The organism is Pseudomonas sp. NPDC090233, assembly GCF_044772285.1.
Lineage (GTDB): Bacteria > Pseudomonadota > Gammaproteobacteria > Pseudomonadales > Pseudomonadaceae > Aquipseudomonas.
In genome coordinates, this window is the sequence record NZ_JBIVYQ010000002.1 from 283,540 (window position 1) to 339,869 (window position 56,330).

The 56,330-nt window shown below is 62.6% G+C and carries 50 protein-coding genes (2 of these 50 only partly in view); 22 read left to right on the plus strand and 28 right to left on the minus strand.

Translation table 11 applies throughout. From position 1 onward, the window contains the following. From ACIQUF_RS05775 to ACIQUF_RS05785, 3 genes are all read left to right on the plus strand, one after another. A protein-coding gene (locus ACIQUF_RS05775) for an efflux transporter outer membrane subunit (RefSeq protein ID WP_403129366.1) crosses the window boundary here: on the plus strand, positions 1 to 1,377 show its 3' portion. The gene continues 39 nt to the left of window position 1, outside the view; 1,377 of the gene's 1,416 nt are visible here — the last part of the coding sequence; its start codon lies off the left edge, out of view; it ends in the stop codon at positions 1,375 to 1,377. A 145-nt stretch (positions 1,378 to 1,522) separates the two neighbouring features. Beyond that, positions 1,523 to 2,578, plus strand: coding sequence for a tetratricopeptide repeat protein (locus ACIQUF_RS05780; RefSeq protein ID WP_403129368.1), 1,056 nt, complete (start codon positions 1,523 to 1,525; stop codon positions 2,576 to 2,578). A 95-nt stretch (positions 2,579 to 2,673) separates the two neighbouring features. After that, positions 2,674 to 4,281 carry a response regulator gene (locus tag ACIQUF_RS05785; protein WP_403129370.1) on the plus strand — a complete coding sequence of 536 codons (1,608 nt, stop codon included), beginning with the start codon at positions 2,674 to 2,676 and terminating at the stop codon, positions 4,279 to 4,281. Between the two features lie 6 nt (positions 4,282 to 4,287). On the opposite strand, the gene ACIQUF_RS05790 is transcribed toward ACIQUF_RS05785, so the two are convergent. Beyond that, positions 4,288 to 6,276: a response regulator gene (locus ACIQUF_RS05790; protein WP_403130299.1), complete on the minus strand. Its 1,989-nt coding sequence runs from the start codon at positions 6,274 to 6,276 to the stop codon at positions 4,288 to 4,290. Positions 6,277 to 6,609: 333 nt separating this feature from the next. On the opposite strand from ACIQUF_RS05790, the gene ACIQUF_RS05795 reads away from it, so the two are divergent. Next, positions 6,610 to 7,320 (plus strand): type 1 glutamine amidotransferase domain-containing protein, encoded by a 711-nt coding sequence (locus tag ACIQUF_RS05795; RefSeq protein WP_403129372.1) that lies wholly within the window; start codon positions 6,610 to 6,612, stop codon positions 7,318 to 7,320. A gap of 113 nt (positions 7,321 to 7,433) precedes the next feature. After that, positions 7,434 to 8,240, plus strand: coding sequence for a CSS-motif domain-containing protein (locus ACIQUF_RS05800; RefSeq protein ID WP_403129374.1), 807 nt, complete (start codon positions 7,434 to 7,436; stop codon positions 8,238 to 8,240). A 16-nt stretch (positions 8,241 to 8,256) separates the two neighbouring features. Here ACIQUF_RS05800 and hppD read toward each other — a convergent pair whose 3' ends face one another. Continuing rightward, on the minus strand, positions 8,257 to 9,333 hold the full coding sequence (gene hppD / locus ACIQUF_RS05805; protein ID WP_403129376.1) for a 4-hydroxyphenylpyruvate dioxygenase: 1,077 nt from the start codon (positions 9,331 to 9,333) through the stop codon (positions 8,257 to 8,259). A gap of 303 nt (positions 9,334 to 9,636) precedes the next feature. Here hppD and ACIQUF_RS05810 point away from each other — a divergent pair, with 303 nt between their 5' ends. After that, positions 9,637 to 11,223: an EAL domain-containing protein gene (locus tag ACIQUF_RS05810; protein WP_403129378.1), complete on the plus strand. Its 1,587-nt coding sequence runs from the start codon at positions 9,637 to 9,639 to the stop codon at positions 11,221 to 11,223. A 33-nt stretch (positions 11,224 to 11,256) separates the two neighbouring features. After that, positions 11,257 to 12,144 (plus strand): EamA family transporter RarD, encoded by an 888-nt coding sequence (gene rarD / locus ACIQUF_RS05815; protein ID WP_403129379.1) that lies wholly within the window; start codon positions 11,257 to 11,259, stop codon positions 12,142 to 12,144. On the opposite strand, the gene ACIQUF_RS05820 is transcribed toward rarD, so the two are convergent. Further along, the gene (locus tag ACIQUF_RS05820; protein ID WP_403129381.1) at positions 12,107 to 13,678 is read right to left on the minus strand and encodes a TerC family protein; all 1,572 of its coding nucleotides are present in this window, start codon (positions 13,676 to 13,678) and stop codon (positions 12,107 to 12,109) included. The two genes, rarD and ACIQUF_RS05820, sit on opposite strands and share 38 nt — an antisense overlap. Before the next feature lie 258 nt (positions 13,679 to 13,936). Here ACIQUF_RS05820 and ACIQUF_RS05825 point away from each other — a divergent pair, with 258 nt between their 5' ends. Continuing rightward, the gene (locus tag ACIQUF_RS05825) at positions 13,937 to 14,518 is read left to right on the plus strand and encodes a LysE family translocator (protein WP_403129383.1); all 582 of its coding nucleotides are present in this window, start codon (positions 13,937 to 13,939) and stop codon (positions 14,516 to 14,518) included. Here the strand turns inward: ACIQUF_RS05825 and ACIQUF_RS05830 are convergent. Next, on the minus strand, positions 14,507 to 15,304 hold the full coding sequence (locus ACIQUF_RS05830) for an AraC family transcriptional regulator (RefSeq protein WP_403129384.1): 798 nt from the start codon (positions 15,302 to 15,304) through the stop codon (positions 14,507 to 14,509). The two genes, ACIQUF_RS05825 and ACIQUF_RS05830, sit on opposite strands and share 12 nt — an antisense overlap. A gap of 10 nt (positions 15,305 to 15,314) precedes the next feature. After that, positions 15,315 to 15,857, minus strand: a complete 543-nt coding sequence (locus tag ACIQUF_RS05835; RefSeq protein ID WP_403129386.1) for a helix-turn-helix domain-containing protein — start codon at positions 15,855 to 15,857, stop codon at positions 15,315 to 15,317. A 152-nt stretch (positions 15,858 to 16,009) separates the two neighbouring features. Here ACIQUF_RS05835 and ACIQUF_RS05840 point away from each other — a divergent pair, with 152 nt between their 5' ends. Together ACIQUF_RS05840 and ACIQUF_RS05845 are read left to right on the plus strand one after the other, a co-directional pair. Then, positions 16,010 to 16,792, plus strand: coding sequence for an aldolase (locus ACIQUF_RS05840; RefSeq protein ID WP_403129388.1), 783 nt, complete (start codon positions 16,010 to 16,012; stop codon positions 16,790 to 16,792). Between the two features lie 33 nt (positions 16,793 to 16,825). Continuing rightward, the gene (locus ACIQUF_RS05845; protein ID WP_403129390.1) at positions 16,826 to 17,719 is read left to right on the plus strand and encodes a dihydrodipicolinate synthase family protein; all 894 of its coding nucleotides are present in this window, start codon (positions 16,826 to 16,828) and stop codon (positions 17,717 to 17,719) included. 49 nt (positions 17,720 to 17,768) lie between these two features. Here ACIQUF_RS05845 and ACIQUF_RS05850 read toward each other — a convergent pair whose 3' ends face one another. The 4 genes from ACIQUF_RS05850 to ACIQUF_RS05865 all read right to left on the minus strand — a co-directional run bounded on the left by ACIQUF_RS05850 (position 17,769) and on the right by ACIQUF_RS05865 (position 23,098). Continuing rightward, positions 17,769 to 19,976 (minus strand): TonB-dependent siderophore receptor, encoded by a 2,208-nt coding sequence (locus ACIQUF_RS05850; RefSeq protein ID WP_403129391.1) that lies wholly within the window; start codon positions 19,974 to 19,976, stop codon positions 17,769 to 17,771. Positions 19,977 to 20,135: 159 nt separating this feature from the next. Next, the gene (locus tag ACIQUF_RS05855; protein WP_400803464.1) at positions 20,136 to 21,554 is read right to left on the minus strand and encodes a short-chain fatty acid transporter; all 1,419 of its coding nucleotides are present in this window, start codon (positions 21,552 to 21,554) and stop codon (positions 20,136 to 20,138) included. Between the two features lie 153 nt (positions 21,555 to 21,707). Continuing rightward, positions 21,708 to 22,364, minus strand: a complete 657-nt coding sequence (locus ACIQUF_RS05860) for a CoA transferase subunit B (RefSeq protein WP_403129393.1) — start codon at positions 22,362 to 22,364, stop codon at positions 21,708 to 21,710. A 35-nt stretch (positions 22,365 to 22,399) separates the two neighbouring features. Then, entirely contained in the window at positions 22,400 to 23,098 is a 699-nt protein-coding gene (locus tag ACIQUF_RS05865; protein WP_403129394.1) for a CoA transferase subunit A, read from the minus strand. A 139-nt stretch (positions 23,099 to 23,237) separates the two neighbouring features. Between ACIQUF_RS05865 and ACIQUF_RS05870 the strand changes: the two genes are divergently transcribed. After that, on the plus strand, positions 23,238 to 24,143 hold the full coding sequence (locus tag ACIQUF_RS05870) for a LysR family transcriptional regulator (RefSeq protein ID WP_403129396.1): 906 nt from the start codon (positions 23,238 to 23,240) through the stop codon (positions 24,141 to 24,143). Beyond that, positions 24,131 to 24,952, plus strand: coding sequence for an aldo/keto reductase (locus tag ACIQUF_RS05875; protein ID WP_403129397.1), 822 nt, complete (start codon positions 24,131 to 24,133; stop codon positions 24,950 to 24,952). The genes ACIQUF_RS05870 and ACIQUF_RS05875 overlap by 13 nt, the downstream gene beginning before the upstream one ends. Positions 24,953 to 24,963: 11 nt before the next feature. Here ACIQUF_RS05875 and ACIQUF_RS05880 read toward each other — a convergent pair whose 3' ends face one another. From ACIQUF_RS05880 to lexA, 4 genes are read right to left on the minus strand one after another with little or no spacing between them, the layout of a single operon-like run. Then, a complete protein-coding gene (locus ACIQUF_RS05880) occupies positions 24,964 to 28,044 on the minus strand; it encodes an error-prone DNA polymerase (protein ID WP_403129399.1) in 3,081 nt (1,026 codons plus the stop codon). Beyond that, complete coding sequence (locus ACIQUF_RS05885; protein ID WP_403129401.1) at positions 28,041 to 29,459, minus strand: Y-family DNA polymerase; 1,419 nt, start codon at positions 29,457 to 29,459, stop codon at positions 28,041 to 28,043. Before ACIQUF_RS05885 ends, ACIQUF_RS05880 begins: the two co-directional genes overlap by 4 nt. Before the next feature lie 3 nt (positions 29,460 to 29,462). Beyond that, positions 29,463 to 30,083: a translesion DNA synthesis-associated protein ImuA gene (gene imuA / locus ACIQUF_RS05890; RefSeq protein ID WP_403129403.1), complete on the minus strand. Its 621-nt coding sequence runs from the start codon at positions 30,081 to 30,083 to the stop codon at positions 29,463 to 29,465. Beyond that, positions 30,083 to 30,700: a transcriptional repressor LexA gene (gene lexA, locus ACIQUF_RS05895; protein WP_403129405.1), complete on the minus strand. Its 618-nt coding sequence runs from the start codon at positions 30,698 to 30,700 to the stop codon at positions 30,083 to 30,085. The genes imuA and lexA overlap by 1 nt, the downstream gene beginning before the upstream one ends. Positions 30,701 to 30,793: 93 nt before the next feature. Here lexA and ACIQUF_RS05900 point away from each other — a divergent pair, with 93 nt between their 5' ends. Together ACIQUF_RS05900 and ACIQUF_RS05905 are read left to right on the plus strand one after the other, a co-directional pair. Further along, complete coding sequence (locus ACIQUF_RS05900) at positions 30,794 to 31,453, plus strand: HAD family hydrolase (protein ID WP_403129407.1); 660 nt, start codon at positions 30,794 to 30,796, stop codon at positions 31,451 to 31,453. Positions 31,454 to 31,625: 172 nt separating this feature from the next. Beyond that, the gene (locus ACIQUF_RS05905) at positions 31,626 to 32,348 is read left to right on the plus strand and encodes a DUF899 domain-containing protein (protein ID WP_403129409.1); all 723 of its coding nucleotides are present in this window, start codon (positions 31,626 to 31,628) and stop codon (positions 32,346 to 32,348) included. A gap of 5 nt (positions 32,349 to 32,353) precedes the next feature. Here ACIQUF_RS05905 and ureG read toward each other — a convergent pair whose 3' ends face one another. From ureG to ACIQUF_RS05945, 8 genes are read right to left on the minus strand one after another with little or no spacing between them, the layout of a single operon-like run. After that, positions 32,354 to 32,977 carry an urease accessory protein UreG gene (ureG, locus tag ACIQUF_RS05910; RefSeq protein ID WP_008093751.1) on the minus strand — a complete coding sequence of 208 codons (624 nt, stop codon included), beginning with the start codon at positions 32,975 to 32,977 and terminating at the stop codon, positions 32,354 to 32,356. Positions 32,978 to 32,988: 11 nt separating this feature from the next. Next, complete coding sequence (locus ACIQUF_RS05915) at positions 32,989 to 33,663, minus strand: urease accessory protein UreF (RefSeq protein ID WP_403129411.1); 675 nt, start codon at positions 33,661 to 33,663, stop codon at positions 32,989 to 32,991. Next, complete coding sequence (locus ACIQUF_RS05920; protein WP_403129413.1) at positions 33,663 to 34,208, minus strand: HupE/UreJ family protein; 546 nt, start codon at positions 34,206 to 34,208, stop codon at positions 33,663 to 33,665. Before ACIQUF_RS05920 ends, ACIQUF_RS05915 begins: the two co-directional genes overlap by 1 nt. 21 nt (positions 34,209 to 34,229) lie before the next feature. Further along, a complete protein-coding gene (gene ureE, locus ACIQUF_RS05925) occupies positions 34,230 to 34,715 on the minus strand; it encodes an urease accessory protein UreE (RefSeq protein WP_403129415.1) in 486 nt (161 codons plus the stop codon). A 10-nt stretch (positions 34,716 to 34,725) separates the two neighbouring features. Further along, on the minus strand, positions 34,726 to 36,429 hold the full coding sequence (gene ureC, locus ACIQUF_RS05930) for an urease subunit alpha (RefSeq protein ID WP_403129417.1): 1,704 nt from the start codon (positions 36,427 to 36,429) through the stop codon (positions 34,726 to 34,728). Continuing rightward, positions 36,426 to 36,743, minus strand: a complete 318-nt coding sequence (locus ACIQUF_RS05935; RefSeq protein WP_403130300.1) for an urease subunit beta — start codon at positions 36,741 to 36,743, stop codon at positions 36,426 to 36,428. Before ACIQUF_RS05935 ends, ureC begins: the two co-directional genes overlap by 4 nt. A gap of 19 nt (positions 36,744 to 36,762) precedes the next feature. After that, positions 36,763 to 37,065 (minus strand): urease subunit gamma, encoded by a 303-nt coding sequence (locus tag ACIQUF_RS05940; protein ID WP_236235799.1) that lies wholly within the window; start codon positions 37,063 to 37,065, stop codon positions 36,763 to 36,765. Between the two features lie 9 nt (positions 37,066 to 37,074). Then, the gene (locus ACIQUF_RS05945; protein ID WP_403129419.1) at positions 37,075 to 37,908 is read right to left on the minus strand and encodes an urease accessory protein UreD; all 834 of its coding nucleotides are present in this window, start codon (positions 37,906 to 37,908) and stop codon (positions 37,075 to 37,077) included. A 270-nt stretch (positions 37,909 to 38,178) separates the two neighbouring features. On the opposite strand from ACIQUF_RS05945, the gene ACIQUF_RS05950 reads away from it, so the two are divergent. From ACIQUF_RS05950 to ACIQUF_RS05965, 4 genes are all read left to right on the plus strand, one after another. Continuing rightward, complete coding sequence (locus ACIQUF_RS05950; protein ID WP_403129420.1) at positions 38,179 to 38,559, plus strand: glyoxalase superfamily protein; 381 nt, start codon at positions 38,179 to 38,181, stop codon at positions 38,557 to 38,559. 99 nt (positions 38,560 to 38,658) lie between these two features. Then, positions 38,659 to 39,678, plus strand: a complete 1,020-nt coding sequence (locus tag ACIQUF_RS05955) for a branched-chain amino acid aminotransferase (RefSeq protein WP_403129421.1) — start codon at positions 38,659 to 38,661, stop codon at positions 39,676 to 39,678. Between the two features lie 146 nt (positions 39,679 to 39,824). After that, a complete protein-coding gene (locus ACIQUF_RS05960; RefSeq protein WP_400803408.1) occupies positions 39,825 to 40,505 on the plus strand; it encodes a response regulator transcription factor in 681 nt (226 codons plus the stop codon). Continuing rightward, the gene (locus ACIQUF_RS05965; RefSeq protein WP_403129423.1) at positions 40,483 to 41,856 is read left to right on the plus strand and encodes a sensor histidine kinase; all 1,374 of its coding nucleotides are present in this window, start codon (positions 40,483 to 40,485) and stop codon (positions 41,854 to 41,856) included. The genes ACIQUF_RS05960 and ACIQUF_RS05965 overlap by 23 nt, the downstream gene beginning before the upstream one ends. Before the next feature lie 35 nt (positions 41,857 to 41,891). On the opposite strand, the gene cysS is transcribed toward ACIQUF_RS05965, so the two are convergent. Together cysS and ACIQUF_RS05975 are read right to left on the minus strand one after the other, a co-directional pair. Continuing rightward, positions 41,892 to 43,274 (minus strand): cysteine--tRNA ligase, encoded by a 1,383-nt coding sequence (gene cysS, locus ACIQUF_RS05970; protein ID WP_403129425.1) that lies wholly within the window; start codon positions 43,272 to 43,274, stop codon positions 41,892 to 41,894. A gap of 9 nt (positions 43,275 to 43,283) precedes the next feature. After that, on the minus strand, positions 43,284 to 44,987 hold the full coding sequence (locus ACIQUF_RS05975) for a glutamine--tRNA ligase/YqeY domain fusion protein (RefSeq protein ID WP_403129427.1): 1,704 nt from the start codon (positions 44,985 to 44,987) through the stop codon (positions 43,284 to 43,286). A 249-nt stretch (positions 44,988 to 45,236) separates the two neighbouring features. On the opposite strand from ACIQUF_RS05975, the gene ACIQUF_RS05980 reads away from it, so the two are divergent. After that, positions 45,237 to 45,740, plus strand: coding sequence for a peptidylprolyl isomerase (locus ACIQUF_RS05980; protein ID WP_403129429.1), 504 nt, complete (start codon positions 45,237 to 45,239; stop codon positions 45,738 to 45,740). After that, a complete protein-coding gene (locus tag ACIQUF_RS05985) occupies positions 45,737 to 46,459 on the plus strand; it encodes a UDP-2,3-diacylglucosamine diphosphatase (RefSeq protein WP_403129431.1) in 723 nt (240 codons plus the stop codon). The genes ACIQUF_RS05980 and ACIQUF_RS05985 overlap by 4 nt, the downstream gene beginning before the upstream one ends. Positions 46,460 to 46,592: 133 nt before the next feature. On the opposite strand, the gene ACIQUF_RS05990 is transcribed toward ACIQUF_RS05985, so the two are convergent. Then, on the minus strand, positions 46,593 to 48,911 hold the full coding sequence (locus ACIQUF_RS05990; RefSeq protein ID WP_403129433.1) for an acylase: 2,319 nt from the start codon (positions 48,909 to 48,911) through the stop codon (positions 46,593 to 46,595). A 193-nt stretch (positions 48,912 to 49,104) separates the two neighbouring features. On the opposite strand from ACIQUF_RS05990, the gene ACIQUF_RS05995 reads away from it, so the two are divergent. Further along, entirely contained in the window at positions 49,105 to 49,479 is a 375-nt protein-coding gene (locus ACIQUF_RS05995; RefSeq protein WP_403129435.1) for a fe2+ zn2+ uptake regulation protein, read from the plus strand. Between the two features lie 36 nt (positions 49,480 to 49,515). Here ACIQUF_RS05995 and ACIQUF_RS06000 read toward each other — a convergent pair whose 3' ends face one another. Beyond that, entirely contained in the window at positions 49,516 to 49,704 is a 189-nt protein-coding gene (locus tag ACIQUF_RS06000) for a hypothetical protein (RefSeq protein ID WP_039604521.1), read from the minus strand. Positions 49,705 to 50,153: 449 nt separating this feature from the next. Between ACIQUF_RS06000 and ACIQUF_RS06005 the strand changes: the two genes are divergently transcribed. Continuing rightward, positions 50,154 to 50,534, plus strand: a complete 381-nt coding sequence (locus tag ACIQUF_RS06005) for a Mor transcription activator family protein (RefSeq protein ID WP_403129437.1) — start codon at positions 50,154 to 50,156, stop codon at positions 50,532 to 50,534. A 44-nt stretch (positions 50,535 to 50,578) separates the two neighbouring features. Here ACIQUF_RS06005 and ACIQUF_RS06010 read toward each other — a convergent pair whose 3' ends face one another. The 3 genes in view from ACIQUF_RS06010 to ACIQUF_RS06020 are tightly spaced (at most 43 nt apart) and all read right to left on the minus strand, a layout consistent with a single transcriptional unit that may run on beyond the window. After that, positions 50,579 to 54,253: a translocation/assembly module TamB domain-containing protein gene (locus ACIQUF_RS06010; protein WP_403129439.1), complete on the minus strand. Its 3,675-nt coding sequence runs from the start codon at positions 54,251 to 54,253 to the stop codon at positions 50,579 to 50,581. Continuing rightward, positions 54,250 to 55,992 (minus strand): autotransporter assembly complex family protein, encoded by a 1,743-nt coding sequence (locus ACIQUF_RS06015; RefSeq protein ID WP_403130302.1) that lies wholly within the window; start codon positions 55,990 to 55,992, stop codon positions 54,250 to 54,252. Before ACIQUF_RS06015 ends, ACIQUF_RS06010 begins: the two co-directional genes overlap by 4 nt. 43 nt (positions 55,993 to 56,035) lie before the next feature. Further along, positions 56,036 to 56,330 carry the end of a GNAT family N-acetyltransferase gene (locus ACIQUF_RS06020; RefSeq protein WP_403129441.1) on the minus strand. 356 nt of this gene lie beyond the right edge of the window, so 295 of the gene's 651 nt are visible here — the last part of the coding sequence; the start codon falls outside the window, past its right edge; its stop codon occupies positions 56,036 to 56,038.

Genomic DNA, 56,330 nt, shown 5'->3' on the forward strand with positions numbered 1-56,330 from the left:
CTGGCCCTCGCGGCCTGTGCCGTAGGCCCAGACTACAAGGCACCGGCCACTGAACCTGCGCAATTCGACAGCGCTGTACAGGCCAAGGCCTTCGACCGCAGCCGCTTCGAGAGCGTGTGGTGGAAGCAGTTCGACGACCCGGTGCTGAATCAGCTGGTACAGGCGTCGCTGGACGGCAACCGCGACCTGCGCGTGGCCTTTGCCCGGCTCAAATCGGCGCGGGCGATTCGCGATGATGCCGCCAACGACCAGCTGCCGGTGGTCACCAGCCGCGCCAGCAGCGAAATCGGCAAGGGCCAGATCCCTGGCCAGACCGATCAGCGGGTCAACAGCGAGCGCTACGACCTGGGCCTGGACATGGCCTGGGAGCTCGACCTGTTCGGCCGCATCCAGCGCCAGATCGAAGCCAGCGATGCTCAAGCGGATGCCGCCCAGGCCGACCTGCAGCAACTGCAGGTCAGCCTGATCGCCGAACTGGTCGATGCCTACGGCCAGCTGCGTGGCGCGCAACTGCGCGAGAACATTGCCGTGGCCAACCTCAAGACCCAGCAGGAATCGCGCACCATCACCGTGACCTTGCGCGACGCTGGGGTCGGCAACGAGCTCGACGTGGTGCGGGCCGATGCCCGCCTGGCCGGGGTCGAGGCCACCGTGCCACAGCTGCAAGCGGTTCAAGCACGGGCGCGTCACCGCATCGCCACCCTGCTCGGCCAGCGCCCGGACGCGCTGAGCGTGGACCTCTCGCCCAAGGCCTTGCCGGCCATCGCCAAGGCGCTGCCGGTGGGCGACCCGGGTGAACTGCTGCGCCGCCGCCCGGACATTCGCAGCGCCGAGCGCCAACTGGCCGCGGCCACCGCCAATGTCGGCGTGGCCACTGCCGACCTGTTCCCCCGGGTGAGCCTCAGCGGTTTCCTCGGTTTTACCGCCGCGCGCGGTTCGCAGATTGGTTCCTCGGCGGCCAATGCCTGGGCGCTGGGGCCAAGCATCACCTGGGCGGCCTTCGATCTGGGCAGCGTGCGGGCTCGGCTGCGTGGGGCCAAAGCCGACGCCGAAGGTGCCTTGGCCAGCTATGAGCAGCAGGTCTTGCTGGCCCTGGAAGAGTCGGCCAACGCCTTCAGTGACTACGACAAGACCCAGCAGCGGCTGTTGTCGCTGATGCGCCAGAGCGATGCCAGCCGCAAAGCGGCGGAGCTGGCCTCGGTGCGCTACCGCGAAGGCACGGTGGACTACCTGGTGCTGCTCGACGCCGAGCGTGAACGGCTGAGCGCCGAAGACGCCCAGGCGCAGGGCGAAGTCGACCTGTATCGCGGCATCGTCTCGATCTACAAGGCCCTGGGCGGTGGCTGGCAGCCGGAGACAGTGGCCAGCGCACGCTGATCTACGCTTTTGCAACGACTCCTTTGGTTGGATCCTCCCCCAACCGTTTGCCCCGCTGGCCTTGGTCCGCGGGGCTTTTTTATGCGGCTTGCACCACAAGGCAATCTGCCCCAAGCTTTCTCTTTCCCCCGCCATGGACCGCCCGATGCCCAGACGTCACCGCTACCTGATCGCCGTGTTGCTGCTGATCCTGGTGTCGGTCGGTATCCTCTACGTGCGCAAAGATCCCCCGCCAACAGCGCCAGCACTCCCTGCGCATAGCTACGCCAAGGCCCTGCGCCAAGCCCACGAAGGCCAGCCGGGCGCCGCGCGGGTACTGTACCAGCAACTGCAACGCGACGACCTGGCGCCGATCCGCCGCGCCGCGCTGTACGCGGAGTTACCCAACTACCCGTCGCCACAGGCGCTGAAACTGGCCCAGTTGGACCTGGAAAACGATGAACCATTGGTGCGCCGCGCAGCCATCGCCAGCATCCGCCGCCTGCTGCCGGCCGCTCAACGCAGCCTGGTGCTGGGGCCATTGCTGGACGATGATGAGCAAAGCGTGCGCTTCGCTGCGGTCGATGCCTTGCTCGGCCTTGATCCCGATGCCATCGGGCTCTACTTCGGGCCGCTGCAGACCGCGCTGGAGCAGTATCAACAGGCGCTGGAGCAGCAGCCAGACGATGCCGAGGCCCAGGTGCATCTTGCGCGACTGTACCTGCATGAAAACGACTACGCCCAGGCGGCCACTGCCCTGCAGCGCAGCCTTGCACTGGCCCCGGAAAATGCCGACGCTCTGGCGACCCAGGTACGCCTGCTGGAGCGTCAGGGCCATCACGACCAGTCCAGGCAAGTACTGGCCAAGGCCCTGGTACTACGGCCCGATTCAGCCTTTTTGCAACACGAGCTCGGTCTCTGGCTGATCCGCCATGAACAGCGCGAGTACGCATTGCTCGCCTTGTCGCGGGCCGTCGAACTCGAGCCGGACAATGCCGATTATCGCTACACCCTGGCCGTGACCCTGCACGACCTCGAACAGTCCGATGCGGCACAGAAACAGCTTGAAACCCTGCTCAGCCGGCAACCGGCCAACCGCCGGGCACGGGTGCTGCTGATCCAGTACTGGAAAGAGACCGGGCAGTTGCAAAACGTCCAGGTACTGCTGGCCGAGCTTGAGCGGCAGAACCCGGACGACCCGTTCTTGCAGCAAGGGCTGTAGATGGGTTGAACCCTGGGTGAATGCCTGTGGTCCAGAGGGTATCGGACCACTCACGGCATTGGCCACCTACGGTCGTGCCTTCAAGGAGAATCGCATTGGCCAGCTCGCTGTCGCTGGATGAACGTGCCCTGATTCTGGCACCTACGCAACTCGCCACGGATACCTCGATGTTCTTGGCGAGCGCGGGTATTCAATGCCTGTGCTCATCCGACATCGGCAATCTGCGCGATGGTCTTGGTGAAGGCGCAGGTTTGGCGATCATCGACGAAAGTACGCTCAAGAGCAGCCATAGTGAGTTGCTGCAAGGGTTCATCGACCAGCAACCCCCTTGGTCGGATCTGCCGATCGTGCTGCTTACGAAGGCTGCACAGGCTTCAACCTCCCTCACACCCGCCGACCATCCGCTTGGCAATCTGACGCTGCTGGCCATTCCGTTCGAACAAGAACAGTTGCTCGACTTGATCACACTCGCTTTGCGCAGCCGCCGTAGACAGTACAGGGCGCGTGATCAGGTGCTCGACCTCCAGCAACGCCTGGATGCCCGAACCCCGGAGAAACAGGCCGTTGATCTGGCAATGCATCAAACCCGCAAGATGGAAGCGATTGGCCAACTGGCCGGTGGTGTGGCCCATGACTTCAATAATCTGCTGACCAGCATTGGCGGCAGTTTCGAACTGATCGACCGGCGTCTGAAACAAGGCAGTACCCAGGGTATCGAGAACTTCCTCAGCATGGGCCGGGATGCCGTCTCCCGAGCGGCGCGTCTGACCCATCGACTGTTGGCATTTTCCTCCAGGCAATCGCTGCACAGCGAACGCATCGACCTGCATGCATTGTTGCAACCCCAACGGCTGGAAGCAGTGCTTGAACAGCACGTGGCGCTTGCTTTGCAAATTCCCTCAGACCTTTGGCCAGTGCAAGCCGACAACACACAGCTGCAAGAAGCGCTCGACAACTTACTGGTCAATGCCCGGGAGGCCATGCCCAGTGGCGGTCTGCTGCGCATCGAAGCGAGCAATCGCAAGGTAGCGGCCAAGCAGTTCGCCGATGGCGGCTTGGCACATGGTGATTATGCTTGCCTCAGCGTCATCGACGAAGGCCAGGGCATGTCGCAGAGCACGCTGGAGCATGCCTTCGAGCCGTTCTTCAGTACCAAGCCGGTGGGCCAAGGCATCGGCCTCGGCCTGTCGATGGTGTATGGGTTCAGCAAACAGTCGCTAGGCCATGTGGAACTGCACAGCCAGATTGGCCAGGGCACGCGTGTGGATCTCTACCTGCCACGTCACGTTGATCAGCAGCAAGCACCGAGGCCCGTACCGCCGCAGCCGACGGGCAAAGGTCGCGACGTGCTGTTGGTCGAAGACGATCCGCACGTGCGGCAACTGCTGTGCCACACCCTGCAGGAGCAGGGTTACCCCTGCCGCAGTGCCTGCAATGCCAGCGAAGCGTTACAGGTGTTGCGCTCTTCCCAGGCCATCGACCTGCTGATCAGCGATGTCGGCTTGCCGGGCATGAACGGTCGCCAACTGGCGGAGATTGCCCGTACCTTGCGTCCGCAGTTGCCGGTGCTGTTCATTACCGGCTACGCCGAAACGGCGATGGCCCGCGAGGGGTTCCTCGGGCCAGGCATGCAGTTGATCTGCAAACCATTCGAGCTCAAGCAGTTGCGCGAACAAGTCGCGCAGATACTCGGGGCAAACTGAACCGCCTCAGTCGATCAGCAAGCGCAACGCTTGGTTGCTCAACGCTGCCAGCTCGAAGGGTTTGAGCATCAGCGCGGTACCGGGCACCGCCAGCAGTTGTGGTTCCAGCGGATGATCGGTGTATCCGGTGATGAAGAGAATCTTCTGGTCTGGGTTGATCATGCGCATCGCGCGGGCCACTTGGCGTCCGCTGAAGCCACCTGGCAAGCCGATGTCGGTGATGACCAGGTCGAAAGGGCCGTCATGACGGAACCGTTCCAGCGCTGAATTGGCATCTGTTACGTCGCATACTTCGAAACCACGCTCACGAAGCGCCTCGCGCATGAGTGAGCGCAGGTTATGCTCGTCGTCGACCAGCAGCAGGCGCTGCCCGCTTGCCCGCGACAGCAGCGGCGCGGGTGGCGCAGGCACTGGCGGTATCGCCTCGAGGCAACGCGGGAATAGCATGCAGACTTTCGTGCCCTGGTCCTGCACGGATTCTATCCAGATGTAACCGCCAGACTGGCCGACAAATCCATGCACCATCGGCAGCCCCATCCCAGAGCCTCGCCCGGCAGGCTTGGTGGTGAAAAACGGTTCGAAAGCTCTGGCCACATCATTGGCCGGCATGCCATGGCCATCGTCCAGCACCTGCAAGGCAACATAGTCCCCGGGCGGCAGGCCATCCTGGTCAGGGAACGCGCTAGCAAGGCGCGTGTTGATGGTGCGAATGGTCACGTTGCCACGGCCCAGGCATGCGTCGCGGGCATTGGCGCACAAATTGACCAAGCTGTTTTCCAGCTGCGCGATATCGAGGCAGACGTTCCACGGCTCTACGTCCATTTCCCACGCCAAGCGCATCTCCGCCCCCAAAGCCTGACGCAGGAAGGGTTCCGAATTCAAAAGCTGGGCGTTCATGTCCAGGGGGCGGGGCGCGAGCGGCTGATGGCGAGAAAACGCCAGAAGGCGGTGCGTCAGATTCATCGCCTGCTGCACTGAGTCGCGGGCCAGCTCCACATAATTGTCGACACGCTCCAGGCGCCCTTGACTGAGGCGACGTTGCAACAACTCCAAGCTACCGCCGATACCTGACAACAAGTTGTTCAACTCATGGGCCATGCCACCTGCAAGTTGCCCGACGGCCTCCAGCCGCTGGGAGTTTCGTAGCAAGTCCTCGGATTGCCGCATGGCCTCCTCGCGGTCCGCAGAGATATCCCGCCCTACCGCAGTCAGCAGCGTACCGTTAAAACTGGCCGTCCAGCGAAACCAGCGGTAATGCCCCTCCACATGGCGCATGCGGGTTTCGAACTGCTCGGCACCCTGATCGCGGACGAAATCGGTCACTGAAACTTTCACCTCGGCACGGTCAGCGGGGTGAATCAGTTGCAGAATCGGCAAGTCTTTCACTTGCTGCTCGCTCCAGCCCAGTATGCGGTGCCAGGCGGGGTTGGCAGCTTGCAACTTGAGGTCGCGCGTAACGGTGATCATGGCATCGCCCGACAATTGCCATATGTATTCGCGATCATTCATATAGCGTTTGAGCTGGCGCTCGAAAGTCTGCGCCTGCTCGCGCCATTTGCTATGGGCATCGACACTGGCGGTGGTGTCGATCACCGTATGCAGAAACCCAGCCACGTCGTGTTGTTCGTCGCGAATGGGCGTGTAACTGAAGGCATACCATGCCTTGTTGCCCGTTTTAGCGCACTCGATCCACAAGGGTTGATCCTCGACGAAGCTGGACCCGCCCTCCAGGGCCTTGAATACCCAGGGGCCTACATTCCCCCAGGCCTTCTCCCACAGCACATCAAAGCCCTTACCCAAAGCATGTTCCAGACCACCGAGCAGCGTCACATAAGCGTCATTGTGGATGACCGTCATGTCAGGCCCCCACACCACGGCGCTGGGGAACGGGGATTGGAGCATCATGTCGACCGCGATGCGCAAATGCGCCTGCCAGTGAGGCAGCGGACCTGGGCCGGATTGTTGCCAGTCGAAATGCGCGATTTCCTCGCCCATGCCGCCTGTCGACGGTTCATCGGCGGACAATTGGGCGCCGTGAGGCGAAAGTGAGTGCAAGTTGCCGTTAGCGACCAAGGGGCTGTACCCGCCTTTGCTCTGGGATATTCAAGGTTTGTCGCATCATCATCTGCAAAATGTGCCGATGCAACAGCAGCCGTGTGAACCGACTCGCAGTTGAACGACCGAAGGTCGACAACGGAAATGGGTTTTCACAACAGTAGCACAGAGCCACTATTCGCACTGCGTGTCTGCGAAGCGCAGCTATGCTGTTTAGGCTTCCCTGCTCCATGGACTGACTTTCCCGTTTTGCCTACAGACAGGAGTGTAGTAATGAGCAAGAAGATTCTGGTGGTGCTGACCAATACCGCTAAATATCCAACCCTGAACCGGGCCACCGGTTTATGGCTGGGTGAGGCTGTACATTTTGTCGATAAAGTCCAGCAGTCAGGGTTCACAGTGGACTATGTCAGCCCCACTGGCGGTTATGTGCCGGTCGACCCACACAGCCTGCAGATGGCCCCAGAGCTGGATTGGCAATACTACGACGACAAGACGTTCATGAACCGTCTGGGCACCACCCTCAGCCCAGGCCAAGCCAAGGCCGACGAGTATTGCGCCATTTTCTACACGGGCGGGCATGGTGTGATGTGGGACTTTCCCGATAACGCACCGCTGCAGGAGCTGGCGCGCAAGATCTACGAAAACAACGGTGTGGTTGCCGCTGTCTGTCACGGCGTGGTCGGCTTGTTGAACATCAAGCTCAGTGATAATCGGTTGCTGCTCAAAGGTCTCCAGGTTACTGGTTTTTCCAATACCGAAGAAAATCTCGCAGAACTGGATAAAGTCGTTCCATTCCTGACCGAAAATGAGTTGGGCGCGCGAGGAGGTATGTACAGCAAACATGACGATCCCTGGAAGCCTTTCGTGATCACCGATGATCGTCTGATCACTGGACAGAATCCGGCATCTACTAGTGACCTGGCACAGAAGGTACTTGAAGTGCTTGAAGCGCTTGCAAAGAAAAAAAATCTGACAGCGTGATGTACCCAATCGTCCGTGGCTGCCCGGTCTAGGGCTACAGAATGTGCAGCGCCAAGTACATAGACTTTTCCGAATCCGTCCATTTGCGACAGCCCCACGATCAGGAAAAGCCTATGTCAAAAATCATCTATGCCGGTCGAAGTTTTATGGAGTTGCTTTTGGCACTGGCAATCGGCTTGGTACCTGTAGGAATGGGCCTGATGGCCATGCTCCACCAGCAGAAAAAAACACTTGCCGAACATTCACACTCCTCGGTTCAGGAAGCGATCTTCGCTATCGACCGATCGCTGGAAAGGCTACATGCTGCGGCCAATAGCGCCTTGGCGCTAGCGGGTACACCCTGTGAGGAAGTGCGGGCAACATTGCTCAAACAAGTCGACATAACCGAGGGGCTGCGCTCACTGGCACTCCAGGAAAAGCGTCATACCTATTGCAACACGCTTGGCACTCCGACTTATCACGACGCTTACTTTGCTGATGCACAAGTACCGCTGCAGTTGATTTTCGACACACCGGCTACCCCGGGCAGGGTTATCCTCAGTTACCAAGTCCGACACGACGACTCAAGTGCAATCGCGACCACCTATGCCACTCAATTGCGCAATGAACTGCATAGGTTTCAAGGCGGGCTCACCGTACTTATTGAATTCGGCGATTCATATCTATGGGCCCTTGGCGACAGCCGCGATGCTGAACGCCCTTCCCAGGCCGAACACGTAGAGGCGGGTGTATCCAAACAATATGGCTATACCGTCAAGGCCGGATACGCACAAGGTTTCAGTGCTCGGGAGGCACGCCAGGCCACGATGCAAACCCTTCCCTCCCTCGTACTGGTCGGGATTGCAACGGGATCGATTTTCTACTGGGCCGTGTTCAGGCGGCGCGGCATACCACAGGGCAACGCCGCCAACCAAGCGTGACGACGCGCCCTGACACTCACTCTACATTGAGCACACCGCGACGCACCTGGTCGCGCTCGATGGATTCGAACAACGCCTTGAAGTTGCCTTCACCGAAGCCATCATCACCCTTGCGCTGGATGAACTCGAAGAACACCGGGCCGAGCAGGGTTTCCGAGAAAATCTGCAACAGCAGCCGCTTGTCACCCGACTCGGAAGCGCCGTCGAGCAGAATTCCACGGGACTGCAACTGGTCGACCGGCTCACCATGACCCGGCAAGCGCCCCTCGAGCATTTCGTAATACGTCTGTGGCGGAGCGGTCATGAAGCGCATGCCATAGCCCTTGAGCGCATCCCAAGTCTTGATCAGGTCGTCGGTAAGGAAGGCGACATGCTGGATGCCCTCTCCGTTGAACTGCATCAGAAATTCTTCAATCTGCCCTGCCCCTTTGGAGGACTCCTCGTTGAGCGGAATCCGGATCATGCCGTCGGGTGCGGTCATTGCTTTGGAGGTCAGGCCGGTGTATTCGCCCTTGATGTCGAAGTAACGAATTTCACGGAAGTTGAACAGCTTCTCATAGAAACCGGCCCAATAAGCCATGCGACCGCGATAGACGTTATGGGTCAGGTGATCAATGATCTTCAGGCCTGCCCCCACTGGGTTGCGGTCGACACCTTCGATGAAGTTGAAGTCGATGTCGTAAATCGAGCTACCTTCCTCGAAACGGTCGATCAGGTACAGCGGCGCTCCGCCAATGCCCTTGATTGCCGGCAGGCGCAGCTCCATCGGGCCGGTTTCGATCTCGACCGGCTGAGCCCCCAGCTCCAGGGCGCGGGCATAGGCTTCATGGGCGTTGCGCACACGGAAGGCCATGCCGCACACCGAAGCGCCATGCTCGGCGGCAAAATAAGAGGCGACGCTCTTAGGCTCGTTATTGAGGATCAGGTTGATGCCGCCCTGGCGATACAGGTGCACATCCTTGGAGCGGTGGGTAGCTACCTTGGTGAAGCCCATCATCTGGAAGACCGGTTCCAGTACGCCAGGCGTCGGCGAAGCCAGCTCAATGAATTCGAAGCCCATCAGGCCCATTGGGTTTTCAAAGATGTCAGCCATGTTCGTATCCTCATCTGCAGCGAAATATTAGTGAATGCCGGGGATGTGAGGAAACGATGGCGGTGCGCAAGGAATACCACGCACGCTGCGGGCGAGGAAGTCACCAATGATCAGCTTGAACCCTTGGTTTTTCATATGGACCCAATCTCGGTGAGGTTTGATTCTTCGGAGGAGAAGAACCTTATTGTTGTATTCGTAAATCGATTCTACAGTGCGTAAATTCCTTTGTCGCGCGTTTGTTCGCCGAGGGCGCCGACAAACGGCTATTCTCAGCCCATTCCCCTACACGAAGATCAGGTCAGCATGCCTCTGCGCATAACTCCCCCCGCCCGCTGGAGCTGGCGCACCCTGCTGCCATGGGGTATTGGCGTGCTGCCCTTGGCATTCGGCCTGGTGGTGATGAACTGGCAGATCGAACGCGAACTGCGCGCCAGCAGCCAGGCCACGACACTGCAGGTGGTGCAGCAGGTCGAGCGTATCCTCGACAGCCTGGCCGGCACCGCGCAAACCCTGCTGCCCCTGGCCGGCAGCCCGTGCGAGCAAGCTCAGCTCGCCTTGCGCAGCCAGGTCACACGCAACGCCTTCGTGCGCTCGACCAACCTGTTCCGTAACAACACCCTGTATTGCACTTCATTGTTCGGCGAGTTCGATGAGCCGGTCGATGCCCGTGACTATACCGATGGCAAGCTATGGCTGATGGATGGCAACTCGGTGACACCCGGCCATGCGCTGTTGGTCTACCGCGCCAGTGATGGCGAACGCGGCGTCATCGTCACCGTGGATGGCGACCACCTGCTGACCGCGCTGCGCCTCATCGGCCCTGACGAAACGCTGCAATTGCGTGTTGGCGATGCCTGGATAGGCAAGGACGGCTTAGTGCAGCATGGGCCGTCTCCCGTTGCCCCGCTCGCCGATATCACCCTGGGTTCGACACGCTACCCATTCAGCGTGCACGGCGGTTACGCCGCCGACAAACGCGGCGAGCTACTGCGCAGTCGTTACCCGCCACTGCTCAGCCTGCTGTTATTACTGGGCGTTGCAGCCGGCACGGTGTGCCGCTGGCAAATCCGCCGCGCCAATTCACCTCGCGCCGAGCTGCGTCGAGCCCTTGAGGCCGATGAATTCCTGCCCTATTTCCAGCCAGTGGTACGCAAGGGCGATTACCGCTGGGCCGGCGCCGAAGTGCTGATGCGTTGGAACCATCCGCATGAAGGTTTGGTACGCCCCGATCTGTTCATCCCGTACGCCGAACACAGTGGGCAGATCGTCGAAATGACCCGGGCGCTGATGTTACACACGGCGCAGACCCTGGCGCCTTATGCGACACTGCTGGAAGATGGCTTCCATGTCGGCATCAACATCACGGCCGACCATTGCCGCGACCTGGCGCTCCTGGACGATTGCAAGACCTTCCTTCAGCACTTCCCGCCCGGGCGGGTTGTCCTGACCCTGGAACTGACCGAACGCAAGCTCATCGAGGCCACCCCCGTTACCCTGGAACTCTTCGAAAAGCTGCACGACAAGGGCGTGATGATCGCTTTGGACGATTTCGGCACCGGCCAGTCCAGCCTCAACTACCTGCGCCAGTTCAAGGTCGACTACCTGAAGATCGATCAAAGCTTCGTGGCGATGATCGGTGGTGATGCGCTTTCGCTGCACATACTCGACAGCATCATCGAGCTGTCCGGCAAATTGGGGCTTGGCATTGTGGCCGAAGGCGTGGAAACCGAAGCACAGCGCGACTACCTGGCCCGCCACGGAGTGGACTTCCAGCAAGGTTTCCTGTTCGCCCGGCCGATGCCTGCGGCCGAGTTCCTCCAAGCCTTGGCCGCCCGCCCAGGCATTGTGCGGTTGCCGCAAGGCACGCCCCCTGAGATCATGCGCGGCTGACCCACCCGCTCACCTCCCCTGTTCGAGGCATTCGTGTCAAAAGGCATTATCTGTTCGGTCACGGCGTCCTGCCTGTTCGCCGTGATGTACTTCTATACCTCCCTGCTCACGCCGCTCGATGGCGAAGAGATCTTTGGCTGGCGCACCCTGCTGACCCTGCCCTGCCTGACGTTGTTCATGCTAGTGAGCAAAGACTGGAAGCGGGTCGGCGAGCTGCTCGGGCGCGTACGTCAGACCCCTGTGCTGCTGCTGGGCATGGTCGGCACCTCGTGGTTGATGGGGGTGCAGCTGTGGCTGTTCTTGTGGGCGCCGCTGCATGGGCGCAGCCTGGAAGTGTCGATGGGCTACTTCTTGCTGCCCTTGGCGATGGTGTTGACGGGACGGCTGGTCTACGGCGAGCGCCTGTCACGCCTGCAAAAGGTGGCGGTGAGTTTTGCAGTACTGGGCGTGGGCCACGAGCTGTACCAGAACGGCAGCTTTGCCTGGGAAACCATGTTGGTGATGATCGGTTACCCGATCTATTTCGTCCTGCGTCGACGCTGCCGCACCGATCACCTGGGCGGGCTGTGGTGCGACATGTGCCTGCTGCTGCCCTGGGCCTTGTACTTCGTGGTCCAGGGGCCGCTGTCCAGCTCGGATTTGCTCGAACACCCTGGCCTGTATGCCTTGATCCCAGTGCTCGGGGCGATCAGTGCCTCGGCCCTGATCGCCTACGTGTTGGCCAGCCGCCTGTTACCGTTCAGCCTCTTTGGCCTGCTCAGCTACGTCGAACCCGTGCTGCTGGTGGGCGTGGCGCTGCTGCTGGGCGAGACCATCGGCCCGGATCAGTGGCTGACGTACCTGCCGATCTGGGCCGCGGTGCTGGTGCTGGTGCTTGAAGGTTTCAAGCACCTGATGCGTCAACGTCGGCGTTCGGTTTGAGGCGTACCTGGCGTACCCGCCGCTCCTCCACCGCCACCACGGTCATGTCCCAGCCGTTCCAGGCCAGCTGGTCGCCGACCACCGGCAGGCGATCGAGCAGGCTCATAACCAGGCCCGCGAGGGTCTGGTAGTCCTCGGTGGCGCGGGCGCTGAAACCGGTCCGCGCCTGTACCTGGCTAAGGTTCAGCGCACCACTGACGACAAACCCACCCGCCTCTTCGACGATGCCGGGGCCTTCCACTTCGCTGGCATCAGGCAGCTCACCGGCAATCGACTCAAGGATATCGGTCATCGTCAGCAGGCCGGTGAAATCACCGAACTCGTTGACCACGAAGGCGATGTGCGTGGACTGGCTGCGCATCTGCTCCAACGCGTTGAGAATGCTGAAACTCTCAAGCAGGTTCAACGGCGCCCGGGCCATGCGTTCGAGGTCCGGTTGGCTGCCCGATAGCAGCTCCTTGAGCAGTTCCTTCTTGTGCACGAAGCCCACGGGCTCATCGATACGGCCGTCGCGAATCAACGGCAGGCGCGAGTACGGCGAGTTGGCCAGCGCCTCGGTGATGGCCGCCGCAGGCTGCGCCAGGTCGATCACATCGACTTCGGCACGGGCAGTCATCACCGTACGAATCGGCCGCTCGGCCAGGTTCAGCACACCACTGATCATCACCCGCTCACGGCGGTCGAAAAGCACGTGTTCCTCGCCACCTTCGACCAGATCGGCGATTTCCTCACCTACCTCGTCTGCTTCGACCCTACGCCCGCCCAGCAAGCGCAACACGGCGTGCGCGGTGCGCTCACGCAGCGGCCGGTGCTGCTGCAAGCTGCGCTTGCGGCGAGCGCGGGCCAACTGGTTGAACATCTCGATAAGGATCGAGAAACCAATGGCTGCGTACAGATAGCCTTTCGGAATGTGGAAGCCCAGGCCTTCGGCAGTCAGGCTGAAACCGATCATCATCAGGAAGCCCAGGCACAGCATGATCACTGTAGGGTGGGCATTGACGAAGCGGGTAAGCGGCTTGCTGGCCACGATCATGATGCCTATCGAGAAGATCACCGCGATCATCATGATCGACAGTTCTTCGACCATGCCTACGGCGGTAATCACCGCATCCAGCGAGAACACCGCATCGAGCACGACGATCTGCGCCACGATCGGCCAGAAGGCAGCATGGCGCAGCGTACCGCTGGCCTGTGTGACATGGCCTTCAAGGCGTTCATGCAATTCCATGGTGGCCTTGAATAACAGGAACACACCACCGAACAGCATGATCAGGTCACGTCCGGAGAAGCTCTTGCCGAACACCTCGAACAGCGGCGCGGTCAGCGTGACCATCCACGAGATACTGGCCAACAGGCCCAGACGCATGATCAGCGCCAGGCTCAGGCCGATCACCCGTGCGCGGTCGCGCTGGTGCGGTGGCAGCTTGTCGGCGAGGATGGCGATAAACACCAGATTGTCGATACCCAGCACCAGCTCGAGGACGATAAGCGTCAACAGGCCCAGCCAGGCCGTGGGGTCGGCTAGCCATTCCATTAGCGGGTACTCTCGAAGGAAGCGTCACGAAGACGGCGGGAGGATGGCCGGAAAGGCCGAGGACTGGGGGGCTCCGCGAAGGTGCTCATAGGGACCTGAATAGAAAATTGGGAAGGTGATCCTACAAGCACAGCAGGTTTTTCAGATAGCGCGAAACTATTACAAAACCTGTAACAGATCACTGGGGACTTTTCTTCAATACCCTGCCGCGCTCAGTCGGTAAGTTGGAAGCATCATTCAACCCTCGGAGTATCGCCAATGAACCTGTCCCTTTCCATGGCCGCTTTCGCGCTTGCCGCATCAATTTCACCCGGTCCGGTGAACGTTGTTGCCCTCGCCAGCGGCGCGCGGCATGGCCTGCGGGCGAGCCTGTGGCATGTGGCGGGAGCAACGCTGGGCTTCTGCCTGCTGTTGGTACTGGTTGGCCTGGGGGTGCACGAGTTGCTGTTGAGCTGGCCGGTGCTGGCCGTGGCGCTGCATTGGGGTGGCGTGGCATTTCTGCTCTACATGGCTTGGAAGCTGGCCAGGGATGTCGGTCAGCTGGATGACACCCACCCGCACCGCGCACCCTCTGCTTGGCACGGAGCAGCGATGCAGTGGCTGAACCCCAAGGCCTGGCTCGCGGCAGTGGCTGGTGTGGGCGCCTACACCGGCGGTGAGCAACCATTGCTGTGGTTGTTCACCTGGATCTATGGCCCGATCTGTTTTATTTCAATAGCGTGCTGGGCTTGGGCCGGAAGTGTAATTCGCCAGTATCTGCTGGATTCGCGCTACATCCGGCGGCTCAATTGGGGGCTGGCAGTGTTGCTGATAGCTAGCGCAATCTATCTAGCTATCTGAAATTGTCTGCACTGCATTGCGATAATGCCCAGGCGTCGCTGCCAGGTGCTTTTTGAACGCCCGCTGCAGATGCGCCTGGTCGGCAAACCCCGCTTCCAGTGCCACTTCGGCAATCGTCCGCCCCCTGCGCAGTTCTGCCCTGGCGTGTTGTACCCGCTGATCGAGCAGGTACCCATGTGGCGTTAAACCGAACTGCTGGCCAAAAGCCCGGATCAGGTAAGACCGGGACAAACCGCTGGCTGCACAGATGTCCGCCAGCGTCAGCGGGTCAAGCCGGTGCGCGCGAATGAACGCCGCTGCCGCCTGCAGGCCAGGATGCTCGGACTGCCTCGGCCCCGCAATAGCCTTCAGATAGCCTGGCAGTTCATTGAAAAGATTCGCCAAGCGCCCTTCCCGGTCATCCAGTTCGCTATCGAAAAGGTCGGCAAACAGTTGCAGCAAGCGGTTGTAGAGTACGGGCGAGGTGCTCCATGTTTGCGCTGGCAAGGCAAACCCAAGCGCCTGCAGCCACGGCCAATCGACAAACAACATCAGATATGACCACCCCAGCCCCGTAATCGGATTGCAGGTGTGGACGACACCAGGGTTCATCAGCACCGTGGCGCCGGCAGCCACCTCGATCTGCTTGCCGCCACTCTGGTAGGTGCTCCGCCCCCCCGTGATCACGCCAATCGAGAAACTCTCGTGGGAGTGCGCGGCGTAGCACACCTTGCGCCCGTCCCCCACACAGCGGGCCTCAACGAACGGCAATGCCGGATCCCGCCAGAACCGCGACACCTCGATCATTGCCAGGCCCTCATTCGTTGCCGTCGTGCACAACTACCAGCAACTGCGCCGGGCGTTCGCCCACCGAACGCAGGCGGTGCGGTGTCTGGGCGTTGAAGTGCAGTGCATCGCCCTGCTCCAGCAGCACCCGCTCATTCATGAAGTCCACCTCCACCTGCCCCGCATGGACGAACAGAAACTCTTCGCCCTGATGCTCCTTGAAGGTCGGGTCGCTGAACTCGCTTGGTGGCTGGATCAGGAACGGCAAGAGGCTGCGCTGCCCGACCTGAGTGGTCAGCGCCGCATATCCCGGCCCGTGCCCATCACCCACCAGCGCCTGCCGCTCGCCCTGGCGCACCAGGCTGTAACGGCTTTGCCCAGCGTGCTCTTCGGCGAACAATTCCTCCACGTTGACGTTCAGCGCCCGCGCCAGTTTCAGCGCGGCAGCGATCGACGGCGTATTGAGGCCACGTTCGACTTTCGACAGATAGCTCTTGGTCATGGCGGATTTTTCAGCCAGCGACTCAAGGGTGATGCCAAGTTTCTTTCTCAACAATTTCAGTCGGTTAGACATGCCGCGTGTTTTTCCCGGACCTACAGGCTTGCCTATGACACTTTGTGTCATATAGGATAATTTGTGTCACGCCTGAGAACCTTCCTCCACCGACCAAAGCATCGGAATGTTCAAGCGCTGACGTCGCCCATCACGCCACAGAGGACTTTCCCATGGCCAAGACCCTGACCCACAGCAAAGACCAGCTAGTGCAAAACGCATTGGCGCAGATGCAAGGCTCGCTTGCCGATAATACGTGGACTGTAAAGGAAAAGCTGGCCCTGACCTGCCGAATTCTCTTCGAGCACGGCCACGACTCGGGCCTTGCCGGGCAGATCAGCGCCCGCGGCCCACAGCCAGGCACCTTCTATACCCAGCAACTGGGCCTGGGTTTCGATGAAATCACCGCCAGTAACCTGTTATTGGTCAATGAAGACCTCGACGTGCTCGAAGGCCAGGGCATGCCCAACCCGGCCAACCGCTTCCACAGCTGGGTGTACCGCGCACGCCCGGATGTGAACTGCATCATCCACACTCACCCGACCCACGTGGCGGCCTTGTCCATGCTCGAAGTGCCGCTGGTGGTGTCGCACATGGACCTGTGTCCGCTGTATGACGACTGCGCCTTTCTCGAAGCCTGGCCAGGCGTGCCGGTGGGCAATGAAGAAGGCGAGATCATCAGCGAAGCCCTCGGAGACAAACGCGCCATCCTGCTCTCGCACCACGGGCAGTTGTCCACCGGTACCAGCATCGAGCAGGCCTGCGTGTACGCCCAATTGATCGAGCGCGCAGCGCGTCTGCAGTTGCTGGCCATGGCCGCCGGCACCGTCAAACCTATAGCACCTGAATTAGGCCGCGAAGCGCATGACTGGATTGACCGGCCCAAGCGCCATGCCGCTACCTTCAATTACCTTGCCCGGCAGAGCCTGCGCGCCCACGCCGACTGCCTGAACTGATTCCAGAATGCCTTGCTTGCGGAGCTTATAAACATGACCACTGATTTCCACGGCATCATCGGCTACACCATTACCCCTTTCAGCGTCGACGGCGAACACCTCGACCTGCCGGCCCTCGGCCAATCCATCGAGCGCCTGATCGACGGCGGCGTGCAAGCCATCGCACCACTGGGCAGCACTGGTGAAGGCGCCTACCTGAGCGACAGCGAATGGCAGCAGGTGGCTGAATACAGCCTCGCCCAGGTGGGCAAGCGCGTGCCAACCATCGTCAGCGTCTCAGACCTGACCACCGCCGGCGCCGTGCGCCGCGCCCGCTTCGCCCAAGCCCACGGTGCCGACGCGGTGATGGTGCTGCCTGCGGCGTACTGGAAGCTCAGCCAGGCCGAAATCCTCCAGCACTACCGCACCATCGGCAACGCCATCGATGTCCCGATCATGCTTTACAACAACCCCGCCACCAGCGGCACCGACATGCCGGTGGAGCTGATCCTGCGCATCGTGCGTGAGGTCGCCAACGTCACCATGGTCAAGGAAAGCACCGGCGACATCCAGCGCATGCACAAGTTGCAACTGCTCGGCGAAGGCCAGGTGCCGTTCTACAACGGTTGCAATCCGTTGGCGCTGGAAGCCTTCGTGGCGGGGGCCAAGGGCTGGTGCACGGCGGCGCCGAACCTGATCCCGGCGCTCAACCAGCAGCTCTATCAGGCCATACTGGCCGGCGACCTGGAGAAGGCCAAAGCGCTGTTCTACCGGCAGCTGCCATTGCTCGACTTCATTCTCAAGGGCGGGCTACCGGCGACGATCAAGGCTGGGCTGGGAATGACCGGGTTGCCGGTGGGTGAACCGCGACGTCCGGTGTTCGGGCTGGATGAGCAAGGGTGTACGCAACTGGCGGCGCTGCTGAACAGCCTCGATATCAAGGCGTGAAGCCATCCCTGTGGCAGTGGACGACTCCACTGCCACAGGGGGCGTACCCTTACAACGTCCAGTCCAGACTCACCATCATTGTCCGCGGCTCGCCGTGATATACGCCGTTGTAGAACCCCAGGTTGTTGTAGTAGTGCTCGTCGAACAGGTTCTTCACGTTCAGCGATGCCGACAGATGCTCGTCGAACCGGTAGCGGGCCATCAGCCCGACGACCGAGAACGCCTTCTGGCTGATGGTGTCGGCAACGGTGATGATCTTGCCATCGGCATTGCGCCCTACCGGCCGGCTGGCAGCTTTGTAGTTGTCGCTCTGCCAGTCCAGGGTGCCGCCCACGGTGAGCGCCGGAGTCAGCTTGTAGGTGGTGGAGAAGCGCACCAGGTTCAGCGGCTGCTCGGTGTTCTTGCGCTGCTTGTCGCCGGTTGCGGCGTGGGTATAGCTGTAGCCCAGGCTCATCTGCCAGTCTGGCGTCAGTTCGCCAGCGATTTCGGCTTCGAAGCCCTCCACTACCACGCCTTTGCCGCCCGACTTGTAGTAGATCTCGCCATTGGGCCCCGGCGGTACCGAATCGTCCTGCTCGGCGACGTTGTCCTGCTTGCTGCGGAACACCGCAGTGCTCAGGTTCAATCGATCATCGAACAGTCCGCCCTTCAGGCCGAACTCGTAGACCTTGCCGACGATGGGCTCCAGGTATTTCTCGTCGACATCGCGCACCGTCTGCGGGTTGAAGATATCGGCGTAGCTGGCATACACGGTGTACTGCTCGGTGAGGTCGAAGAGCACACCGGCATACGGCGTCCACTGGTCATTCTGGGTCTGTTCGCTGCGCGTGCTGCGGGTGACCGCGAGGTTGTTGTCATAAGACCAGTTCTTGCTTTCGGTTTCCCAGCTGCCATAACGGCTACCGAGCACAAAGTGCAGGCGGTCGGTCGGGTTGAGGCGGGTCGCGATATAGCCGGCCTTTTGCTTGGTGCTCGAACGGGACGAATCCAGGCCAGTGTCGTAATCGCTGAACTTGACGATATTGCCCATGTATTTCCAATCGGGAATCACGCCGTAGCCAGCAGGATCGTTACGCCCAGCGAAGAACGGCGAACTGTTGCGACGCTCGGAGACACCGTAACCGACCATGAAATCGTGGCTACGCCCGAACAGTTGATAGGGGCCAGCCAGGTTGAAGTCGATAGCATCCATCTTCTCCTCGCCAGAGAAGTGGCTGATATAGGCGCCCATGCCGCTGCGGTCGGCGGCGGGGAAACCGCTGCCGCCGTAGTAGACCTTGCCATCGCTATCGCTCTCACGGTGCGTGTAGGCAGCCTTGAGCAACCAATCATTGGCCAGGCGTTGGTCGAGGGTGATGAACGCCGTCTTGTCCTTCAACGGCCAGGACGACCAGGGCGCCGACATATTGGTAGAACGCGGCAGGTCAGCCTTGCCGCCCTCGGCGTTCCAGTACGGCACCGTTCCCCACGAGGCGCCCTGCACGTCCTTGTTCTGGTAGTCGTAGCCCACTGCCAGGACCGTGCTGTCGGTCAGGTCCGCTTCGAGGATGCCGTAGGCCACTTCGCGCTGGCTGGCGTATTTGTCCATGTACGACTTGCTGTCGCGGTAGGCCAGCACCGTGCGCCCGCGCAGGCGCCCGTCCCAACCCAGCGGGCCGCCGACGTCCAGGTAGCTGTAGTAGTTGTCATAACTGCCGGCGCTGACGCCGCTCTTGACCGCCAGTTCATGGGTCGGGCGCTTGCGCACCATGGCGATGGTGCCGGAGGGGTCGCCCGCGCCGGTGGTCAAGCCGGTGGCGCCGCGCACTACTTCGATGCGGTCGTAGATGATGGTGTCCGAGTCCGACTTCAACCCAGAGAAGGTGTTGAGCATCCCATCGATCTGGAAGTTGTTGATCGCATAGCCGCGCGAATAATAGGTCGGCCGCTCGGAGTCGTTGCGCTGTACGGTCACGCCAGTAACGTGGGCCATCGCCTCGGACAGGGTATCGAGTTGAAAGTCATCGAGCTGTTGGCGGGTGATGACCGAGACCGATTGCGGGGTTTCCTTGATCGACAGGTTCAGGCGCGTGGCCGCGCTCATGCTGCCGGTGGTGTAGGAACCGCTGTTCTCAGTGGTACTGCCCAGGCTTTGGGCGAGGACTTCGGTGGAACCAAGTTCCAGTACCCCCTCCTCTGCATGCGCTTCGGCCGAGCCGAACAGGGTGGCACATAGACCCAAGGTCAGGGTCGTGGAACGGTTGATGGGCGCGAACATCGCTGCCTTACTCCTTGTACGTCTGCTGAAGATCCGTGGCCGCCATTGCGCGGCATTCACATGAAAACGAATCTCGTATGAGAATCGTTATCGATTTGTCAACAAAACGTAAAGAAGGGCGGTGTTCAGCCGCCCTTCTGCCTGCAGCACCCCTTCAAATCAAGGCATTACTGGGGGCACATATTGCAACGTGGTACCCAATGCCCACAGCAGCACCAGCACCAGCGGTACATGCACCAGCAACTGCACGAAGGAGAAGCCGATCAGGTCCCGCGCCTTCAACCCCAGCACGCCCAGCAGCGGCAGCATGTAAAACGGGTTGATCAGGTTGGGCAGCGCTTCGGCGGCGTTGTAGATCTGCACCGCCCAACCCAGGTGGTACTGCAGGTCGTTGGCCACCAGCATCACGTAGGGCGCCTCGATGATCCACTTGCCACCGCCCGAGGGGATGAAGAAACCCAGCACCGCCGAGTAAACGCCCATCAGCACAGCATAGGTGTCGTGGGTGGCGATTTGGGTGAAGAACAGCGAAATGTGGTGGGCCAGGGTCTGTTCGTCGACACCCTTTACCTGGGTGAGGATGGCCGCGATCGAGCCGTACAGCGGGAACTGGATCAGTACACCGGTGGTGGTTGGCACCGCCCGCGCCACGGCGTCGAGGAAGCTGCGTGGCCGCCAGTGCAGCAAGGCACCGAGCATGATGAACAGCAGGTTGTAGGTATTCAGCCCGGAGATCGCGGTGATCGCCGGTTTGGTGGCGAATTCCTGGTACAGCCAGCCGCCGGCCAGCGCAACCATCAGCAGAATCAGGATCGGGCTGTATTCCAGCCACTCGCCCGGGCGGGTGCGCTGGGGTGCGGGCGGCGCCGTGAAGCTGGGGTCGACGCCGCAGTCTTCGGCGCTGCGCGCGCTGTTAGGGCCGGGTGCGGTGGCATAGGCGATCACCAGCGAGACGATGACCAGCGCGGCCAACATGACCCCGGACTGCCAGAGGAAGATGGTTTCGGTGAACGGAATCACCCCGGTGATCGACAAGATGGACGGCGGCAGGCTGGCCGGGTTGGCCTGCAGCTGCGCCGCCGAGGACGACAAGCCCAGCGCCCACACCGCACCGAGGCCCAGGTAGGCGGCGGCGCCAGCGGCGCGGTAGTCCATCTTCAAGTCGCTGCGCCGCGCCAGCGCACGTACCAGCAGGCCGCCGAACACCAGTGACAGGCCCCAGTTGAGCAAGGAGGCCAGCATCGAAATCAGCGCCACCCAGCACACCGCCGAGCGGCCGTTCTTTGGCACACGGGCCAGGCGGTCGATCAGCCGTGCAGCCGGTGGCGAGCTGGCCACCACATAGCCGCCGATCACCACGAAGGCCATCTGCATGGTGAACGGGATCAAGCTCCAGAAACCATCGCCAAAGGCCTTGGCGGTATCGGTGGGTTTCGCGCCCATGGCCAGCGCGCCGAGCGACACCAGCATCACCGCGAGGGCAGCGAACACCCAGGAATCGGGGAACCAGCGCTCGGCCCAGTTGGAGCAGCGCAGGGCAAAACGGGCGGAGCGGCTGTCTTGGATATCAGCGGCCACTTGTGACTTCCTTTTATTGGTTTTATGGGTTGGAACGGTAGCAAGCACAAAGTACAAAACCCTGTGGGAGCGGGCTTGCCCCGCGAAGGCGTCGGTGAATTCACTGGCGCCTTCGCAGGGCAAGCCTGCTCCCACAGGGTTGATAGTGAGCTGTTAGAAGGTCATTTCCTTCACATCGTCCGGTACGATCAGCTTGCCCGCGGTCTTCTCGACGATCTCTTCGATGGTTACCCCCGGCGCCGTTTCGCGCAGGATGAAGGCCCCCTTTTCGATCTCCAGGTACGCCAGGTCAGTGAGCACCTTGCGGATGCAACCAGCACCGGTCAACGGCAGGCTGCAGCGTGGCAGCAGCTTGGACTCGCCGTCCTTGGAGGCATGAGTCATGGTGACGATGATGTTCTCGGCACCGGCCACCAGGTCCATGGCACCGCCCATGCCCTTGACCAGCTTGCCCGGGATCATCCACGAGGCGATATTGCCTTCCACGTCCACCTCGAAGGCGCCGAGCACCGTGAGGTCGACGTGACCGCCTCGGATCATGGCGAAGGATTGCGCCGAGTCGAAGATCGACGCGCCGCAGCGGGCGGTGACGGTCTGCTTGCCAGCGTTGATCATGTCGGGGTCGATCGTGCTTTCGGTGGGAAATTCGCCCATGCCGAGCAGGCCGTTTTCCGACTGCAGCATCACGTCCATATCGGCCGGTACGTAGTTGGCCACCAGGGTCGGGATACCGATGCCGAGGTTGACGTAGTAGCCGTCCTTCAGTTCACGGGCAACGCGTTGTGCCATCTGTTCGCGGGTCAATGCCATGGTCAGGATCTCTTTGTTGTTCTGAAGGGCGGCGCTCAGGCCTTGACGGTGCGCTTTTCGATGCGTTTTTCGAAGGTGCCGACGATCACCCGATCGACGTAGATGCCCGGGGTGTGGATTTCGCTGGGCAGCAGCACACCTGGCTCGACGATCTCTTCCACTTCGACCACGGTGATCTTGCCAGCGGTGGCGGCCAGTGGGTTGAAGTTTTGCGCGGTGTTGCGGTACACCACGTTGCCGTAGTGGTCGGCCTTCCAGCCTTTGACGATGGCGAAGTCACCGGTGATGGATTCTTCGAGGATGTACTTGCGGCCCTTGAACTCGCGCACTTCCTTGCCTTCGGCCACCGGAGTGCCGTAGCCGGTGGCGGTGAAGAAGGCCGGGATACCGGCGCCACCGGCACGCATTTTCTCGGCCAGGGTGCCTTGAGGGGTGAGTTCCACGTCCAGTTCGCCGCTGAGCAGCTGGCGTTCGAATTCGGCGTTCTCACCCACGTAGGAAGCGATCATCTTGCGGATCTGCCGGTCTTCCAGCAGCACACCCAGGCCAAAGCCGTCGACGCCGCAGTTGTTGGAGACCACGGTCAGGCCCTTGACGCCACGGCGCTTGATTTCGGCGATGAGGTTTTCCGGGATGCCGCACAGGCCAAAGCCGCCGGCCAGTACCGTCATGTTGTCGGTCAGGCCTTCGAGGGCCTGTTCATAGGTTGCTACGCGCTTGTCCAGTCCGGCCATGCTGATCCGCCTTTTGTAGTTGTTGACCGACGAGGCTGTCGGTGAGCGTGTAGATGCATCTTCACCGCTGGCGACTGATTTGTTAATTTTGATTTCGTCATCGATTGATAACTTTTTCAAAACAACCCGTGAGCCCGCCATGAACGTCAAGCAACTGCGCGCCTTCGTCGCCGTGGCCAAGTACCAGAGCTTCGCCCAGGCGGGCGAGCATCTGCACGTGTCCCAGCCGGCCTTGAGCCTGACCATCAAGGCGCTGGAAGACAACCTCGGCGGCGCCCTGCTCACCCGCACCACCCGCAGCGTCAGCCTGACGGCCGAAGGTGAGGTGCTGTTGCCGCTGGCCAGGCGCCTGCTGGCCGACTGGGACGATACCGAAGAGATGCTACGCCAGCGTTTCACCCTGCAGCTGGGGCGGGTTTCGGTGGCGGCCATGCCGGCCTTTGCCGGCAACTTGCTGCCGCAATCGCTCAAGGTGTTTCGCCAGCGCTACCCTAAGGTCAACGTCACGGTGCACGACGTGATCAACGAACAGGTGCTGGAACTGGTACGTCACCGCCGCGTCGAACTGGGCATCGGTTTCGAGCCGGAAAACACCGAAGGCCTGCGCTTCCACCCGTTGTACATGGACCGTTTCGTTGCCGTCGTGCCGGCCGATTCGCCACTGGCCTTGCATGGCGAAGTCAGCTGGGCACAGTTGCTGGCAGAAGATTTCATCGCACTGCAACGCCCTTCTGCCGTGCGCTTGCTGCTGGAGCAGAACGTCGCAGCGCAGCACGGCAAGCTCGCGGTGGCGTTTGAAAGCCACCAGCTGTCGACCGTCGGCCGCATGGTCGCCAATGGCCTGGGCGTCAGCGCGGTGCCGGCGCTGTGCATCCAGCAGATGCAGGAACTCGGCGCCCGTTGCATCACACTCATCGAGCCCGCCGTCGAGCGGCGCATCGGCGTGATCGCCCTTGGCGACCACAAACTGTCCACGGCAGCCCAGGCGCTGCTGGAGGTACTGCTTTCCCATACCCAGACTCCGGAGGTGACATGCGATACGTGAAACTGGCAGGTAGCGACGTGCCGGCCATTGGCCAGGGCACCTGGTACATGGGCGAGGATCCTGCTCGCAGGGCCGCCGAGGTCGCCGCGCTGCAGCAAGGCATCGAGCTGGGCATGAGCCTGATCGACACCGCCGAAATGTATGCCGAAGGCGGCGCCGAGAAAGTGGTCGGCCAGGCCATCGCCGGGCGGCGCGACCAGGTGTTCCTGGTCAGCAAGGTCTATCCGCACAACGCCAGCCAGCGTGGTGTGCCTGCAGCCTGTGAGCGCAGCCTGAAACGCCTGGGCACCGACGTCATCGACCTGTACCTGCTGCATTGGCGCGGCCAGTATCCCTTGGAAGAAACCGTCGAAGCGTTCGAGCGCTTGCGCGAACAGGGCAAGATCCGCCGCTGGGGCGTTTCCAATTTCGATGTCGACGACCTGCGCGAGTTACACAACTCTGAGTGCGCCACCAATCAAGTGCTGTACAACCCGGTGCAGCGCGGCATCGAGTTCGACCTGTTGCCGTGGAGCCAGCAGCGCGGCTTGCCGACCATGGCCTACTGCCCGTTGGCCCAGGCGGGGCGGTTGTTGCAGCATCCGGTGTTGAGCGAGATTGCCGAGCGGCATGGCGCTACGCCGGCGCAGGTCAGCCTGGCCTGGGTTACGCGCGATGACGGGATAATTGCCATTCCCAAGGCGGTGGAGCCTGAACACGTGCGGCTGAATGCAGCGGCTGGGGCGTTGACCTTGACCAGCGAGGATCTGCGGGCGATCGATCGGGCGTTTCCGGCGCCAACATGCAAACAGCATTTGGCGATGGTTTGAAGCCCGTCGCCTCAGTGAAAATCCCGGCTTCGGACATCCAGTCCCTGTAACAAGGGGCTTATGTCCTCCAGCCGCCGGGCGATCAGGTGCCTGACCCCCTTCTCCTGTTCCAGCCGCCCGCTCACCTTGAGCAGTTGCGACCCCACCAGCGCCCGCCTTTGCCGCTCGGCCAGGTCACGCCACACCACCACATTGACCATGCCGAATTCGTCTTCAAGGGTCACGAAAGTCACTCCACTGGCAGTCTGCGGCCGCTGCCGCCCCACCACCAGCCCAGCCACGGCGACCGCATCGCCGTGCTCGGCGCCCGCCAGTTCACCCGAGCTGCGGCAGCCCAAGGCGCGCAGCCGCGGGCGCAATAACGTCAGCGGATGTGGGCCGAGCGTCGTGCCCAAGGTCTGGTAGTCGGCTACCAGGTCCTCGCCGACGGTTGGCGTCGGCAAGCCCACGGCAACCTCTGGTGCTGCCTCGACATCGGCAAACAACGGCAATTGCGGCTGCACGGCTGCAACCTGCCAGCGTGCCTGATGGCGGTCGCTGGCAAGAGCACGTAAAGCGCCAGCATCGGCCAACCGGGCCTGGGCCCTGCTGTCGAGCCCCGCGCGCAGGCACAGGTCTTCGACATCGCGCCACGGCCTGTCCGCCCTGGCCGCTTCCAACCGCCTGGCATCGGCTTCGGCGAAACCGCGAATCTGCCGCAGCCCCAGGCGGATGGCCAAGCCCTCTTCAGCGACGGGTTCCAGTGTGCAATCCCACTGACTCTGGAACACATCCACCGGCCGCACTTCAATCCCCTGGCGCCGCGCCTCCTGCAGCAGCTGATCGGGGCTGTAGAAGCCCATGGGCCAGCTGTTGACCAAGGCACAGGTGAAGATCGCCGGTTCATGGCACTTGAGCCAGCTGCTGGCATAGCACAGCAAGGCGAAGCTGGCCGCGTGCGATTCGGGGAAGCCGTAGCTGCCAAAACCTTTGATCTGCTCGAAGATGCGCTCGGCGAAGGCCAGGTCATATCCATTGCGTAACATGCCCTGCACCAGCCGTTCGCGATGTGGTTCCAGGCCGCCGTGGCGTTTCCAGGCGGCCATGCTACGGCGCAGTTGGTCGGCCTCACCGGGGCTGTAGTCGGCGGCGACCATGGCCAGTTCCATCACCTGCTCCTGGAACAACGGCACGCCCAAGGTACGCGCGAAGACCTCCTTGAGTTTCTCCGAGGGGTAGGTCACCGGCTCCTGCTTCAAGCGCCTGCGCAGGTAAGGATGGACCATGTCGCCCTGGATCGGCCCCGGGCGCACGATGGCCACCTCGATCACCAGGTCGTAAAAGGTCGTGGGCTTGAGCCGTGGCAGCATGGCCATCTGCGCCCGTGATTCGATCTGGAACACGCCCATGGTTTCGGCGCGGCTGATCATCGCGTAGGTGGCCGGGTCTTCACTGGGGATGGTGGCCAGGGTCAGTTGCCGGCCACGGTGATGTTGCAGTAGGTCGAAACAGCGGCGCAAGGCGCTGAGCATGCCCAGGGCAAGCAAGTCGACCTTGAGCAGGCCCACCATGTCCAGGTCGTCCTTGTCCCACTGGATGACCGTGCGTTCGGCCATGGCGGCGTTTTCCACCGGCACCAGATGATCCAGTGGTTGTTCGGAAATGACAAAGCCCCCCGGGTGCTGTGACAGGTGACGCGGAAAGCCGATCAGCTCGCCAGCCAGCACCAGGATGCGCCGCACCGAAGGGCTGCCGGGATCAAAACCGGCCTCGGCCAGGCGCTGTTCATCGGGAATGCGATCACTCCAGCGCCCGCAGCACTTTGCCAGGGCATCCACCTGATCGGCAGGCAAGCCCAGCACCCGCGCCACATCACGTACTGCACCGGCAGCGTGGTAGGTATTGACCACTGCCGTGAGCGCCGCGCGATGCCGGCCATAGCGCCGGAATACATACTGGATGACCTCTTCGCGGCGATCGTGCTCGAAGTCCACGTCGATGTCCGGCGGTTCGTTGCGTTCGCGGGACAGGAAACGCTCGAACAGCAACCGATGCTCCATGGGGTCGAGTTCGGTGATGCCGAGCACGAAACACACCACCGAGTTGGCCGCAGAGCCTCGGCCTTGGCAAAGGATATGCTGGCTGCGGGCAAAGGCGACGATGTCGTGCACAGTCAGGAAGTAGCTTTCGTAGCCCAGTTCTTCGATCAGCGCGAGCTCTTTCGCCAGCACGTCCCGCACCTTGTCGCTCGGCCCCGACGGCCAGCGCTGCGGCAGGCCACGCTCGCACAGTTCGCGCAGCCAGCTGGCAGGTGTTTGGCCCTCCGGCACCAGCTCACGCGGATATTGGTAACGCAATTCGCTGAGGTCGAACTGGCAACGCTCGGCAATTTCGAGGCTTTCGGACAACAGCTCGGGCGGATAGAGCTCGGCCAGTTGCTCCCGCGTGCGCAGGTGGCGCTCACCATTGGCAAACAGGAAGCGCCCAGCTTCGGCGACGTTGCAGTGCTGGCGGATGGCGGTCATGCAATCCTGCAAGGCCCGCCGACCGCGTACGTGCATGTGCACGTCCCCGCAGGCGACGGCGCGAATGCCCAGTTGCTGCGCCAAGCCGCGCAATTGGGCCAGGCGGTTTTCGTCATCACTGCCACGGTGCAGGTGCACGCCCAGCCACAGCCGCTCGCCGAACAAGCCTTGCAGCCATTGGCCTGGTGCCGGGTCGCTGGGGTCGTCGGCGATCCACAACGCCAGCAGCCCTTGGTGGTGCTGACGCAGGTCATCGCTGAACAGCTGGTAATCGCCCTTCTCTGCTCGCCTTCGCGCACGGGTGATGAGCGCACACAGATTTTGGTAACCGGTGAGGTTTTCTACCAGCAGCACCAGCTTCGGGCCGTCCTGCAGGCGTACTTCACTGCCGACGATCAAGCGTAACTGCTGCGCCTTGGCGGCTTGCCAGGCACGTACGATGCCGGCCAAGGTGCACTCATCGGTGATCGCCAGGGCTTGATAACCTTGCTCCTGGGCACGACGAAACAACTCTTCAGCGCTGGAAGCGCCGCGCTGAAAGCTGAAATTGGACAAGCAATGCAGTTCGGCATAGGCAGGTAGGCTCATGCGAACCAGCCCTGCAGCCACAGCGGGCCGGGTTGTGCCAGATCGCGATAGGCCCAGCCTCGCAGCCCTTCACGGGTTTCGATGCGGTAATAGTCGCGGCGCACATCGCCACCGTCCCACCAGCCCGACTCGATGCGCTCGGCCTGCCCGAGCAAGGTGTGGCCGCTGGCATCCAATAACTGTGGCTGGGGCAACAACCACCCAGGCCGGCTCCCCGGCATCGCTGGCAGGCTGCCCTGAGCGCCCTGGTCGGCGAGCTGCCAGGCACATTCGGGGCGGTGGTCGGCTTCGGCGCGCAAGCCCTGGACCGCTTCGTCGCCCAGGCGCGCGCGCAAGCGTTCGCGCAACTGCTCCCAGGGCTGGGCCTGTTGGGCACGGGGGTCGAATAACGCCTGGTGCTGGGGCACGAACGGCGGCAGGTCATCGGCGACCAGTCGCAAATTACGCACCGGGGCCGGGATGCGCAGCGGCTCCAGGCGCGCGCGCGCCAGTTCGAACAGCATCGCCGGATCACGCTCGGCGGCCAACAGGCCGACCTGTAACTGTGTGTCCGGCCCTTCGGCATGCTCCAGGTGCAAGCAGAAACGCTGGACGCCACAGTCGCGCCCGGCGAGGAATGCGCCAAGGTCGTTGAGCATGCGGCGCAGCGGAAACAGCAGCGCCTGGTGTGATTCGACGTCGAAATTGAGTTCCAGACGTGTTTCGAACCGGTCCGGCGGCTGATAAAAGCCCAGCCCCAAGGTACGCACGCCGAGCAACTGGTCCAAGTGCAGCTGCACCTGAGCACTAAAGCGCCTGGCCAAGGCATCACGCGGCAGCGCCAGCACCTGACCGAGCTGATGCAGGCCCATGCGGGCAAAGGCCTCGGCGGCATCGATGGGCAGCCCTATCCGCGCGATGGACATGCGCGCCAAGGCGGCGCGGGTATCGTCGGCGCATGTCAGCGCCAGGCCATCATGACCGTTGGCCAGCATGCGCGCCGCCACCGGATTGGTGGCGAGCACGATGCGCTGGCGCAAGCCCAGCGCTTTCAACTCTTCACGCAGGCGGGCCTCGAACAGCGACCAGGGGCCGAACAGCTGCAGGCTGGAACCCACTTCCAGTAATAGGGCGCGCGGATAGTGCAGGCTGACCTGTGCGCTATAGCGATAGGCCCAGGCGGCGAGCAATTGCTGCAGCTGTTCGATACGGGCGGGATCGGCTTCGACGCAGGTGAAACCATCGGCCAAGGCACGGGCGGCGGTGAGTGTTTGCCCGGCGCGCAAGCCAAGTGCGGCCGCCTCCTGGTTGACAGCCTGCAGTACACGCCGCTGCACCGGGCCGCCGATCAGCGCCAGCGGCGTATCAGCGTCATCGCGTTCGCGCAGGATCGAGTCCAGCGCCAATTGTGGCAAGAGGATGCAAGCCCAGAGCATGCATCACCCCCGCCCAGGGCTGGCGATGGCAGACGCAGGCGGCATGCCGCCCCTGCACTTGAGCACGCGCCATTGCATGGGCCGGGTATCGATGGCAAGACGCAGCGCAGCCGGCGAAGGGTTGTGTGCAGCCTGCTGTGGCCGGCAGGCAAACGCCAGTGTTTGGCCGGTTTCGGCCGCCACCTGCAAGCGGCGCAGGGCACGATCATCAGCGCGTTCCGGCCAGCACAGCACGGCGGCGCAACTGCCAGAGCGCAAGCATTGTTCAGCGGCCCAGAGCGCGTCGGCCTGTTCGGCATCGACCTGGACCAGCCAGCGCAGATCCACGCCAGCCGATTGCCAGGCTGGCGCATAAGGAATGAAAGGCGGCGCCACCAGCACCACCCTCCCACCTTCGGCTGTCAGCCGTGCCAAGGTTGGCCATAGCAGGTGCAGCTCGCCGCAGCCTGGGCTTGCCAGCAGTAACTCGCTGAGCGCCGCCGCAGGCCAACCGCCCTCGGGCAGGCGCTGATCAAGCAGCGCATGGCCGGTGGGCTGCAACCCGCTCGGTCGCGTCTGAGCCTGCCGACCGCGCCAAACCTGGCGCTGATCCAGCAGCCGATCAAGATCGACTACCGCGCCCATCAGTCACGCCTCAACAAGCCGCAGAACACCCCTTCAATGAAGAACTCGCGCTCGGGGCCGACGTCGATCGGCGCGTAGGCCGGGTTGCGCGGCAACAGCCGGTAACCGCCAGCTTGGCGTTGCAGGCGTTTGATGGTGACCTCCCCGTCCAGGCGCGCGACCACGATCTGCCCATCTCGGGCGTCACTCTGCTGGAGGATGCCCACCAGGTCACCATCGAAGATGCCGTCATCGACCATCGAGTCGCCGCGCACCTTGAGCAGGTAGTCGGGCGTGCGGCGGAACAGGCTGGGGTCGAGCAGCAACTGCTCGTGAATGCCCAGGTCGGGGCCGATCGGCGCACCTGCCGCCACCTGGCCCAGCACGGGCACCTCGAGAATTTCCGGGCGACGCAACGGCTCGGCCAGGCGGATACCCCGCGCCTGGTTGGGCGTGACGTCGATGTAGCCGGCCTGGCACAGGGCGGTGATGTGCTTGCGCGCGACGCTGCGCGAAGCGAAGCCGAAGCGGCTGGCGATGTCGGCAAGGCTCGGTGGCTGGCCGTGATCGCTGATACGTTCACGGATGAAGTCGAGGATTGCGCGGCGTTTGGGAGTCAGATTGTCCATGGAGCACATTTGTACTCTTTTCACAGTGCGCTGAACAGCCCCCTTCGTCGTCAGCTTTGGTTATCATCCCCTGGCTTGTGTTTTTAACCAGATGGATACCTGATGCTGACTGCCCTGCTGTTCGACCTCGACGGAACCCTGACCGACACCGACACCCTGCACTTGCAGGCTTTCCGGCAGCTGCTGCGCGAGCATGACGGCCGTGAGCTGACCCAGGCGCAGTTCGATGCCCAGGTCAGTGGGCGCGCCAACGGGCCGTTGTTCGCCGACTTGTTTCCGCAGGCCAGCACGGTGGACTGCCTGGCGTTGGCCGATCGCAAGGAGGCGCTATTCCGTGAACTGGCCCCGGCGCTCGAACCCATGCCGGGCCTGTTGCGCCTGCTGGAACATGCCGAGGTGAACGGGATCGGCATGTGCGTGGTGACCAATGCACCTCGGCTCAATGCCGAGCATATGCTGTCGGCCATGGGGCTTGGCGCGCGTTTCGAGCATGTGCTTGTGGCTGAGGAATTGGCGCGGCCCAAACCGGATCCGCTGCCGTATTTGACCGGGCTTGAGTGCCTGGGCGCGGATGCCGGTCAGGCGTTGGCGTTCGAGGATTCGTTGCCCGGGGTGCAAGCTGCCAACGGTGCAGGGATCTTCACGGTGGGTATTGCCACAACCCAGACACCCGAGCGTCTCTTAGCCGCTGGGGCGAAGCTGGTGGTGAACGACTTCAATGATCCGCAGTTGTGGGCGGTGATTGACACGATGCGGGGGTGAAGCCTGGGGGTGCTCGTCTTGGGCCTTCTGGCGGCGCTCGATTTGTGCATCACTGAAACTCTTGCGCCATGCTCCCAGGCTCACACCATTCGTCGCCAGTAAAAATCAACTGTCGATCCACCCCCTCCCCACTCGACCACTACCTGAATCCCCCCAGCGCGGAGTCAGCCCCATGAACCCCAAAAATCACGAAACCGTCACACGCAGCCAATGGCTAGCCGCCCGCCATCAGCTCTGGCTGCACGAAAAAGCCTTCACCCACCAGCGCGACGAACTGGCCGCCGCCCGCCGCGCCCTGCCCTGGGTCAAGGTCGAAAAACCCTACCGCTTCCACGGCCCGGACGGCGATATGACCCTGGCCGACCTGTTCGCCGGGCGCAGCCAACTGCTGCTCTACCACTTCATGTTCGTCGAGGGCTGGAGCGAAGGCTGCCCCGGTTGCTCATTCCTCGCCGACCATTTCGACGGCGCCAACCTGCACCTGGCCCATCACGATGTATCGCTGGTCGCCGTGTCACGTGCGCCCTATGCCGAGTTCCAGGCGTTCCGTCAGCGCATGGGCTGGCGCTTCCCCTGGTTCTCGTCAAGCGGCAGCGGTTTCAATGAGGACTTCGGCGTGAGCGTGGGCAGCCAGGGTGAGCGGCAGTACAACTACGAGCCCTACACCGGCGACGAAAGTGAATTACCCGGCCTCAGCGCCTTCTACCTCGACCCGGACGGCACGGTCTACCACACCTACTCCACCTATGCCCGCGGCCTGGACATACTGGTCAACACCTACAATTTCCTCGACATCGCTCCACTGGGGCGCAACGAGGACGGCACCATGGACTGGGTGCGGCATCACGATCGCTACGAAGGGCAAACCGGGAAGCCGCACTGCTGCCATGAATGATGGGGTCAGCCCCTGACACCCAGCATGCCGCGCTCGACGATGAAGTCGATCACCGCCTGCAGACCTTCGCCTTTCTTCAGGTTGCTGAAGGTCCATGGGCGCTGCGGGCGCATGCGCTGGGTGTCGCGCTCCATCACTTCCAGGGAGGCGCCGACATAGGGCGCCAGGTCGGTCTTGTTGATCACCAGGAAGTCCGATTTGGTGATGCCGGGACCGCCCTTGCGCGGGATCTTCTCGCCTTCGGCAACGTCGATGACGTAGATGGTCAGGTCAGCCAGTTCCGGGCTGAAGGTAGCGCTGAGGTTGTCGCCACCGCTTTCGACGAAGATCACTTCGAGGTTGCCGAACTTGCGCGCCAGGCCTTCCACGGCAGCCAGGTTCATTGAGGCATCCTCGCGGATGGCGGTGTGTGGGCAGCCGCCGGTTTCGACGCCGACGATGCGCTCCGGCTCCAGGGCGCCGGCCTCGGTGAGGATGCGCTGGTCTTCCTTGGTGTAGATGTCGTTGGTGACCACGGCGATCTGGTAATGATCACGCATGGCCTTGCACAGGCATTCGAGCAGCGCGGTCTTGCCGGAGCCGACCGGGCCGCCGACACCGACGCGCAGGGGTTGCTGATAGCTTTGCATAGTGGCAGTCCTCAGGAACGGAACAAACGGGTGTATTGGGTTTCGTGACGCGATGAGGCAATGGCCAGCAGCGGCAGCCCGCCGCCGAGCTGGTCATCGGTAAGGGCCAAAGCCTGGTCGATGACCTCGGGCAACGCTGCGCTCAAGTCACGCAGCAGGGTCTGAGCCGCCTGCTGGCCGAACGGCACCAGCTTGACGCCAGCCATCACCGCGCCCTCCAGCCAGGCGAAGGCATGCCCGAGGGCGAGCTGGCGCAGCGGGATCGACCAGTGCACGGCCAGCCAGGCCATGCCGCCCAGCTGACTGAGTTCGAGGCTGGCACGCCAGGCCGGGTCCTGGCCCAGTTGCCAGCCATCGAGCAGGCGCGCCAAGGCTGCGCCACGCTGCTGCTCTTCCAGGCGCAGCTCGGCGGTTTCGCGGTTGGCCAGCAGAAAGCGGCTCCAGCGCGCGAACTCCTCGGCATCGTCGACCTGGCAGGCGTGGTACAGGCGCGCCAGGATAGGCCAGTCCAGGTAAGCGAGGGTGTCGCGCATCTGCTCGCGCTGCCAGGCGCTGAAGCCCGCGACGTCACGCACCCAGCCCGCCTCCACGGCCCACTCCAGACCCTGCGAGTAGGTGAAACCACCCACCGGCAGGCCGGGGCTGGCCAGTTGCAGGAGGCGCAACAGTGCCAGGTCGCTGTTCATCAACCGGCCAGCACCAGCGCGGCACCGGCCAGCATGCCGCCACCAAAGGCCTTTTGCAGGCCGCTGTGACGGCGCAGCAGGCAACCGAGGCCAAAGCCGACCACCAACAGAAGGCCGCTGACGGTGACGAAACCGGCGCTGAACAGCCAGAACGCGCTGGGCGTGGCTTCCACGCCGTGGGCCCAGCCATGGAACAGGGCAAACACTGGCATGGCCAGCGCCAGCAGCATCTGGCGGCTGGGCAGCAGCACGGCGGCGGCGGCCACCAGCACGGACACGGCAATCACGGTTTCCATGCCCAGCACACCGCCGAACAGATGGCCGCACACGGCACCGGCGAACATGGCTGCCAGGGTTGCCAGAGGCAGGCTCAGGTTGCGTCGGGTCAACGCCGCCAACACGCCGGTGCCCAGCAACATCAGCAGGTGGTCAAGGCCGGTCAGCGGATGCAGCAGGCCATCGTGCAACGGGTTGCTGTCGTGGCCGGGGTGCGCGAAGGCCGGTAGCGCGACCATCAGCAGAACAAGGGCAAGTGCTTTTTTCATTGTGGGCTCCAAGTGGGCAGATCAGGAATGGGCTGGCAGGCGCACGAAGGGATGATCGTGACCGTGGCTATGGCTGTGCGGAGCGCTTTGATAGGCCCCGGCTTCCGGCTCGAACGGCGCCTGCTCGGCTTCCACTGTCAGGCCCAGGCCGCGCAGCATGTCGTCGAGCACGTAGTCGTGCTGATAACGCAGCAGGCCCTGCTCTATCTGCAAGGGTACGTGCCGGTTCCCCAGGTGATAGGCCGCGCGGGCAAGCAGATGGGGGTCGCTGCAGCGAACGGTCGAGACCGCTTCCGGTGCCGCAAGCACGCGCACCACTTGGCTGCCAGCGGCGTCGGCGAGCAGCTCGCCACCGCGCAGCAAATGCCCGCGTTCGAGCATCAGGCCAGCCTCGCGTCCATCGTCGAGGGTCACCCGCAAACGGCTCTTGATGCGGCTGTCGACGTCCAGGGTAACGGTGCCGGTGACCGTGTCGGATTCAGCGATGCGGCGGGTCAGAACAATCATCTTCGCTCCTTCAGAACAGGAAATAACGCTGGGCCAGCGGCAGTTCGCGGGCCGGTTCGCACACCAGCAATTCACCGTCGGCGCGCACCTGGTAGGTCTGCGAGTCGACTTCGATCACCGGTTGCAGGGTGTTGTGGACCATGTCGGCCTTGCGTATCCGACGGCAGCCGTGGGCCACGCCGATCAGGCTCTGCAGCCCGAGCTGCTGGGCCAGGCCACGGTCCATGGCGGCCTGGGGCAAAAAGGTCATGCGCGTGGCATGGCGGGCCGCGCCGAGGGCGCCGAACATCGGCCGGTAGTGCACCGGCTGCGGGGTCGGGATCGAGCCATTGATGTCGCCCATGGGCGCGGTCACGATCATCCCGCCCTTGATCACCAGTGCCGGCTTGACCGCAAAGAATGCCGGTGACCAGAGCACCAGGTCGGCCAGCTTGCCGACTTCAACCGAACCGACTTCATGGGCGATCCCGTGGGTCAGCGCCGGGTTGAGGGTGTACTTGGCGATGTAGCGCTTGACCCGGAAGTTGTCGCTGTAGCTCGTGTCCGGCGCCAGCGGGCCACGGCGCACTTTCATCTGGTGCGCCACCTGCCAGGTGCGCAGCACCACCTCGCCAACCCGGCCCATGGCCTGCGAGTCGGACGAGGTCATGGCGAACGCGCCCATGTCGTGGAGGATGTCCTCGGCGGCGATGGTTTCACGGCGGATGCGCGACTCGGCAAAGGCCACGTCCTCGGCGATGCTCGGGTCCAGGTGGTGGCAGACCATGAGCATGTCGAGGTGTTCGTCGACGGTGTTGACCGTGTACGGCAGGGTCGGGTTGGTCGAGGATGGCAGCACATTGGCCTGCCCCGCCGCGCGGATGATGTCCGGGGCATGGCCGCCGCCGGCACCTTCGGTGTGGAAGGTGTGGATGGTGCGGTCACCGATGGCGGCCAGGGTGTCCTCGATGCAGCCGGACTCGTTGAGGGTGTCGGTGTGGATCGCCACCTGGATGTCCATCTCCTCGGCCACCCCCAGGCAACAGTCGATGGCAGCCGGCGTCGAGCCCCAGTCCTCGTGCAGCTTCAGGCCCACCGCACCGGCGGCGATCTGCTCGCGCAGCGCCTCGGGTTGCGAGGCATTGCCCTTGCCCAGCAAGCCTATGTTGATCGGCAGGCAGTCGGCGGCCTGGAGCATGCGCGCCAGGTACCAAGGGCCGGGTGTGCAGGTGGTCGCATTGGTGCCGGTAGCCGGCCCGGTACCACCGCCGATGAATGTGGTGACGCCACTGGTCAGCGCCTCTTCCACCTGCTGCGGGCAGATGAAATGGATGTGCGAGTCGATGCCGCCCGCCGTGACGATCTTGCCTTCGGCCGCGATCACTTCAGTGCCCGGGCCGACGGGTACGGTGACGCCTGGCTGCACGTCGGGGTTGCCGGCCTTGCCGATCGCGGCGATACGCCCGTGCTTGACGCCGATGTCGGCCTTGACGATGCCCCAGTGGTCGATGATCAGGGCGTTGGTCAGGACCAGGTCCATGGCCTCGGCCGCGAGCATCTGGCCTTGCCCCATGCCGTCACGGATCACCTTGCCGCCGCCGAACTTGACCTCTTCACCATAAATGGTGAAGTCCTTCTCCACCTCCACCCACAGTGCGGTGTCGGCCAGGCGCACCCGGTCGCCGACGGTGGGGCCGAACATGTCGGCATACGCGCGGCGCGAAATACGGCTCATGACCTGCCCTCCAGCGCGCCCATCACCTTGCCCTGGAAGCCGTAGACCTCGCGCTTGCCGGCATAGGCCACCAGGTGCACGGTGCGGGACTGGCCTGGTTCGAAACGCACGGCAGTGCCGGCCGGGATGTCGAGGCGAAAGCCGCGACTCGGTTCGCGGTCGAACACCAGCGCGTCGTTGACCTCGTAAAAGTGGTAATGCGAGCCGACCTGCACCGGGCGGTCGCCATGGTTGGCAACGCTGACGCTGACCGTTTCGCGGCCGACGTTGAGCTCGATGTCGCCGGCGGCGGTCTGGATTTCACCTGGAATCATGCTGGGCTCCTCAGCCAGGTCAGACGATGGGGTCATGCACGGTCACCAGCTTGGTGCCATCGGGGAACGTGGCCTCGACCTGCACGTCATGGAGCATCTCGGCGACACCGTCCATGACCTGCTCGCGGCCAATCACTTCGCGGCCCAGGCTCATCAGCTCGGCCACGGTGCGGCCATCGCGGGCACCTTCGAGCACCGCAGCGCTGATCAGCGCCACCGCCTCCGGGTAGTTGAGCCTCAGGCCACGGGCCAAGCGCCGTTCCGCCAGCAACGCGGCGGTGAACAGCAGCAGTTTGTCTTTTTCTCTTGGGGTCAGCTCCATGGCGCTCTCTCAGGTGGCCCAGATGCGCGGCGGGCATGCTGGCAGGCCGAGGACAGCCGGCCGCAGCAGGTGCCAGAGGCGCTGCAGGGTGTGTTGCAGATGTTGGTTGTCGTGGTCGAGCAGGCGGATCACCAGCAGCGAACCGAGCAGGGTTGCGCCTGCAGGGGTGTCGAGTTCATCGAGCAGGCTGCGGACCTGTTCCAGTACGGACGGGTCTGCCGGTGACGCGCAAAAGGTCGCGAGCAGCGGGTGACCGCCGAGCTTGTCGAGTTCACCGCCGGTGATGCGCAAGCGTTCGTGCAGGCCGGGGTCATCGGACAGCTCGATGCACAAGCGGCTATCCAGACAGCCCTGATCGAAGCGCTCCCCCATCACCGGCCTACCCAGGCACAGTGTTTCCCAGGCCAGCAAACGGGCGCCGGGTTCGAGGGTGAAGCGACTGTCGAGGCTGGCACGGGCGCCGGAGAAGAAAATGCTGTCCTGCGGCAGCCACTCCAGCGTGCTGCCTGCTTGCAGGTGAAAACGTTGGGTCAGCCATGCGGTGGGGCCGATGCTGCGGTAGAACTTGCTGGCGCCTGGCATGGTGAGCAGCGCATGGCTGCCGGGTTCCAGACGGATATCCAGCTCCAGGCGGTCACCGGCGACGATCCCTCCAGGCGGGTGCAGCACATAAACGTGGCATGGCGCGCCCTCCGGATAGAACGGCCGTTGCACCAAAAGCGGGCCGAAATGGCGGCGCGCACCAAGGCGGGTCACGCCATTGCGCTCGACGAAGCGCAACTGCAGGTGGGCGCTCCAGCCCTCATCTTCTTCAGATTTTTCGAGGCGCTCTGCCAGCAACATCCTATAGCCCCTGATATCCGTGGCCCGCAGCCGTTAGGAGGATCAGGTCCGCGCGCTGATGTGCGGCAGGCCTGACCACTCGATCAAATTCAATTGGCTGGGATATAGCAGGTTGCGGGCCAACTACGCAGGTGAAGGCACATGAAATCTGTAGTGCGACAGCTCTGGCATAGGGCATACAGGCGCGCATCGCACAATGCGAGGGCGCTACTTGGCCCTGATTCGGTGCTGCGCTAAAGTCTGCTCTCCACACTCGGCCAAGGAATTGCCATGTCTCTCGCCCCCGCCATCCCGGTCTTACGGATCTTCTGCGTCGACAAGGCCAAAGAGTTTTATCTGGATTTCATGGGTTTTCAGCTGGACTGGGAGCACCGCTTCAGCCCGGATCTGCCGCTCTATATGCAGATTCACCGCGACGGGCTGATCTTGCACTTGAGCGAGCACCACGGCGACGCCTGCCCAGGCTCGACTGTGTTTGCGCGCACTGAAGAACTGCTGGCGCTGGAGCGTGAGCTGCAGGACAAACAGTACGGCTACGCCCGCCCACAGGCTGCGCGCGTTGACTGGGGCCTGGAGATGCTGATTCGCGACCCGTTTGGCAACCTGTTGCGCTTCTGCCAGCAGATCGACGATGAGAACGCCAATTCGTGACTGGCCGTTCCCGATCCGCGACGGATGTATTAAGGTGGCGAGGTGCGCATATAACAGCAGCCCGAGCGATCGGGCACTTGCAAGACAATCGAGGGTGTCATGAGTAACGAAAGCATTAATTGGGACAAGCTGGGTTTCGACTACATCAAGACCGACAAGCGTTACCTGTCCGTATGGCGCAATGGTGAGTGGGACAAAGGCACCCTGACTGAAGACAACGTGCTGCACATCAGTGAAGGCTCCACGGCCCTACACTATGGCCAGCAGTGCTTCGAAGGCCTCAAGGCCTACCGTTGCAAAGACGGCTCGATCAACCTGTTCCGCCCTGACCAGAACGCCGCCCGCATGCAGCGCAGCTGCGCGCGCCTGCTGATGCCGCACGTGCCGACCGATGTGTTCATCGAGGCCTGCAAGCAAGTGGTCAAGGCCAACGAAAAGTTTGTTCCGCCACACGGCAAGGGCGCCCTGTACCTGCGTCCGTTCGTGATCGGCACCGGCGACAACATCGGCGTGCGCACCGCCCCGGAGTTCATCTTCTCGGTCTTCGCCATCCCGGTTGGCTCGTACTTCAAAGGTGGCATGAAGCCGCACAACTTCCAGATTTCCAGCTTCGACCGTGCCGCCCCGCAAGGCACCGGCGCGGCCAAGGTCGGCGGCAACTACGCGGCCAGCCTGCAGCCGGGCGCTGAAGCCAAGAAGGCCAACTTCGCCGATGCCATCTACCTCGATCCGCTGACCCACACCAAAATCGAGGAGGTCGGTTCGGCCAACTTCTTCGGCATCACCGCCAACAACGAATTCGTCACCCCGAAATCGGCTTCGGTGCTGCCTGGCATCACCCGCCTGTCGCTGATGGAACTGGCACAATCGCGCCTGGGCCTGACCGTGGTCGAAGGTGACGTGGAAATCAGCAAGCTCGACCGCTTCCTCGAAGCCGGCGCCTGCGGCACCGCAGCGGTAATCACCCCGATTGGTGGCATCGAGTACAACGGCAAACTGCATGTGTTCCACGACCTGGAAAAAGTCGGCCCGGTGACCCAGAAGCTCTACAACGAGCTGACCGGCATCCAGAGCGGCGACGTCGAAGCGCCGGCCGGCTGGATCGTCAAGGTCGCCTGAGCTGCTGCATCACGCTGAATCACGGGGCATGCCAGTCGCTGGCATGCCCCGTTTTGTTTTGCTGCTGCCTAGATGAATTTTTCTTAAATCGCCGTTTGGCTATTCTTTGGCACAATCAAGTCTCCACTAGACGCCCAGGAACCAGCATGCCACGCGTACTGACCATCGAAGACGACGCCGTCACCGGCCAGGAAATCGTCGCCGAACTCTCCAGCCACGGCCTGGATGTGGATTGGGCCGACAACGGCCGTGAGGGCTTGGCAAAGGCCATCGCCGGCGGTTACGACCTGATCACCCTGGACCGCATGCTGCCCGAGGTCGATGGCCTGACCATCGTCACCACCCTGCGCAACCTGAAGATCGCCACGCCCATCTTGATGATCAGCGCCCTGTCCGACGTCGACGAGCGCGTGCGCGGCCTGCGCGCCGGGGGTGACGACTACCTGACCAAGCCGTTCGCCTCCGACGAAATGGCCGCGCGGGTGGAAGTGTTGCTGCGCCGCAACAGCGTGCCGATGACCCAGACCCGCCTGCAGGTCGCCGACCTGCAGCTTGACCTGATCAGCCATGAGGCTCGCCGCGGCGAGCAGACGCTCAATCTGCTGCCCACCGAATACAAGCTGCTGGAATACCTGATGCGCCACAGCGGCCAGGTGATCACGCGGATGATGATTTTCGAAGAAGTCTGGGGCTACCACTTCGACCCCGGCACCAACCTGATCGATGTGCACATCGGCCGTCTGCGCAAGAAAATCGATTCCCCCGGGCAGTCGCCGCTGATCCGTACCGTACGGGGCTCGGGCTATGCCATTGCTGAACCCGTCTAAGGGCTGGAGTTCCTCGACCAGCCGCCTGCTGGCGCTGTACAGCTTCCTGTTCGTGGCCTGGAGCAGCATCCTCATGGGGGTGCTGTATTTCGAGGTGTCCAGCTACCTGAACAAGCTGACCCGCCATTCCATGCTGCAGCGCCAGCACCTGTTCGCGCACATGAGTGGCAAGCAGCTGGACGACGCCCTGATCGCCAGCCAGGCGTTCGAAGAGCGCGCCTTTGATGCCTACGGCTTGTTCGACGCCCAGCTCAACCCGATCGGCGGGCGGATCCGTACCATTCCGCCGGAGCTTGGCATGGATGGCAAAGTGCATGAGCTCAAGCGCTGCCTGGACGCCGATGACCCGCACATGCCGCGTGACAGCTGCGACGCGGTGGCGATCAAGGTGCAGGACGGCCGCTGGCTGGTGCTGTTCCGCGATAACGGCTCGTTGTTCGTGGTCACGCGCATCATCCTGGATGCGTTGCTGTGGGGCATCTCCCTGACCCTGATCCCCGGGTTTGCCGGCTGGTACCTGCTGCGGCGCAGGCCCCTGAAGCGCATCCGCGCGATCCAGGCCCAGGCCGAGCTGATCGTCGCCGGTGACCTGACCCACCGCCTGCCGCTGTCGGCACGGCGCGACGAACTGGACATGCTGGCCGCCATCGTCAACGCCATGCTCGACCGCATCGAACGGCTGATGCATGAGGTCAAGGGCGTGTGCGACAACATTGCCCATGACCTGCGCACGCCACTGACGCGCCTGCGCGCGCAGCTGTACCGCATTCGCCAGCAGAGCGCGGTGGATTCGCCGCAGGCCGAGGCGCTGGACCAGGCCATCGGCGAAACCGATACCCTGATGGCGCGTTTTCGCGGTTTGCTGCGCATCAGCGAACTGGAAGATCGCCAGCGCCGGGCCGGCTTCGTGCAACTGGACCCACAGGGTTTGCTGGTGGAGCTGCACGACTTCTACCTGCCGCTGGCCGAAGATGGCGGCATTCGCCTTAACCTGCACCAACCTGCCCAGTTGCCAGCGCTGCATGGGGACCGTGAGTTGCTGTTCGAGGCGCTGGCCAACCTGATGGGTAATGCCATCAAGTTCACGCCTGAAGGGGGTCAGGTGGTGGTTAGCGCGACACAGGACGATGCTGGCGTGCATATCGCCATCGAGGACAGTGGGCCGGGGATTCCCGAGGAAGAAAGGACTGCGGTGTTGAAGCGGTTCTATCGCAGCGAGGAAGGCCACCGCCACTCAGGCTTCGGGCTAGGGTTGTCGATCGTCGCGGCGATCGTCGACCTGCATGGCTTTGGGCTGGAGATTGGCGAAAGCGAATTGGGTGGGGCGAAGCTGGTGTTGCACTGTAAATAAAAGCTGGGGCCGCGTTGCGGCCCCAGTTACACCGATCAGTCAGCCAAGCGCCAGGTAGTCCCGCCCTTGCCGTCTTCCAGCACCACGCCCATGGCGGTGATCTGGTCACGGATACGATCGGACTCTGCCCAGTTCTTGTCGGCCCGCGCCTGCAGGCGCGCCTGGATCAAGGCTTCGACCTCAGCCGCATCGACCTTGCCCTCGGCCCCTGCACGCAGGAAGTCATCGGCCTCCAGTTGCAGCACACCCAGCACATCACCGAGTTCACGCAGACGACCGGCCAGGCCAGCAGCAGCCTCCAGATCGCTGTCGCGCAGGCGGTTGATTTCGCGCACCAGGTCGAACAGCACGGCGCAGGCTTCCGGGGTACCGAAGTCGTCGTTCATCGCAACGCTGAAGCGCTCGACGAATTCCTCACCCCCCTTGGCCGCCACGCGCGGCAGGCCGCGCAGAGCGTGATAGAAGCGCTCCAGAGCGCCCTTGGCATCGCGCAGGCTGTCTTCGGAGTAGTTGATCGCGCTGCGGTAGTGGCTGGCCACCAGCAAGTAGCGCACCACTTCTGGGTGATACACGTCGAGCACATCACGGATGGTGAAGAAGTTGTTCAACGACTTGGACATCTTCTCGCCATTGATACGGATCATGCCGCAGTGCATCCAGGCGTTGGCGTACTGCTTGCCGGTGGCCGCTTCGCTCTGGGCGATCTCGTTCTCGTGGTGCGGGAACTCCAGGTCGCTGCCGCCACCGTGGATGTCGAAGCTTTCGCCCAGGCAGCAGGTGGACATCACTGAGCATTCGATGTGCCAGCCCGGACGGCCCGGGCCCCACGGCGAATCCCAGTGCGGCTCGCCCGGCTTGACGCCTTTCCACAGGACGAAGTCCAGCGGGTCCTGCTTGGCTTCATCGACTTCGATGCGAGCCCCGATACGCAGGTCTTCGATCTTCTTGCGCGACAGCTTGCCGTAGCCGACGAACTTGCCCACGCGGTAGTACACGTCGCCGTTGCCCGGCGCGTAGGCGTAGCCCTTGTCGATCAGGGTCTGGATCATCGCGTGCATGCCGGGGATATGGTCGGTGGCACGCGGCTCCAGGTCCGGCTTGAGGATGTTCAGGCGGCGCTCGTCCTCGTGCATCGCGTCGATCATGCGGGCGGTCAGCGCGTCGAAGGTTTCGCCGTTCTGGTTGGCCCGATTGATGATCTTGTCATCGATGTCGGTGATGTTGCGCACATAGGTCAGCTCGTAACCGCTCTTGCGCAGCCAGCGGGTGACCAGATCGAAGGCCACCATGCTGCGGCCGTGGCCCAGGTGGCAGTAGTCGTACACGGTCATGCCGCAGACGTACATACGCACCTTGTTGCCATCGAGCGGCTTGAAGACTTCCTTGGTTTTGCTCAGCGTGTTGTAGATGGTAAGCACGGCGGTTCCTTAGCTGCCCCAGGAGTCACGCAGAGTGACGGTGCGGTTGAACACCGGGCGGCCCGGCTGGCTGTCCTTGAGGTCGGCGCAGAAGTAGCCTTCGCGCTCGAACTGGAAGCGATCCTCAGGCTGTGCCTGGCCCAGCGACGGCTCGGCGCGGCAACCGGTGAGCACTTGCAGCGAGTCCGGGTTGATGTTGTCGAGGAAGCTGGCGCCCTCCTCGGCTTTTTCCGGGTTCGGCGAGCGGAACAGACGGTCGTACAGGCGCACTTCGCATTCAACGCTGGCGTCAGCCGGCACCCAGTGGATCACGCCCTTGACCTTGCGGCCTTCAGGGTTCTTGCCCAGGGTGTCCGGGTCGTACGAGCAGCGCAGCTCGACGATGTTGCCGTCGGCATCCTTGATCGCTTCGTCGGCGCGGATCACGTAGCTGCCACGCAGGCGCACTTCACCGGCCGGCTCCAGGCGCTTGTAGCCCTTCGGCGGCTCTTCCATGAAGTCATCGCGGTCGATGTACAGCTCGCGGGCGAACGGCAGCACGCGCACGCCCATGTCTTCCTTCGGGTGGCGCGGCAGTTCGAGCTGCTCGACCTGGCCTTCCGGGTAGTTGGTGATCACCACCTTCAGCGGACGCAGCACGCACATGGCGCGCGGTGCGGTACGGTCGAGGTCGTCACGGATGCTGAATTCGAGCATCGACATGTCGACCACGCCGTCGGAACGGTTGGTGCCGACCATTTCGCAGAAGTTGCGGATCGAGGCCGGAGTGTAGCCGCGGCGGCGGAAGCCCGACAGGGTCGACATGCGCGGGTCGTCCCAGGCAGTCACGTGCTTTTCGTCCACCAGCTGCTTGAGCTTGCGCTTGGAGGTGATGGTGTAGTTCAGGTTCAGGCGGCTGAACTCGTACTGGCGCGGGTGCGCCGGCACCGGCAGGTTGTCGAGGAACCAGTCGTACAGCGGACGGTGGCCTTCGAACTCGAGGGTGCAGATCGAGTGGGTAATGCCTTCGATGGCATCGGACTGACCGTGGGTGAAGTCGTAGTTGGGGTAGATGCACCACTTGTCACCGGTCTGGTGGTGGTGAGCGTGGCGGATGCGGTACAGGATCGGGTCGCGCAGGTTCATGTTCGGCGACGCCATGTCGATCTTGGCGCGCAGCACGCGCTCGCCATCCTTGAACTCGCCGGCCTTCATGCGCGCGAACAGGTCGAGGTTTTCTTCGACGCTGCGCTCGCGGAACGGGCTGTTCTTGCCAGCCTCGGTCAGGCTGCCACGGTATTCCTTGGCCTGATCAGGGGTCAGGTCGCAGACATAGGCCTTGCCACGCTTGATCAGTTCAACGGCCCAGTCGTGCAGCTGGTCGAAGTAGTTGGAGGCGTAACGCACGTCGCCGGCCCAGTCGAAGCCCAGCCATTTGACGTCGCTCTGGATGGCGTCGATGTATTCCTGGTCTTCCTTGGCCGGGTTGGTGTCGTCGAAGCGCAGGTGGCAGACGCCGCCGAATTCCTTGGCCAGGCCGAAGTTGACGCAGATCGACTTGGCATGGCCGATGTGCAGGTAGCCGTTGGGCTCCGGCGGGAAACGAGTGACGATGCTGGTGTGCTTGCCCGAGTCCAGGTCGGCCTGGATGATCGGCCGCAGGAAGTTCGCAGGGACGGCGGGGGCGCCTTTGGCAGCGGCGTTGGGCGCGTTGTCGGCAGTGGGCTTGCTCATAGGATCCTTGAATGCACGTGTCCGGCCTGGGTAGGCCGATTGAATCAAAGGGCCTATCATAGCCGAAGCAGTCAAGCTGCTGACAGCCGCGCCCGGACAAACTGCCGTGATTTATCGCAGCTTTTTGCCGCAGCCTGGCAAAATGGCCCGTGCGCGCCATGTGTCGCGATCGCCCGATCCTGCGTCAGGTGAACTACCGGCGCACTGCGCACCCTAATTCCCAAATGCCCTGAAAGAGCGAATTTCAGCATGTCCAAAGTCAAACTGACCACCAACCACGGCGACATCGTCATCCAACTGAACGCTGAAAAGGCCCCGATCACCGTGGCCAACTTCATCGAATACGTTAACGCTGGCCACTACAGCAACACCGTGTTCCACCGTGTGATCAAAGGCTTCATGATCCAGGGCGGCGGTTTCGAGCCAGGCATGAACGAGAAGCGTGACAAGCGTGCCAGCATCCAGAACGAAGCCGACAACGGCCTGAAGAACACCAAGTACAGCATCGCCATGGCCCGCACCATGGAGCCGCACTCCGCCTCGGCGCAGTTCTTCATCAACGCCTCCGACAACGACTTCCTCAACCACAGCGGCAAGAATGTCCAGGGCTGGGGCTACGCAGTGTTCGGCGAAGTGACCGAAGGCCGTGAAGTGGTCGACGCCATCGAGAAGGTCGCCACCGGTTCCAAGGCTGGCCACCAGGACGTGCCGAAAGACGACGTGATCATCGAGAAAGCCGAGATCATTGAGTGATACTGCTGATCTCTGATCTGCACCTGCAAGAAGAACGCCCGGACATTACCCGGGCGTTTCTTGATCTGCTTGACGGTCGCGCGCGCCACGCCAAGGCGTTGTACATCCTTGGCGACTTCTTCGAAGCGTGGATCGGCGACGACGCCATGACGCCGTTCCAGCAGTCGATCTGCCAGGCCTTGCGCCAGCTGAGCGACAGCGGCACGGCGGTCTATCTGATGCATGGCAACCGTGATTTTCTGATCGGCCAGGACTTCTGCAAGGCCGCCGGCTGCACGCTGCTGGCCGACCCAAGCGTGATCAGCCTGGGCGGTGAGCAGGTTATGCTGATGCACGGTGACACCCTGTGCACCCGCGACCTGGCCTACATGAAAATGCGCCGCTACCTGCGCAACCCGCTGACGTTGTGGATTCTGCGGCACCTGCCGCTGTCCACACGGCACAAGCTTGCGCGCAAGCTGCGCAGTGAAAGCCGCTCGCAAACACGCATGAAGGCGACCGACATCGTCGACGTCACGCCAGAGGAAGTACCAAAGGTGATGGCGGCGCACGGCGTGAAGACGCTGGTGCATGGCCACACGCACCGCCCTGCGATTCACAAGCTGGTGGTGAACGGCGAGCCTGCCCGGCGCATCGTGCTGGGGGATTGGGACCGTCGTGGCTGGACCCTGCAGGTGGATGCCCAGGGGTTTGCCTTGGAGCCGTTCGAGTTTTCCTGAACGCCAGGCAGCGTTTTTCAGCGGCCTCTTCGCGGGTCAAGCCCGCTCCCACAGGTTCTCCACTGCTCTCAGGCATTGTGGGGAAATTGTGGGAGCGGGCTTGCCCCGCGAAGAGGCCGGCACAGGCTTAAGTTTATTTCTGGCTCACCACCACCCCTTTATCCCGCTCGCTGATCACATACTGCCGGTACTCCGGATCAGCCTTGATCTGCGCCTCGGTGAACGGGATCGGCGCCAACTGCTTGGCCGAGAACGCCTTGGTCTGGTCGCTCGCGTGCGCAGATGCGGCTTCGCTGGACTGTGAGAACGCCAACAACCCGCGTGCCTGTGGCCCCTGATCAGTGAAGCTGACCAACTGCAGGTAACTGGTACCGCTGACCACCAGGCGCTTGCCTGGCCCGTGCGGCACGCTGAAGATCGCGTTATACACCCCCAGCCCCTGCGGACCGCCCGGCACTGGCGTGCCATCGGCCGACTGTTGGATCTGCCCCCATCGGCTACCCTCGTCAACACCCGCCTCGGCTACCTGCTGCAGCGAGGCCAGTGCCGCTTCACGCAGCAATTTGCGCACTGCAGCCTGTTCGACCGCCAGGCCTCGCGGTGTGTGTTGCGGGTCCGCCGGGTCGAACGCTACACGCCAGCTTTCCGGATGCTTGGCCAGTGCCTCGACGATATTCTGGAAATGCACCAGGCCGATACCACTGTTCAGGTCAGCCTTGCCATTCCAACTGACCAGGCTTGCGCACAGCTGCTGCAAGTCGGCCTCGGCCCCTTTGCACCATTGCCGCAGGTCAGGGAGCACCAGGCTGGCCAGGTAGACTTCATCATCAAGCACCATGTTCTGCAGATCCTGCACGCCGATCTTGGCACTGCCCTGCAAGCGTTCCAGGGCAAAGCGGCCGCGCATCCCCAGCGGCTGGTCGCTACGGCTGATCAGCGGCGAGAAACCTGTCAACGGCTGGGCTGGGTTGGTCATCCAGGCCGGGTCGTTGGAGCTTTGCACGAAGTCGTTGCGCTCAAGGCTTGGCAACAGATGCGCCGGGAAGATACCGGGCTGCGCCGCCTGCGCATCGACCTTCCACTGGCAAGCGCTGCGTGAACCGTCCAGCACCACCAGCGGCCCTTGCATCGCTGGGTTGCTGCATTGGCTCAACAGCTGCTGGTCCACGTAAGGCACCACCGACTGGTTCATGTACAGCGCCTGGCCGGCGGCGTCGACGGCCAGGGTATTCACCCAGGGAATGCCTTGCAGCTGCTCGACCGACCCCTTCAGCGCATCCAAGCTATCGGCTCGATTGATGCGATACCACTGCTGCAACACCCGGGTGTTTTCCAGGTTGGCGTCGCGCAGGCTGTAGGCCGCCTTGCTATCCCAGTCCAGACGCCCGGGCCACTGCACTACCGGCCCGAATTTCGAACTGTATACCTGGCGTTCCACTTTGCTCAAGGTGCCATCGGCAGCCTTGACCGTGACGCTCACAGCCTCACGGGCCAGCGGCAATGACTCGCCATCGAGCAGGTAACGAGTCGGGTCCTTGGGATCCAGTTGCAAACGGTAGAGCGTGAAGTGCTTGGAAGTGTCGACGGTGTGGGTCCAGGCCAGGTGACGGTTGAAACCAATATTCACCACGGGCAGGCCGGGCAATGCGGCGCCCATCACATCCAGCTGACCGGGGATGGTCAGTTGCATCTGATAAAAACGCATCCCACCCATCCACGGGAAATGCGGGTTGGCCAGCAGCAGGCCACGGCCATTGGCCGAACGTTCAGCGCCCACCGCAACGGCGTTGCTGCCGCGCTCCGAGGCGAAACGCTGCTGCTGGGCCAGCGCCGCGCCAAAAGCGGGCGCCCCATGCTGGCTGGCCAGTTGCGGCGGCTGCGCTGCCGCCACCGCTTCGGCAAACTGGCCCAAGCCACCCTCTGCCAACAGGCGACGGGTCAGTTTGACCAGGTCCAGGCTGGTGATCGGGCGCAGCCAGTCACCCTCCCCGCATTCAGCCGGCAGCCCTTGGCTACGGCGCTCAGCCAGCGCGCGGTTGAAGCCACTGGCATAGCCCTCCAGCAGATCGCGGACTTGAGTGGGCTGGGCCTGAAGGAAACTGCTCACTGCCGTCGGCGTGTTGAACCAGGTGAAAAACAGATCGCTGGCGAGGTTATCGCGCTGCTCCAGGGTTTTGCCTTGCGCGCCAAAGAAGCGCGAGCGCTCACCATTGACGGTCAGCACTTCATTTGCCAGCAGGCACAGGTTGTCCTGGCCATAGGCATAGCCAATACCGTAGCCCAGGCCACGCTCATCCTTGGCGACGATATGCGGCACACCGAAGCTGGTGCGGCGTATCTGCGCACTGGCATCGGTGCTGGTTTCCCGCGCCTGCACGGCAATGCTGGAGGCAACCAGCACAGCCGCCAGGCCTGCGCAGGTCAGGGGACGCGAAATTGAGAGCACGGGCATTCCTCGGATCCAGGGGTATTCCCGATCAGACGAATGGCTAGATGAAAATTTTACGCAAGACGCGCGGCAGAATCGTCTTCATGGAACGGCGAAGAATCTTTTTTCGCATAAAAGCTGCAGATTTTTCGTTCTCATTCGTCCTAGTAAGTGAGGCACCCATATTTCGGGATAGTCCACGAAAAGGAGCATTCACATGTATAACCCGCAACCCTCATTGCAGACCGGGCACCCCCCGGCCAAGGCGGCCAATGGACAGGACGCCTGCGGGGAAGAGCGTGTAGGCAACGAGCAGATCCGCGAGCTTCTGCGCACCTACGGCCTGCGCACCAGCCTGATCCGCCTGAAAGTGATCGATGCCCTGCACAATGCCAACCGCGCTGGCCGCAGCATTGGCGTTCGCGGTGTGCATGCGCAACTCGAACAACTGGACATCCCGCTGTCGTTTCTCAGCGTCCGCGAAGTGCTCAAACGGCTGTGCGCAGAGGGCGTGATCAACCTTGGCAGTGACAAATGCTACAGCCTGAACCCGCAAGCTCGAGCTGTGCTGGACCAACCCGTGGCACGCTGAGCGCAGGGCCGACCATTGCTGGTCGGCCGTCGCAGGTCAGGGTTTGACCTTGCGCCGCAGAATCCCGTTGATCACGACCACGACCACGGCAATGGCGATAGCCAGCAGCTGGAAGGTCTGCTCACTGATCGTGCCCTGTTTCTGCAGATGGGAAAGGCCCAACATGAGGCCCAGTACTACCAGGATGATCAGGAGTGAATATTTAAGGCGCTGCACGTGTGTCATCTGAATTTCCTTGCAACATCGGGGCAATCGGCTCGCAACGAGCCGCGGCAATGATACAACGCCCATGACATTCGACGCTGTATTTACTTCCGCACTGAATGCACAGGCGTTCGTTTACAGCGGATGACATCCCCCATGCCTGCCCTCCCTCTGCACCTTTCGCTGGTTAGCGAGGGTGTAGGTACCCAGTGAAGTTCCGAAAGAGAGCCGTTGCAGTAAATCATGGCTTGCAGGCTACCGCTGGGGCGACGTCCTACATCCTGGTCAATTTATGCCTGCAAGTCCTGCCCACCAAGACTACAAGCATCAGCCCAATTGTCACCTAGCGAGAGCCTCTGCCGCTCACTGACAATTCAGCCATGCCAACGACAGCCCGCCGCTGGCCATCGCCGACCCGCTTTCACGGATCTTCATGACATCGCGCTGCATTTTGCGCGAGGGAGCCTCATATGGAATTGCCCGATCTTACAGCCATCGACATCAGCCAATTGCCGCACTCGCTGCAGGCATTGATCGAATGCATCGGTATTGACAACGCCTATCAGCTGACCTGCGCCTACGGTGGCAGGCCAAAGTACATCCCCAAACATCGCGAACGTACCAAGCTTGCCGACATCCTCCCCAGCGATGCACTGGATGCACTGATCAAGCGTTTTGCCGGAGTGGCCCTGGAAATTCCCAAAGCGGACCATTTCCTGCGGCAACTGCGCAATCTGCAAATCCAGAAGGAGAGCGCCGACGGCTTGTCGCGCAGCCTCCTGGCTGACAAGTACGGCCTGAGCCTGCGTCAGATTGGCAACATTCGCCGCCAGGAACCCTACGTTCGCTGACCACCAGCGAGTTCATCAAGGCCGTTTTGTACTGCTGACGGCCTTCAGAAATCGCGCTTGTAAAAGATATCCAGTGAACTCGCCAGCCCGCTGGCCGCCTCCAAATACACCTTCTTGCTCAATTTGTAGCGCAGTGCAATGGTGTTGGCCGGCTCGAATACCCCGACCCCATAACGCAAGCTGAGCTTCTCGGTGAGGTTGCCACTGGCTACCACGCTGGTGGTGTTGCCGGAGCCTTCGGTGTCCAGCTGGAAGTCTTCGATACCCAGTCCCGACGCCAGGCTGCCGGTAATTCCGGCACTGCCCGCCAGCCCCAGGCCAAGAGCCGCTTCGGCCAGCATGTTGTTGTCTTCACCGGAAGTGCCCAACGGGCGCCCCAACACCAGGTAGGACAATGCCTGCTCCTGGCTCATGGCCGGCTCCGAGAATACCTTGGTGGTGGGTTGCTCGGCGCTACCGCTCAGACGAATACCAGCGATCACATCATCGACCTGGCGGATGGCTTCGATATCCAGGTAGGGCTGGTCGATGGGCCCGGCAAACAGCAGGCGTGCGCGGCGAATGGTCAGGCGCTGGCCATAGGCACGGTAGCGACCATCGGCCAGGCTCAGCTCGCCACGGGTATCCATGTTGTCGCCGATGTGCACATGGCCGAGCAGGTTGGCCGTCAGGCCAAAGCCACTGAACGACAGCTTGTCCTGCCCCACCTCTACATCGATGTCCATGGCCATCGCCATGGGTGGCTTGCCCTCTTCGGTCTGATGACCAACGATGACGGTATCGTCCGACACCTTGACGGTCGATGGCGGCAGCTCGCGCACAGTGATCTTGCCCTTGGGCACACGCACCTTGCCGGTAACCGCCAGTTTGTCGTCAACCAGGCGCAAGGTCAGGTCGGGTGTCACGTCGAGGGTTGCGTAAGGCTCCACGGTGACCGGCAGCTGCTGGCCCTGCAGGCGCAGGTCCATGCCCAGCGCCTGGCCCCAGGTCAGGTGCCCGGCCAACTGGCCACGGCCCGCCTCACCGCTGCGCCAGTTGCCATTGATCTGCACCTGTTCGCCAGCTATCAGCGCTTGCAGCGAGAGGTCCTGCACACTCATCGGCAACTCGGCGCCACTGACTTCGCCACCGCTGAGCATCAGGTTGCCGTTGACCTGCGGAGTCAGCAAGGTCCCCGACAACCGACCACTGCCATTCAATTGCCCGGTCAGCCGCTCGACCATTGGCACGAACGGTCGCGCAACCGACAGGTCGAGGCCAGTCAATCGGAAATCCCCTGACAGCGGTTTGTCCTTGCCCAATGGGTCGATGCGGGCATCGACGCTCAGCTCACCCAGGCGTTCGCCGCGGAAATTCAAACGGGTATCGATACGGCGCGGTGCGAGGGTGCTGTCCAGGCGCAGGGCTTGATACGGAAAGTCGACCCAACGCCCGTTATCGCGAACCCGCAGCGTGCCGCCACTGGCATCGACGCTGAAGGTACCCTTGGGGCCGCTCGCCGGAATATCCAGATTGACGTCGGCATTGAGCAGGCCGCGCCAAGCAAAATCCTTCGGAAGCCACTGCGCCAGGCTGTCCAACGGGAACTGCTTGAGGTGGTAGCGCAAACGCGGCTCCGGAGCCAGGCGCTGGTCCTCGCCGCATAGGCTGGCCTGGCCAGAGCGCCAACAGTGCGCACCGAAGTCCAACTGACCGCTGGCCAGGCGCTGCAGGCGCGCCGGCGCTTGCAGTTGCCAATCCTGGCCGCCCGCCTGGATTCTGCCGCTGGCCAGGCGGCCGCGCCAGTCGCCTTTGCTCAACTGGCCATCGAGGCCTAGGTCGAGCTTCAATTGCGGGCCATCGAGGCCAAGGGTCAAGGCCTGCTGACGGATATCGCCCTTGCCATTGGCCTGCAAGGTGCCCAATACCGTTTCGCCCACCCGGATACCATTGGCCTTGAGGTCGATCACGCCGCGCTGGGCACTGTCCAGGCGCGCATCCAGATCAAGACGTTGAATGCGGTTTTCTTCCTGAGCCAGTCGCTGGCCCTGCAAGCTCAGGGTGCCTTGGGGAGCGTTCAGCGTACCGCCAACATCCAGCCGTCCTTTGGCCTGGCCTTGCAGCCCTGGCCACAATTGCCCGAGCCGTGGCAGGTCGAGGTCGATACGCCCGGCCAGTCGCTGCTGCAAGCTGCCACTGCCGTTGATACGGTTGTCACCCAGCTGCACGGCAAGGGCGCCGAGGGTCCAGTTCTGCCCTGCTCCTTCGGCCTCGACCTTGAGTACTGCCGGCTGGCCCCGTAGGCGGCCCTTGAGGTCAAGTTGCGCATCGAGGGTCAGCTGTTCGCCTTTCATTTCCCCTTTGCTGCGTAACGGGCCGGCCAAGGTACCGGGCAGCTCAGCGAGCCAATAGGCTGGGTCGAGTGCCGACAACTGCAGGTCGACATCCCAGACCAGGGCATCGGCGAAGCGCACGGCGACGCTGCCGGCAGCCTTGCCTTGACCTGCGGTGAGAGATAACTGGGGCAAGCGCACCTGGCCCAAGTCACCCTCGAACGGGCTGGCCAGGGTGAACGCCCCGGCGGGGCCATCGAGGTCACCGTTGAAAGTACCCTGGTAGTTACCATCGCGGTATTGCACCTGGGCATTGAAGCGTTTGAGCGTAACCTCTGGGGGCGTCTCCAGGGGGTACAGGCGCAGCCAAGGGAAATCCTGCCAATCGAGCTTGGCATCCGCTACCAGCCCCTTTTGCCAGTCAGCGCTGGCTTGCAGCTTAACCCGCTGGGTATCGCTGGCTGTCAGGTCCAGGGCATCCAGTTTCGCCCCCTTGGCATCGACCTTACCCGTCAGAACCAGGGCAATCGGTGCGTTTTCAGCTGGCAGGTTGGCGCTGCCGGACAGCTGATAGCCCTTGAGCAAGTCGCCCTGGGCATCGAGCTTGAGCTGATTGAGCTGCAGTGTGTCGGGCAGCGATCCGGCCGCTTTGAAGGCATCGGAGCGAATCTGCAGCTTGGCCGGTAGATGCTCGGCCAAGGCCTGTAATTGGCCAGTCAGACGCGCATTGAGGTAGCCGCTGCTGGTCGCATCGAGCGCCAGGGTTTTCTGCAATTCACCCTTGGCGGTCAGCGCCAATTGCCAGGCCTGGCCTTCCACGGCAGGCAATTGCACCTGCCCCTGGAGCTGCACCGGCCAGTCACCCTCTGGCTGAACGTCGCCTTGTACATCCAGATGCAGGTCATCGCGTTGCAATTGCAGGCTGTCGATCCGCAACCCGCTGGCCGTCCAGTGCGCTGCCAGGTGCAGGTCGCCAAGCAGGTCGCTGCCATCCAGGCGCAATTGGCCAACCTTGACTTCACCCAGCTCGATGGCCACCGGCAGACGCAAAACCGGCAGCTGCAACGGACCGTCGTCGGCAGGTTGGTCGCTCGGCGCAAAGGCCATATCGATACGTTGGGCATGCAATTGATTGATACACAGCTTGGCACGCAGCAAGCATGCGGGCGACCAGTTCAGCAACGGTGACTGCACCTCCACGCGGTTGCCACCGTCCATCCAGCTCAAGCGACTGGCCTGCCAACTGCCTGCCAGACGCCCCTGGAAATCGTCGACCTGCAGGCCCGGCACGCGCCCCAGCACCCAGCGGCTCCCGCCTTCAGTGCCAAGTAACATGCCCAGGGCCAGCACCACCAGCAGCACACTGCCGAGCACGCCCAGCAGGATGAATTTGAACACACGCATCACAGCTCAGGCCCCATGGAAAAGTGCAGGCGGATCCCACCGTCGTCATCGAGGGCCTTGGCCAGGTCCAGGCGCAACGGCCCAACCGGAGAAACCCAACGCACACCGAAGCCCACCCCGGTCTTGAGGCTGGGCAGTTCCAAGTTATTGAATGAGTTGCCCTGGTCGACGAAGGTCGCCACGCGCCATTTTTCGGTCAACGAATACTGGTACTCGACACTGCCGGCCACCAGGTAGCGGCCACCGATGCGGTCGCCGTCGCTATTCTTCGGCGACAGCGTCTGGTAGTCGTAACCGCGCACGCTCTGGTCGCCACCGGCAAAGAAGCGCAGCGATGGCGGGATGTTGTTCTTGTAGCCATTGGTGGCACTGCCACCGAACTGCACACGGCCTAGCAAGCGGTGGTTGTGGCCGAGTGTGGTCAGGCCCTTGAGCAAGACATTGCCATGCAAGAGGTTGGTGTCGGAAACCAAGCCCTCCTTGGCTACCTGGGTATCGAACTGCAGGCGATAGCCATTGTGCGGGTCGATGCGATTGTCGCTGCGCAGATAGGAGAAGCTCACACCCGGCATCAGCAGGTTGCTCAGGCCCGAGTCGTCGCCCAGGCGATACTCTTCACGCTGGTATTTGAGCGAGATCACCCGCTGCCAGCCGCTGGGCAGCTTGCTGTGCCACTCGGGGCCGACGGTCAGCAGCTTGCTGAGCGTGTCGGTGCCGGCAATTTCTTCATTCTGATAGCCGCCGGCGAAGCGCAACTTGTCGGTCAGCGGCGGATCAAGCGGCACGTCGTACCACAGGCCAACGTTCTGCCGGGGCGCCGAAAGCTCGGTTTCCCAACCATAGCTATGGCCCTGGGGATTGACCCAGTGCCGTGTCCAGTTGGCCTTGCCGCGCGGGCCGACGTCGGTCGAGAAGCCCAGGCCCAGCCCCATGGTCCGCGGCTTGCGGGTGTCGAGGCGGACGTCCACAGGGATTTGTTCCGCCACTGCGGCCGTGGGCGCGGCATCCACCCGCACACCCTCGAAGTAGCCGCTCGATTGCAGGTCGTTGTTCAGCTCGGCAACCAGTTCGGAGTCGTAAGGGGTGCCTGGCTTGAAGGACACCATGCGTTGCAGCAAATCCTCATCCAACGGCGTGTCACCGCTGAACCTGACCGCACCCAGGCGATAGCGCGGGCCGCTCTGGTAGACCAGTTCGATATCGGCCACCCCAGCCTGCGGATCGACCGCCAGGCGTTGACGACTGAAGCGCCCACTGAAAAAGCCGTAGCGCGAAGCCTGGTTCTGGATCAGCCGTTTGGCGTCCTCATACAGCCCATGATTGAGCTGTTCGCCAGCACGCAACGCCTTGCTATCGGGCACACGAAATGCCTTCATCTCGCTGGCTGGCCCTTCAATGCGCACAGTCACGTTGCGCAAGCGCACAGGCTCACCCGGTTCGATGTGGATGATCAGCTTGGCGTGTTGGTCGGCCTTGGCGGGCGGCTTGACCTCGGTGTCTATCTGCGCCTGATAGTAGCCAAGTGCCTGCGCCGCTTTGCGCGCCTGCTCCTGCGCCCCGCGACTGAAGCGCAGCAGCGCCTCTTCGTCGCGGTCGCCAAGGGTACCGATATAGCCTTCGACATTGGCCTTGAGCGCCTTGTTGGCCGGTTTTACCTGCACCAGCAACTCGCTCTGGCCCCATGCTGCGAAACTGGCGGCCCAGATAACCAGGCCCCAGGTTAGTCTTCCTGAATACGTCATGCGGCGCATGCTACCAGAGCCGGGCGCTCAAGGGAGCGGCCTGTCAGGCAATTGAAGACAAGGATGATACTGGGTTGGGATGAAAGAACACTCTTTCTCGGATTGGGCCTACCGCTACTTCGCCTATCTCCTCATAGCCCTGGCGCTCGTAAAAGGCCAGGTAGTGCTCATTGCCCGAATCAAGCACCACGCCTTGAGTGTTAGGATCCTCGGCGCACCAGTCGTGCACAGCCTGTAACAATTGTTCGCCGTAGTGCTGGCCGCGAAACTGTGGGTGCACGCCCAGTAACGGCAGCATGTGAACCTGCTCAGTCGGCAGGCAACTGATGAGCGCTGCC

What these genes read in the sequence shown, in the direction of transcription:
- ACIQUF_RS05780 (WP_403129368.1), top strand. Translation starts at nt 1,523, where the DNA reads ATGCCCAGACGTCACCGCTACCTGATCGCCGTGTTGCTGCTGATCCTG.
- ACIQUF_RS05790 (WP_403130299.1), bottom strand. Translation starts at nt 6,276, where the DNA reads ATGGGCGAGGAAATCGCGCATTTCGACTGGCAACAATCCGGCCCAGGT.
- ACIQUF_RS05795 (WP_403129372.1), top strand. Translation starts at nt 6,610, where the DNA reads ATGAGCAAGAAGATTCTGGTGGTGCTGACCAATACCGCTAAATATCCA.
- ACIQUF_RS05800 (WP_403129374.1), top strand. Translation starts at nt 7,434, where the DNA reads ATGTCAAAAATCATCTATGCCGGTCGAAGTTTTATGGAGTTGCTTTTG.
- hppD (WP_403129376.1), bottom strand. Translation starts at nt 9,333, where the DNA reads ATGGCTGACATCTTTGAAAACCCAATGGGCCTGATGGGCTTCGAATTC.
- ACIQUF_RS05810 (WP_403129378.1), top strand. Translation starts at nt 9,637, where the DNA reads ATGCCTCTGCGCATAACTCCCCCCGCCCGCTGGAGCTGGCGCACCCTG.
- ACIQUF_RS05820 (WP_403129381.1), bottom strand. Translation starts at nt 13,678, where the DNA reads ATGGAATGGCTAGCCGACCCCACGGCCTGGCTGGGCCTGTTGACGCTT.
- ACIQUF_RS05825 (WP_403129383.1), top strand. Translation starts at nt 13,937, where the DNA reads ATGAACCTGTCCCTTTCCATGGCCGCTTTCGCGCTTGCCGCATCAATT.
- ACIQUF_RS05830 (WP_403129384.1), bottom strand. Translation starts at nt 15,304, where the DNA reads ATGATCGAGGTGTCGCGGTTCTGGCGGGATCCGGCATTGCCGTTCGTT.
- ACIQUF_RS05835 (WP_403129386.1), bottom strand. Translation starts at nt 15,857, where the DNA reads ATGTCTAACCGACTGAAATTGTTGAGAAAGAAACTTGGCATCACCCTT.
- ACIQUF_RS05840 (WP_403129388.1), top strand. Translation starts at nt 16,010, where the DNA reads ATGGCCAAGACCCTGACCCACAGCAAAGACCAGCTAGTGCAAAACGCA.
- ACIQUF_RS05845 (WP_403129390.1), top strand. Translation starts at nt 16,826, where the DNA reads ATGACCACTGATTTCCACGGCATCATCGGCTACACCATTACCCCTTTC.
- ACIQUF_RS05850 (WP_403129391.1), bottom strand. Translation starts at nt 19,976, where the DNA reads ATGTTCGCGCCCATCAACCGTTCCACGACCCTGACCTTGGGTCTATGT.
- ACIQUF_RS05860 (WP_403129393.1), bottom strand. Translation starts at nt 22,364, where the DNA reads ATGGCATTGACCCGCGAACAGATGGCACAACGCGTTGCCCGTGAACTG.
- ACIQUF_RS05865 (WP_403129394.1), bottom strand. Translation starts at nt 23,098, where the DNA reads ATGGCCGGACTGGACAAGCGCGTAGCAACCTATGAACAGGCCCTCGAA.
- ACIQUF_RS05870 (WP_403129396.1), top strand. Translation starts at nt 23,238, where the DNA reads ATGAACGTCAAGCAACTGCGCGCCTTCGTCGCCGTGGCCAAGTACCAG.
- ACIQUF_RS05875 (WP_403129397.1), top strand. Translation starts at nt 24,131, where the DNA reads ATGCGATACGTGAAACTGGCAGGTAGCGACGTGCCGGCCATTGGCCAG.
- ACIQUF_RS05880 (WP_403129399.1), bottom strand. Translation starts at nt 28,044, where the DNA reads ATGAGCCTACCTGCCTATGCCGAACTGCATTGCTTGTCCAATTTCAGC.
- ACIQUF_RS05885 (WP_403129401.1), bottom strand. Translation starts at nt 29,459, where the DNA reads ATGCTCTGGGCTTGCATCCTCTTGCCACAATTGGCGCTGGACTCGATC.
- imuA (WP_403129403.1), bottom strand. Translation starts at nt 30,083, where the DNA reads ATGGGCGCGGTAGTCGATCTTGATCGGCTGCTGGATCAGCGCCAGGTT.
- lexA (WP_403129405.1), bottom strand. Translation starts at nt 30,700, where the DNA reads ATGTGCTCCATGGACAATCTGACTCCCAAACGCCGCGCAATCCTCGAC.
- ACIQUF_RS05900 (WP_403129407.1), top strand. Translation starts at nt 30,794, where the DNA reads ATGCTGACTGCCCTGCTGTTCGACCTCGACGGAACCCTGACCGACACC.
- ACIQUF_RS05905 (WP_403129409.1), top strand. Translation starts at nt 31,626, where the DNA reads ATGAACCCCAAAAATCACGAAACCGTCACACGCAGCCAATGGCTAGCC.
- ureG (WP_008093751.1), bottom strand. Translation starts at nt 32,977, where the DNA reads ATGCAAAGCTATCAGCAACCCCTGCGCGTCGGTGTCGGCGGCCCGGTC.
- ACIQUF_RS05915 (WP_403129411.1), bottom strand. Translation starts at nt 33,663, where the DNA reads ATGAACAGCGACCTGGCACTGTTGCGCCTCCTGCAACTGGCCAGCCCC.
- ACIQUF_RS05920 (WP_403129413.1), bottom strand. Translation starts at nt 34,208, where the DNA reads ATGAAAAAAGCACTTGCCCTTGTTCTGCTGATGGTCGCGCTACCGGCC.
- ureE (WP_403129415.1), bottom strand. Translation starts at nt 34,715, where the DNA reads ATGATTGTTCTGACCCGCCGCATCGCTGAATCCGACACGGTCACCGGC.
- ureC (WP_403129417.1), bottom strand. Translation starts at nt 36,429, where the DNA reads ATGAGCCGTATTTCGCGCCGCGCGTATGCCGACATGTTCGGCCCCACC.
- ACIQUF_RS05935 (WP_403130300.1), bottom strand. Translation starts at nt 36,743, where the DNA reads ATGATTCCAGGTGAAATCCAGACCGCCGCCGGCGACATCGAGCTCAAC.
- ACIQUF_RS05940 (WP_236235799.1), bottom strand. Translation starts at nt 37,065, where the DNA reads ATGGAGCTGACCCCAAGAGAAAAAGACAAACTGCTGCTGTTCACCGCC.
- ACIQUF_RS05945 (WP_403129419.1), bottom strand. Translation starts at nt 37,908, where the DNA reads ATGTTGCTGGCAGAGCGCCTCGAAAAATCTGAAGAAGATGAGGGCTGG.
- ACIQUF_RS05950 (WP_403129420.1), top strand. Translation starts at nt 38,179, where the DNA reads ATGTCTCTCGCCCCCGCCATCCCGGTCTTACGGATCTTCTGCGTCGAC.
- ACIQUF_RS05955 (WP_403129421.1), top strand. Translation starts at nt 38,659, where the DNA reads ATGAGTAACGAAAGCATTAATTGGGACAAGCTGGGTTTCGACTACATC.
- ACIQUF_RS05960 (WP_400803408.1), top strand. Translation starts at nt 39,825, where the DNA reads ATGCCACGCGTACTGACCATCGAAGACGACGCCGTCACCGGCCAGGAA.
- ACIQUF_RS05965 (WP_403129423.1), top strand. Translation starts at nt 40,483, where the DNA reads ATGCCATTGCTGAACCCGTCTAAGGGCTGGAGTTCCTCGACCAGCCGC.
- ACIQUF_RS05975 (WP_403129427.1), bottom strand. Translation starts at nt 44,987, where the DNA reads ATGAGCAAGCCCACTGCCGACAACGCGCCCAACGCCGCTGCCAAAGGC.
- ACIQUF_RS05980 (WP_403129429.1), top strand. Translation starts at nt 45,237, where the DNA reads ATGTCCAAAGTCAAACTGACCACCAACCACGGCGACATCGTCATCCAA.
- ACIQUF_RS05990 (WP_403129433.1), bottom strand. Translation starts at nt 48,911, where the DNA reads ATGCCCGTGCTCTCAATTTCGCGTCCCCTGACCTGCGCAGGCCTGGCG.
- ACIQUF_RS05995 (WP_403129435.1), top strand. Translation starts at nt 49,105, where the DNA reads ATGTATAACCCGCAACCCTCATTGCAGACCGGGCACCCCCCGGCCAAG.
- ACIQUF_RS06000 (WP_039604521.1), bottom strand. Translation starts at nt 49,704, where the DNA reads ATGACACACGTGCAGCGCCTTAAATATTCACTCCTGATCATCCTGGTA.
- ACIQUF_RS06005 (WP_403129437.1), top strand. Translation starts at nt 50,154, where the DNA reads ATGGAATTGCCCGATCTTACAGCCATCGACATCAGCCAATTGCCGCAC.
- ACIQUF_RS06015 (WP_403130302.1), bottom strand. Translation starts at nt 55,992, where the DNA reads ATGACGTATTCAGGAAGACTAACCTGGGGCCTGGTTATCTGGGCCGCC.